The organism is Ruegeria sp. SAZD011 (genome assembly GCF_059612545.1).
On the sequence record NZ_JBXWQU010000001.1, the window covers coordinates 55,455 to 112,849 of the forward strand.

Here is a 57,395-nt window from a genome sequence, read left to right on the forward strand (position 1 = left end):
CGCGATCCGTCCCAGGCTGAGGGGAGAGTTTGCCAGGTCGATGAACCGCTTTTCATCGGCCAAGAGTTCCCGTCCGGCGGATCGCCCTTCCGAACTTGTCATCGCGCTATCCAGATCCACGCGCGTGTCCCAGACCATCTCGGCAAACCCGTCGAAAGGTTCAGGCGCCCCGCGCACTTGCCCCAGCGCTGTGCCCATCTCGTCTTCGATCGTGTGGATCTGGTTGTAGACGGCAAAGCGCAGTGCCTCCCGGTGCTTTTCCACGAGGGGCCCGTGGGTGTTGCGCCAATACGTCTGGAACTCTTCGCGGGTCAGATGCGGTTGCCGCCTAAGACAAAATATCAGTTTGAGCATGGTCTTCCCTTTCGTTTCCGACCGAGATCCGCAGCCGCTTCAGACCGCGCTTGACTCGTTTAACATAACAAGCGATCGTTAGGTAAATTGATTGTCCTGATCTTGTAGTAGTGCCTGGTTACCTTTGTGAATTGGCGTGTTTGACGGATCCGGATATCGCGTCACTGAGCCCTGACCGGCGTGTTTGGTCGAAAGGGGCGTCGAACTTGAGGTCGAACACACCTTGACGGTTGAAGCCTTTGACTCGTTGCAGAAAGGCCTGGTAGAGCCCGAAAACTGCAGGCTTGGCCATGACTGACGCCAGCGTTTCCAAACCCGCACGGCGAAGAAAAGACAACCTGTTTTCGCAGGAGGTGATCGTTCTTCTGGTCACGCTCGGACTTGGCGTCCTCTTCGCCGTGACGCTTCCGGGGTTCGCGACACTTGGCAACCTCCTGACCATGAGCAACAGCGTCGCGATCCTGGGGATCCTCAGTCTTGGCATGGGGGTCGTGGTCATCGGTCGCGGTCTCGATCTGTCGCAGATCACGGCCATGGCGGTCAGCGCGGCCATCGTTTGTCAAATGATCGGATCTGGCTTTGCCATACCGGTCGCGTTGCTTGCGGGGTTGGCCGTTGCGCTGGCCATCGGCATCGCGAACGGGCTGATCATTGCCTTCATCGAGATCCCGGCGCTTTTCACGACGCTGGCCAGCGGTCTGCTGGTCTATGGATTGGCCCGCATCACAGTGCTGGACGGCTTCATCAGCTATATTCCCAACGGCAATGACGGGTTCCTGTTTGTTGGACAGGGGCGCCTTTTCGGTGTTCCCATGCCGGTGATTGTCTTCATTCTGCTTGCGATCCTCGTCCACCTGATGTTGTCGCGAACCAGTGTGGGGCGGTTCGTCTATGCTCATGGCGACAACGCCGACACGGCACGTCTGACCGGTATCCCGGTGCGGCCTCTGACGGTTTTCGAATATAGCGTCTGTTCGGTGATCGGCTTTCTCGCAGGGCTGGTCATGGCCGCGATGAATGCCAGCATGAATACCCAGGTGATCAATTCCACCCTGATCTTCGACGTCATCCTGGTGGTTGTGTTGGGTGGAATATCGCTTGTCGGAGGACGTGGCAGCGTCTTGAGCGTCATTGTCGGCGCCGCACTGATCGGGACGTTGCTCAACGGCATGATCATCATGAATCTCGACAGCAATTTGCAAAGCATCATCAAGGGCTTGGTGTTGTTGGGTGCGATCCTGCTCGACAACTTCCTGCACCCCCGAGACGAAGAAACCGCCCGGCAAGGAGACTGAGCGCATACCAGAAGGCCCGCAGGGCTACCCAACAACACGGAGGAGACCAAAATGACCCAAAAGACACCCCTGTCCCGGTTGATAAGATGCCTTCCCGCTGCGGCGGCGCTGGTCGTTGCAGGCGGCCTTGCGGCAGAGGCCCAACAACTTGCCGGTGGTAACAGCTCGGCCGAGCTGCGCGAGCTGGTCGACTCGAAACTTGTCGGTAAGAAGGTCGCCTGGATGCCCACGACCCTGGGCTTTCCGCTGACCGATATGTGGACCTATGTCATGCAGCAGGAAGCCGATCAGATGGGCTTGACGCTGGATGTCCGCGATCCGGGCTGGAACCCCGACACGATGGTGCAGATCGTCAATTCGCTGATCGCGGAAAAGCCCGACGTGATGATCGTGCATAACTTCAACGTCCAGCTTCTGGCGAAGCAGCTCAAACGGGCTGAAGAGGCGGGCATTCACGTCGTTCAGGTCAACATGGTCTCGAACTACAAGACAGGGGCCTATGTCGGTGCAGACTGGGGCCAGGTCGGTCGGATGGTTGGCGAAGATGTCGTGCAGGCCTGCGGCAAGGACAGCGGCACCTCGGGCAAGGTTGCGGTGGTGCAGGGCGATCTGACCTCGGCCGCCAGTATAGAACAGCTGGCAGGCTTCAAGGAAGCGCTTGCCGCGGACGACACGATCACCATCGTCTCGGAACAGGATGCTGCATGGGATGCCAGCAAGGCCAACACCATCACGGCGACGGTCCTGCAGCAGCACCCGGATCTGTGTGCCACCTTCGGTTTCTGGGGCACCATGCAGAACGGGGCCGCACAGGCGGTCAAAGCCGCCGGTAAGACGGATCAGGTCAAGGTCTATGCTTCTGGCGAGGGCAATCGTCAGGACTGTACCAACGTCTCGGACGGTTTGTTCTACAAATTCCTGAACTACAGCGCACCCAAGCAGGGCGAAGCCATCATGTCAGCGGTCAGCTTTATGCTGCAATCGGGGCTGGCGCCGACGGACATCCGCATGGCGCATTACAGCCGCCCGTTCTGGGTCACCAGGGATAACGTCGATCCTTCGATGTGCTTCGACGTGCCCGGTTAAGCGAAGCAGACCTGATCGCCGGGAAAGCGGGGTCCGCTTTCCCGGTCGCTACCTTTACCCCAACTTAGATGGACAAGCCCATGGCCGCGCGTACCGGTGCCAGCTCTGTCTTGCAGAACCTGCAATCCCGCTTTTCGTTCCGCATCTTCCTTTCGGATCTGCTGTCGAAATCGTGGATGGAGCCGGCGATCCCCTTCGCCATCATGGTGGCGCTGATTACCTATTTTTCCCTGACGGTGCCGAACTATGCCACCGCCTACAACCTGGTTGAGCTGCCCCGGCAATTCGCGGAATTCGGGTTTGTGGCGATTGCCATGGCCATCGTGATCATCTCGGGGGGGATCGACCTAAGCGTCGGGGCGATCGTTGGCATCGTCAATCTGGTGGCTCTGCTGATGATCAGCGTGTTCCAGATGCCTGTCGGGGTGGTCTTCGCTGCGAGTGTTCTGTGCGGCGCGATCTTAGGAGGCTTCAACGGGGTTCTGATTGGTTATCTCAAGGCGCGGCCTTTCCTGACGACGATGGTCACGCTGATCATCTACCGGGCCATCGTCGAGATCATCAACAAGGCCTATGCCGTCCAGATCGCTACCGCCTGGGTGGACAATTCCGCTTGGGATTTCCTCGGCGACGGCTTGATCCTGGGCGTTCCCGTCAATGTCGTCATTCTGATTGCCGTGGCCTTGGTTGGGCATGTCTTTCTGCGAAATTCAAGGCCCGGCTGGCACATCATGTCCATCGGTTCCAGCCGCAAGGCGGCCCGGCACGTCGGGATCAAGGTCGAGCGTCTGCTCTGCCTGACATACGTGATGTCCGGTGCCTTATGCGGCCTGGCGGGTGTGCTTTACGCGGCGCGCCAGAACAGCCCCGGCACCGATACCGGCACCGGATGGGAGGTTACCGCGCTGACGGCCGTTGTCCTCGGCGGGATCTCTCTGGCGGGCGGAAAGGGCACAATCGGTCGCGCGATGATCGGTGCGGTGATCGTTTTCGTCCTGGTCAACGGGCTTGTCCGACTAGGCATGCCGGGGCCGGTTACCTCGGTCGGTCTGGGATTGCTGCTGCTGGCGGCGGTTGGACTTGATGTGAAATGGGCCAAGAACCGCGCAAAGGTCATTCAGAAGATCTATGTGAACCCCACGCGGGTCGATTTCGGCCCCATGCCAGAGATCGCGCGCGACAGCGGATCACCCTTGGCCGAGAACAACGCGCTCGCCACGGTCGAGGCCATCGGTCTCGATCAGATCGAGGGCCCGGAAGATGTGATACTCGACCGGCAGGGAAGGCTCTACGGCAGTACGCGCGAAGGCTGGATCGTGCGCTTTTCCGGCGAAGACTTTTCGCAGCGCGACGTCTTCGCCCGGATTGGCGGGCGCCCTCTGGGCATGGCGTTCGACAAGGAAGAGAACCTGATCGTGTGCGTGGGCGGAATGGGCCTCTACGGTGTCCGCCCCGACGGCGAGGTCTACAAGCTGACCGATCAGACCAATCGCACCTGGTACAAACTCAACGACGACTCCCGGCTGCGGCTGGCGGACGATCTCGATATTGCGCCTGACGGGAAGATCTACTTTTCCGAAGCCACGATCCGGTACGAGATGCACAGCTGGCACGTGGACGGGGTCGAAGGGCGCGGCAACGGTCGGCTGGTGGAACATGACCCAGCGACTGGTGAGACACGCACCGTCGTCAAAAGCATGGTCTTTCCCAACGGCGTCTGTGTGACCCACGACGGACAGGCAGTTCTGGTGGCCAGCACCTGGCTGTGCAAGATTTTCCGGTACTGGATTGCCGGACCGAAGAAAGGCCAGATGGATATCTGGGCGGACAACTTTCCCGGGTATCTCGACAATATCAACCGGGCGTCCGACGGAGGCTATTGGGTTGCGCTGGTAGGCATCCGGTATCCCGCATTCGATCTGGCAATGAGAAGCCCGCGCTTCCGGTATCGCATGGTCAAGGAAATCCCCGTGGACGAATGGATTTTCCCGGGCGTGAACAACGGATGCGTGATCAAGCTCGATGCCAATGGTAAGCCCGAGGCATCCTATTGGGATCCGGGTGGTGAAAACCACCCCACCATCACTTCGATGCGCGAACACAAGGGATATCTCTATCTGGGCGGGCTCGAGAACAACCGTATCGGCAGATTGAAACTCAAGGGCGTGGACGAAACCTGGACCGGCTGGGACTCCTATTGGGGCGACAAACGGAGGGAACTCTCCTGATGTCCCAGATCCTTCGCAATATCCGCGCGATCCTGAACCGCAACAAGGATCAGCACTCTATCCCGGTGATGGATGGCAACTTGTCTCCCAACGATGCGCTGGAACGCTGCGCTGAATTGGCGGTCTTCGATGCGCCGCCAGATGACATGGCGCTCGATTCCGATGGCCGGTTGCATGTGTCGGTCGGTGACCGGGTCCTGCGCCGCACGCCCGCGGGAGAGTGCGAGGAGGTGGCTCACCTGCCGGGCGCAGTGGGGGCCTTGGCATTCCACCCGGACGGACGGCTTCTGGCCTGCGTCTCGGGCGAAGGGCTGGCGCTCATCTCGGACGGCGGTCGCGTGGAATGGCTGCGCAAGGCAGGCGGGCAGAAGCTTGGCTGTCTCACGGCCGTTGCAGTTGCGCGTGACGGCACGATCTATGTGACGCAAGGCTCCTGCGATACCCAGCCGCAGGACTGGGTTGTCGATCTCATGCAGAAGAACGCGTCGGGCCTTCTGATCCGCGTCGATCCGACGGGGCGCGAGGCCGAGATCCTGGCCCGCGGACTGGCCTATCCCGCTGGTGTGGCGATCACACCCGATGACAGCCAGATCCTCTTCAGCGAGAGCTGGGCGCATACGCTGTCGCTCTGTAACCGCGACGGCGGCGCCCGACGCAAGATGGTGCGGAACTTTCCCGGCTATCCCTCGCGCCTAATCCCTGATGGAAGAGGCGGCTTTTGGGTCTGCCTCTTTGCGGCGCGCACGCATCTTGTGGAACTCGTCCTGAGCGACGCTGACTTTCGCACAGCCATGATGGCCGAAGTAGATCCGGCCTTCTGGATTGCCCCGTCGCTGCGGGCCACGGGGTCATACATGGAGCCCTTACAGGGCGGCGGCATCAAGAAGCTGGGCGTGGTCAAGGCCTGGGCTCCGCCGCGGTCCTACGGGCTGGTGCTGAGGGTCAACCAGGACGGCGACGTGATTGAGAGTCTGCACAGTCGCGTGGGCGGGACGTGCCATGGCGTGACCTCCGCCTTGCCCTGCTCCGAGGGCCTCTATGTCCTCTCGAAAGGGCATCAGCGCCTTGTGATTCGCCAGCGGGGAGGGCTTGCCGATGCATGACCAGAAACCACCGATCATTCGTATTTCGTCCGGCAGCAAGATTTACGGCGGTGTTCACGCGATCGAAGATGTGGACTTTGACGTGCGCGCAGGCGAAGTGCATGCGTTGGTCGGAGAAAACGGTGCAGGCAAATCGACCCTGTCCAAATCCATCGCGGGCACGATCAAGCTGACCCATGGCACGATCGAGGTCGATGGCGTTCCGGTCACCTTCGAAAGCCCGGCGGATGCCCTGCGCCAAGGGATTGCGATGGTGTACCAGGAAACCAGCCTGGTCCCTACCATGACCGTGGCCCAGAATATCGAACTCGGTAACGAGAAATTCTATAACCGGTTCCGTCTGCTGAACATCAAGGCGCAGCAGCATCTGCAATCGCGCAACTTCCACGTGGACCCGGCGGCCATGGTGTCATCGCTTGGCGCGGCGCAGCGGCAGATGGTCGAGATCGCGCGCGCCCTGCGGTTTGATGCGCGGGTCATCATTTTTGACGAGCCTACGGCAAGCCTGACGCCGGAAGAGATCCTGCATTTCTTTCACCTGATCGAGGACCTGCGCAGACATGGTGTGGGCATCATCTATATCTCCCATGCTCTCGAGGAATCGCTGCAGATCGCCGATCGGATCACGGTCTTGCGCGATGGCCGGGTGATTGTCTGCAAGCCCGCAGCCGAGTTCGACAGGGATGGCCTTGTCCGGGCCATGGTGGGGCGCGACGTCTCACAAAGCCACTACGCCAAGGCCGATCACAGCGCGGATGGACAGAAGGGCGTACGCCGCAAAGTTCTGAGCGTCGAGAACGTGACGATGGGCAGCGCGGTCAAGAACATGTCCTTTTCCGTTTACGCGGGCGAGGTCGTGGCCATGTCTGGGCTGATCGGATCGGGGCGTACGGAAATCGCCAAGATCGTCTGCGGCGAATTCAAACGCAATCTGCTCAATGGCGGGATGATTTATCTCAACGGCAAGCCAGTGCGGTATCGCGTGCCGGGCCAGGCGATCAACGATGGCATCGTGTATATCAGCGAAGACCGCAAGGTGAACGGGTTCTTCGAAACGATGACAGTGGATGACAATATCTATCTTGGTCGTCTAGCCACCCGGCTCGGTCGGAGGATCTTTGTCTCGCGGGCGGAACGGCAGTCCCTCGCGGATGCCTGGGTGGACAAGCTGCGCATCGCGGCGACCCATCGAGATGCGAAGATATCCGAGCTTTCAGGCGGCAATCAGCAGAAGGTTATGATTTCGAAATCCCTGGTGCAGGAGCCCGACCTGGTGATTTTCGATGAGCCCACACGCGGTGTCGATGTCGGGACGATCCCGGTCATCCACCAGGCCATCAGGACCCTGGCGGACGAAGGCAAAGCCGTGCTGGTGATTTCTTCCTATCTTCCCGAGGTGCTGAGCGTCGCCGACAGGATCCTCGTCGCACGGCAGGGCCGGATCGTCGAGGAATTCGATGCCGCCACCGCGACGGAAGACAAGATCATGTACGCCGCAATTCACTAGAGTGACGGCAATCCATGGGAGGAGACGCACAGATGGCCCGTTTTGAAAATCGTGTCGCGATTGTCACCGGGGCCGGATCGGGCATCGGGCGCGCCATGGCGCTGGCACTGGCCCGGGATGGCGCCAGCGTGGTCTGCACGGACATCGACCAAGATACTGTTCGGGAAACCGCAGATTTGGTCGGCGGGCCGACATCGAGCATGGTGCTGGACAGCGCGGACGAACAGGCGGTTCGGGAAGCGATCCAGAAAACCCGGCGAGATTTCGGGCGGCTGGACATCCTGATGAACAACGCAGGCGTAGGCGGAAAGGATTGGGAGACTACGACGGCAATCAACCTAGACGGTGTCTATTTCGGGTTGAGCCATGCCTGCCCGATCATGGCGGAGCAGGGCGGCGGAGCGATTGTGAACACATCCTCCATTGCCGGGCTGGGCGGACTGATGTGGGCCGAGGATTATCACGACAACACGCAGCTGACCGGGTCCCTCAGTGCCTATGTCGCAAGCAAACATGGCGTGGTCGGGTTGACCAGACAGTTCGCGCTGGCCTTCGCAAAGGCAGGTGTGCGGGTCAATGCGGTGTGCCCCGGTTATGTCGAAACCCCCATTATCTCGACGCTGCGCGGCACCGAAGGCATGGACTTTCTCAGATCGCTGCACCCGATGGGGCGTCTCGGGCAGCCAGATGAAGTTGCCGAAGTTGCAGCATTCCTGGCCAGCGACGCGGCGAGTTTTGTGACGGGCGCAGCAGTGCCGGTCGATGGCGGGTATACGGCGAGATAGGGCCAAGCCGCCACAGGTTTGGGTTCAGGGGAGTGGCACTATGGGACGTCTGTCCGGCAAGGTCGCGATCATAACTGGCGGGGCAGGTGTCATCGGGAAAGCGGCTGCGCGGCGGTTTGCAGCGGAAGGTGCTCGCGTACTTCTGGTCGATCTGGAAAGCGCTGCATTGCAAGCCGTTTGCAAGGACTTGGACTGCGAGAATGTCAGGTCCTTTGCTGCGGATGTGACCTCTGCCCGGGACAATGCAGCAATGGTGGCCGAAGCAATTCGTTGCTTTGACGGAGTGGACATCCTTCTGGCCAATGCCGGAACAGAGGGGGCCGTGGGGCCGATCGTCGATAGTGACGAGGCGCTCTTTGACCGGGTCATGGCGGTCAACGTGAAAGGGCCGTTTCTTGGGATGAAGGCAGTCCTTCCGACGATGGCCGCGCGCGGAGGAGGAAGCATCGTCATCACCTCAAGCGTCGCAGGCATTCGCGGATCGGCTCAGGTTGCCCCTTATTCCACGAGCAAACACGCGGTGATCGGTTTGATGAAATCTGCGGCCAAGGAGGTCGCGGCACAGAATATCCGCGTCAACACGGTAAATCCCGGCCCTGTGGCATCCCGAATGATGAGTAGTCTGGAAGAAGGGCTCGCTCCGGGGGCGGCTGAGCGCGCAAAATCCGTCATGCAGAGCAACATTCCGATCGGCCGCTATGCCACGCCCGAAGAGATCGCAAATGTCATGCTGTTCCTCGCCAGCGATGAGGCCGCGTTCGTCACAGGCGCGGTCTATTTGGCCGATGGCGGCATGATGGCGTAGCGCGCATGCGCTGCCGAATCCGGTCGTCCGGAATCCTTCGCCGCGATCAGCCTTTCAGGGTGTTGATCCCATCCGCTAAGCCATTCGCCAGAAGGCCGATGTCGTAGGAATAGGACACCATGGTGAACCCCCGATCCATCCATGCCCGCGCAATCTCGACGGTCGGTGCCATGCAGGCCGCGAATTTGCCGTGGCGCTGGCAGGCGGCCAGCATCGCATCAATAGCTTCGTTAATGCGCGGGCTGTCTGTTTGCCCGGGAATACCAAGCGAGAGGGACAAGTCGAACTGACCAAGATGCGCGCCGTCGATACCATCGACTGCCATGATCTCGTCGACGTTTGCGACCCCCCGCTCGGTTTCAATCATCGCCAAGACGATCGTGCGGTCCTCAGCGATCCGCATCTTCTCCGCGATATCGCCCCATGCATAATCGTCGTGGGCCCCGCCGAACATGGCGCCGCGTTGCCCCTTTGGCGGATAGCGCGTCCAGGACACGATGTCGCGCGCTTCCTCCGCAGACTCGACCATCGGCATCATCAATCCCATTGCGCCGAGGTCGAGCAGGCGCGACACGAACTGATACTGTTTGCCCGGCGGTCGAACGATCGGAACCAGGTCGAGGCCCCTCATGTAGGAAAACTGCCGCTTCATTTCGTCCAAATCGAAGCCGCTGTGCTCCATGTCATATAGCGCGAAATCAGCGCCCGCCGAGGCCAGGATCGCTGGAAGGCCCGGCGATGTCAGTTCGAAGATCATTGTCCCAAAGGCGTTCTCACCTCGTTGCAAGGCCTTTTTGACGGGATTGCTGCGCATCGACCGATCTCCAACTAGGCGGTTGCGAATTTGCTCAGGACGTCAGCCTCGCCGGGAATGATCGGAGAAAAGTCACGCGCGGCAAGATACTCCGGCCGCGCAAATGCAGTGCCCCGATTGTCGATCGTGCAAACGTTGAGGTAGAGGATTGTCCGGCGCAGGGGCGTGATGTTCACGGTCGAGCCATGCACAACATTCATGTTCATGAAGAGGATGGAACCTGCGGGCCCGGTGATGGCCTCCAACCCGTTTTCTTTCACCAGCCGATCAAGTGTCTCATGGGGAATGTCATACCGGTACTTGGCGGCAGCTCCGTGGTCCTCGGCGTTCTTGTTGACGCTCGCCTCCTGCACGATGCCTGCATGCTGGGTTCGGGGCACACACATCAGCGGAGCGTTGCAAGGCGTGCATTCGTCCAGCAGAATCGAGATCATCAGACCCTTGGGTTCGGGTACACCATCGACGCGATGATATGTGCCGAAGTCCTGGTGCCAGTCTACGATCGCGCCGCCCTTTTGCTTGATATTGACGCGGGACTGATGGACGTAGATCTGCTGATGGAGCAACTCTTCCGCAGCCCCCACAAGCTTCGGATGGTGGGCCAAAGCGGAGAAGCGTTCGTCGAGCGCGTGCATCCCGTAAACGACATGCGGCGACCCATCGGCTTCGCGCGAGACTTCGGGCCCGTCATGCTTGCCGAGGTCCTGCAAGGCGGATTCGAGAACAGCGAGTTCGTCCGCCGTGAGCATATTTTTGACAAGCACATAGCCTTTGTCTTCGTACTCAGCGATCTGTTCCTCTGTCAGGTACATTCGTCTACTCCTTGGTTCGGTTGCACGGGGCGAAGGCGATTAGGTGCCGTTGGGCAAGCGCTTGTTGGCGAGGGGACTGGCTCACGACGCAGGGCATCGCGCAGCCTTGTCCGAAGATCGAGAAATGCGCCCGTCTTATTGAGAGCCTGCGTCATCAAAAGTGCCGTCATGTGCGGACCGTCCATGAACTCTACGCCGACAGGGCAAGGCAGGATTGCTGATCCAAAACCTGCCTTATGAAACGCGTTCTAACAAACGACTGTTTGAAAATCAAGGACGAGGATCGGGGGCGCCGCACGCAGAGTGTTGGTTGAGGCAGTGTCAGGGACTTGTTCGTGGAAATCCGGTTGAGCAGGGCAAAGGGGCATGTCAGAGGAACTTGACTTGAGCCGAGCCGCGGGTGCTGTCAAAGCAAACCGGCTTGAGGCGGGCAGGGCGGTTTTGTAGCGTCCAGCCATGACCAAAAGATCCCCGTTTCGCTATTTCAAGACCAGCCCAGAGATCATCCGCTTGGCGGTCATGCTGTACATCCGGTTCCCGTTGTCGCTGCGGAACGTGGAAGACCTTCTGCACGAGCGCGGCATTGATGTGAGCCACGAAGCGGTGCGGTTCTGGTGGCACAGGTTCGGGCCGATGTTCGCCGCTGAAATCCGAAAGCGCAGGATTGCAGGGATGAAATCCAGCCGATGGTGCTGGCATCTCGACGAGATGTTCGTGAAGATCAATGGCGAACGCCACTACCTTTGGCGGGCTGTGGATCACGAGGGCGGGTGCTGTCAAAGCAAACCGACTTGAGGCAGGCACGCGGCCTCGCGCCGAGCATATGGCAACCCCATCTGGCGCGAACGCCCGGCGGCGACGCAGCATAGGCTTGATCGACCGTGTCGGCCCGCAGGTCCATGTCGGACAGACAGGCAGGAAACAGCCTGTGACAGGACAGAAGCGGACTGGGCGATCTCTTCATCGAAAAGCCGGGTTTCAGGTCAGGTTTGTCGGGCCGGGTGTGCGTTCAAGCATGCGTTCCCCATCGACAGGTCAAGGCTCTTCGCGAACCGCGCCTGCCAGTATCTGGCGTTAGACGCAGATCGGCATCGACGCGGAAATGCATTTGATTTTTTGCGCGCGGTAATAAATTGTTAAGTTTCCGAAAGTTTAAGAGGTCCGCGCAGATGAGCAAGCCCAAGATCCGGAACATGGAAGAGTTTGCTGCGCATAGCGGTGTCTCGCGACCCACGGCGTCGAAATATTTCGACGATCCGCAGAGCGTACGCCCCTCGACGCGTGAGAAGATCGAGAGGGCGCTGGAAACCTGCGACTACCGGCCCAACATTTTCGCCATTAACCAGAACCGGAAATTGACCAAGAATATTGGCATAGTGGTGCCCTATCTGGCGGATCCGTTCTTTGCGGAGATTGCGCGCCGGATCGAGACGCTTGTGATCGAAGCCGGGTTTCGCCCGATCCTTTTGTCATCCCATGGCGATCCGGCGCTTGAGGTCGGCAATCTCGACTCCCTGCGCTCGATCAAGCCGGCGGGCGTGCTGCTGGCACCATTGGGACGGGCCTCGGACAGGCGGGCGATCGAAGCCTTCTGCAAGAGTGTTCCGACCGTCAATTTCGACGCCAATATCGAGGGGGTGGGCGAGGCATTCATCGGTCACGACAATGCCCAGGCCACGAAGATCATGCTGGAGTACCTGACAAGGTCCGGAGAACCTCCGGTCTTTTTCGAGATGCGCACGCCGCCGAACCCGAACGCCAACAAGCGTCGCAATGCCTATATCGAGGGCATGGAACAGATGGGCCTGACGCCGCATATCATCCAGGCCGCAGGTGAGGGCTGGGATCTGGAAGAGATCGGGTATCAAGAAGGTCTGCGGGTGATCTCTGCGGGGCGGTTGGCCACAAACACGGTGTTTTGCAGCAATGATCGACTGGCCATAGGCTTCCTTGCCGCAGCCTATGAATTGAGGGTGAGCGTGGGCCGGGGGCCGGACTGTTCGCTGCGGGTGGCCGGTCACGACAACCACCCATTCTCTCGCTATACCTGCCCGACCTTGACGACGGTTTCGCACAACTATTCTGCAATCGCGACGACCAGCGTCGAGACGATCCTGTCCCTGATCGAATCGGGAGAACGGGGGTCTGCTCGCGAAACGAGGCTGTTCAACGGAGAGCTGATCATGCGCGCATCAGCGTAATGCCTTGATAAGAAAAGAAACCAATAAATTTACGCGCGTAAAAAATTAAATTGACGAGAGGCAATGTGATTTCTTATCGTGAGGCCATAAAACTCACGAGAGGGAGGACTCGTATGTATTTCCGAAACGCACTTGGTGCGGCGACGGCCATGTCGCTCTTGGCGACCAGCGGTGCATTTGCCGATACCATCACGATTGCGACCGTTAACAACGGCGACATGATCCGCATGCAGGGCTACACCGATGATTTCACGGCCAAGACCGGTCATGAGGTCGAATGGGTGACGTTGGAGGAAAACGTTCTGCGTCAGCGTGTTACCACCGACATCACCACCAAGGGTGGAGCGTTCGACATCATGACCATCGGTATGTACGAAACCCCGATCTGGGGTGCCAATGGCTGGCTGGTGCCGCTCGACGACCTGTCGGATGCCTATGATGTCAACGACATCCTGCCGGCGATGCGTGGCGGGCTCAGCCACGAGGGTACGCTCTACGCCGCGCCGTTCTACGGTGAAAGCTCGATGGTCATGTACCGCACCGACCTGATGGAAAAGGCCGGGCTGACGATGCCCGAGGCACCGACCTGGGATTTCATTCGCCAGGCGGCGATCGCGATGACCGACCGAGACAATGAGATCAACGGTGTCTGCCTGCGCGGCAAGGCCGGTTGGGGCGAAGGCGGCGCCTTTATCACGGTCACCGGGAACTCCTTTGGCGCGCGCTGGTTCGACGAGGACTGGAACGCCCAGTTCGATCAGCCGGAATGGGCCAATGCGCTCAACTTCTTTGTTGATCTGATGACCGAAGCCGGGCCTCCGGGATATGCCACCAACGGTTTCAACGAGAACCTGTCGCTGTTCCAGCAGGGCAAGTGCGGCATGTGGATCGACGCAACGGTGGCCGCCTCGTTCGTGACCAACCCCAAGGATTCGACGGTTGCCGACAAGGTCGGCTTTGCGCTGGCGCCCGATACCGGTATGGGCAAGCGGTCGAACTGGCTGTGGGCCTGGGCGCTGGCAGTGCCGGCGGGCACCCAGAAGGAAGCGGCGGCCAAGCAGTTCATCGAATGGGCGACCTCGAAGGAGTATATCGAACTGGTCGCGGCCAAGGAGGGCTGGGCCAACGTGCCACCGGGCGCGCGGACTTCGCTTTACGAGAACCCCGAATATCAGAAGGTTCCGTTTGCCAAGATGACGCTGGATTCGATCAACGCGGCCGACCCGACGAACCCGACGGTCAAACCGGTTCCCTATGTCGGTATCCAGTTCGTGGCGATCCCCGAATTTGCAGGAATCGCGACCGAGGTCAGCCAGGAGTTCTCGGCGGTTTATGCCGGACAGCAGACCGTGGAAGAGGCATTGGCCAAGGCGCAGGCCCTGACCAATGATGCGATGGAAGCCGCAGGCTATCGCTAGGCTCCCTCCCATGCCAGAGAGCGGTCTTGCCGCTCTCTGGCTTTCCCATCCCGGAAACTGAGGACCGGCGCCGGGCGTTTATGCGGCGCGCGTGAACACAGGAGATGTGTCAATGGCCACGCAGCATTCACGATCTGCCGCGCGCATCATGATGGCCCCCGCCGTGATCCTGCTTTTGGGCTGGATGCTGGTGCCACTGACGATGACGCTCTACTTTTCGTTCAAGAAATACCTGCCGTTACGCGGTGGTGACCTGGGCTGGGTCGGGTTCGAGAACTACGTGCGCTTCGTGACCTCCAGCGCGTTCTGGCCGGCGATTGCGACCACGCTGATCATCGTGGGCGGCGTTCTGGTGATCACCGTCTTTCTGGGGATCCTGCTGGCGATCCTGCTTGATCAACCGATGTGGGGACAGGGGGTCGTCCGTATTCTGGTCATTGCCCCCTTTTTCGTCATGCCGACCGTGTCGGGCCTGGTCTGGAAAAACATGTTCATGGACCCGGTGAACGGGTTCCTGGCCCATCTCTGGAAAGCCTTCGGTGCCGAGCCCGTGCAATGGCTCAGCCAGGCGTCGCTGCCCTCGCTCATCATGATCGTTTCCTGGCAATGGCTGCCCTTTGCCACGCTCATCCTGCTGACCGCGATCCAATCGCTGGACCGCGAGCAGGTCGAGGCGGCAGAGATGGACGGGGCGGGCTGGTTCAGCCGGTTCTGGTTCATCGTGCTGCCGCACCTCTCGCGCGCGATCACCATCGTGGTGTTGATCCAGACGATCTTTCTGTTGTCGATCTTTGCCGAGATCTTTGTCACCACCGCTGGCGCCTTTGGCACCAAGACGCTCACATACCTGATTTATCAGCGGGTTCTGGAAAGCCAGAATGTCGGACTGGGGTCTGCGGGCGGGGTCTATGCAATCATTCTGGCCAATATCGTTGCCTTCTTCCTGATGCGCATCGTCGGCAAGAATCTGGACGCGTGAGGAGAACGACAATGGCCCGCGCCGTCACAACCCGCCGCAAGGCACTGAATACCGCCATCGCCTGGACAGTTGGTCTGCTGATCTTCTTCCCGATCCTCTGGATCGTGGTCCTGTCCTTCAAGGCCGAGGGCGATGCCATCCGCACACCGCTCGAAGTGCTGACCTCTGCCTGGACGTTTGAAAGCTATGAGGTCGTGCAGGAACGGTCGGATTATTTCAAGCACTTCATGAATTCCGTGATCATCGCCCTGGGGTCGACGCTGCTTGGCGTGCTGATCGCGGTTCCGGCGGCGTGGTCGATGGCTTTCGTGCCCTCGAAGCGCACCAAGGACATCCTGATGTGGATGCTCTCGACCAAGATGCTGCCGGCGGTTGGCGTGCTCTATCCGATCTACCTGATGTTCATCAGGCTGGGCTTGCTCGATACGCGCACCGGGCTGGTGGTCGTTCTGATGCTGATCAACCTGCCGATCATCGTGTGGATGCTCTACACGTATTTCCGCGAGATCCCCGGCGAGATCCTGGAAGCCGCCCGGATGGACGGCGCCGGTCTGCGCGAGGAACTTCTCTATGTCCTGACCCCGATGGCGGTGCCCGGAATAGCCTCGACCGTTCTTCTGAACGTGATCCTGGCCTGGAACGAGGCGTTCTGGACACTCAACCTGACGGCGGCCAAGGCTGCGCCGCTGACTGCCTTCATCGCAAGCTATTCCAGCCCCGAAGGCCTGTTCTACTCCAAGCTCAGCGCGGCGTCGGTCATGGCTATCGCGCCGATCCTGGTGATGGGCTGGTTCAGCCAGAAACAACTCGTCCGCGGCCTGACATTCGGCGCAGTGAAATAAGGACTGACACGATGGGACAAATCGAAATGAAGCGGGTCGCCAAGACGTTTGGAGACATCGAAGTCATCCCGCCGCTGGACCTGACAATCAACGATGGAGAATTCGTGGTCTTTGTCGGCCCGTCGGGCTGTGGCAAGTCAACGCTCCTGCGGCTGATCGCGGGGCTGGAGGATGTGAGCAGCGGGCAGATGCTGATCGACGGACAGGATGCCACGTCGATGCCCCCGGCCAAGCGGAGACTGGCCATGGTGTTCCAGTCCTATGCGCTCTACCCGCATATGTCGGTACGCAAGAACATCGCCTTTCCGCTGCGCATGGCCGGGCTGGACAAGGCCGAACAGGACCGGCGCGTGGCGCAGGCCGCCGAGGTTCTGAACCTGACCGATTATCTGGACCGGCGTCCGGGGCAACTCTCTGGCGGTCAACGCCAGCGCGTGGCCATCGGACGCGCCATTGTGCGCGAACCGGCGGCGTTCCTGTTCGACGAGCCGCTGTCGAACCTCGACGCGGCGCTGCGCGTGGGGATGCGGCTGGAAATCAGCGAATTGCACAAGCGTCTGGCGACAACGATGATCTATGTGACCCATGATCAGGTCGAGGCAATGACAATGGCCGACAAGATCGTGGTGCTTCAGGCCGGAGTGATCGAACAGGTCGGCAGCCCGCTGGAGCTGTACCGTACCCCGCGCAACACCTTTGTCGCCGGTTTCATCGGCTCTCCGAAAATGAACCTTCTGGACGGGCCCGAGGCACAGAAACTGGGCGCGCATACCATCGGTATCCGGCCCGAACATGTCGCGATCTCGGATAGCGACGGGGCGTGGGCCGGTACGGTCGGCGTGTCCGAGCATCTGGGGTCGGACACGTTCTTTCACGTCAAATGCGATGCGTTTCCCGAACCGCTGACCGTGCGGGCCAGCGGTGAAAGGGAATTGTCCTATGGCGCGCGTGTCTTCCTGACCCCCGATCCGGCGCATCTGCACCGGTTCGACGACAAGGGGTTGCGCCTGGAATGAAACGACTCGCCGGAAAAACCGCCCTGATCACCGGGGCCGCACGCGGTATCGGGCTGGAATTCGCCCGCGCTTATGTCGCCGAAGGCGCGCAGGTCGCGCTCTGCGATATCGACATTGTCCGCGCCCGGAGCGCGGCAGAGGAGATAGGCCCGGCAGCGCTGGCGGTGGACATGGATGTGACCCGGCAAGAGAGCATCGACAAGGCCATCGCCAAAATCGTCGCCCATTTCGGCCCCATCGACATTCTGGTCAACAATGCCGCGATCTTCAGCGCGGCTCCGTTCGTCGAAATCGACCGCGCCGATTATGCCCGCGTGTTCGATATCAACGTCGCCGGTACTCTGTTCACGCTGCAAGCGGTGGCGCGGCACATGATCGAAACCGGCACGCGGGGCAAGATCATCAACATGGCCTCGCAGGCCGGGCGGCGCGGCGAACCCCTGGTTGCCGTCTATTGCGCCTCCAAGGCGGCGGTGATCAGCCTGACGCAATCTGCGGGGCTGAACCTTGTCCGGCACGGCATCAACGTGAACGCCATCGCGCCGGGCGTCGTTGCGGGCGAACATTGGGACGGGGTCGACGCGTTCTTTGCCCGCTACGAGAACAAGCCGTTGGGACAGAAGAAAAAGGAAGTGGCCGAGGCCGTCCCGATCGGGCGCATGGCCGATGCCTCGGATTTGACCGGAATGGCCGTGTTTCTTGCCAGCGGCGAGTCCGACTATGTCGTCGCGCAGACCTTCGGCGTTGACGGCGGGAACTGGATGAGCTGATGTCCCCGCTTTTTTCTGAAAAACCTGCCCCGGTCAAACTGAGTAATTCCACTCTGACGGCGCTGCCGCAAGACGTCCTGAAACCGGTCTACGACAGGTCGACGCTCAGGCCGGGTATCTTGCATATCGGCGTCGGCAACTTCCATCGCGCCCACCAGGCCTGGTACCTGCATCGTTTGATGCAGATCGGTTTGGCCCGCGACTGGGCGATCGTCGGTGCCGGCATGCGCAGTTATGACGAGGAGCAGCGCCGGAAACTGGCGGGTCAGGATTACCTGACGACCCTGATCGAGCTTACCCCGTCGGGACGCGCGGTCGAGGTCATCGGATCCATGATCGACTATGTCCCGGTCACGCCGGGCAACGGGCCGCTGATCGCGTATATGTCGCGTCCCGAGATCCGGATCGTCTCGCTGACCGTGACCGAGGGGGGCTACTATCTCGATCCGGTGACGCGGGCGCTGGATACCGCGCACCCCGATATCCGGCACGATGCGGCGTATCCCGAGCAGCCTCGGACGGCTTTTGGCGCAATGGTGGCTGCGCTGAGGCGACGGCGGCAGGACGGGACCGGCCCGTTTTCGGGTCTGTGTTGCGACAACCTGCAGGGCAACGGTACCATCCTTCGCCACGTGGTCGTTTCACTGGCCCGCCTGTCCGATCCTGAGCTGGCGACCTGGATCGACGCGCATTGCAGCTTTCCCAACTCGATGGTCGATTGCATCGTTCCCGCTACCGGCCCAAAGGAAATGGAACTGGCGCGGGTCCATGGCATCGATGACGCGGTCCCGGTGACGCACGAGGATTTCCGCCAATGGGTGATCGAGGATGCGTTCTGCGCGGGTCGACCCGAATGGGACAAGGCCGGAGCAGTCTTTGCCGACGACGTGCATGCCTATGAGGCGATGAAGATCCGGATCCTGAACGGCGGGCATCAGATCGTCGCCAATCCGGGTGAAATTCTGTCACTTCCCACGATCGCGGACTGTATGGCGCATGAGCGGATCAGGGCCTTGTTCCGCAAGGTCGCGCGAGAGGAGATCGCACCGCATGTGGCACCGGTTCCTGGAATGGCGCCGGGCGCCTATGCCGATCTGATTGAACGCCGGTTCTCGAACCGCAGCATCGTGGACACCACGCGGCGGGTTGCTTTCGACGGGTCCTCGCGGCATCCGGGTTTTGTAATCCCGTCGATCCGTGCGGGCCTTGCCGCGGGCATCAGTGTCGAGGGGCTGGCTCTGGTCGAGGCGATCTGGGCGCGCATGTGCGAGGGCACCCGCGAGGATGGCACCCGGATCGATCCCAACGACCCGTTCTGGGACCGGTTGCAGGCGGCAGCGATGGCGGCCCGGCACGACCCCTCGGCGTGGCTTGCACAGGCGCCCATCTATGGGGATCTGTCAGAGGCGTCCGGGTTCGCCGATGCATTCGGCAGGTGGTTGGTCCAGATCTGGCAAGAGGGTGTTGAGGCCGCGATAGCCGACTATCTGGCGCGGTGAGCGGAGGGACGATTGCGAATGATACTCTGCTGCGGAGAAGCGCTTGTCGACATGATCCCCAAGGCGGTGGCTTCGGGTGAGGTCGGCTTTGTTCCCCATGCCGGCGGCGCCGTTTTCAACACTGCCATCGCGCTGGGCCGGCTCGGCGCTCGGGTTGGCCTGCTGACCGGTCTGTCATCCGACCTGTTTGGCAGGCAGTTGTCGGAAAGCCTTGCGGCGTCGCATGTCGATGCGTCCCGCGTGATTCTGAGTGACAGACCCACCACGCTGGCGTTCGTTCAGCTATGCGGCGGGCAGGCGCGCTATAGCTTCTTTGACGAAAATTCCGCGGGGCGCATGTTGACGGTCGACGATATGCCCGACCTGTCCGCCGAGGTTTCGACGCTGTTCTTCGGTGGGATCAGTCTGGCCTGCGAACCGGGGGCCAGCGCCTATGCCGCTCTGCTCGAAAGAGAGAGCGGACGACGCGTGATCATGCTGGACCCGAATATTCGGCCGGATTTCATCGCGGATGCAGATGCTTACCGGGCGCGGATCGTGCGTCTGATTGCCCGGGCCGATATCGTGAAGCTGTCCGACGAAGACCTGGACTGGATCGTCGAGGCACCGGACTCGCTGTCAGAGAAGGCTCGGACCCTGCTGGACACGGGACCGGCGTTGATCATTGTCACCAGGGGTGGAGCCGGGGCGACAGGGGTCCTGCGGGGCGGACACGAGGTGCATGTCCCGGCCTGCGAAACAAGGGTCGTCGACACTGTCGGTGCCGGCGACACGTTCAATGCGGGTGTGCTGGCGCATCTGGCAGAGCGCGGGTGCCTGAGCCCGGACGGCATCGCCTTGTTGGGACCCGACGAGGTGGAAAGGGCGATGCAATTCGGGGCACGCGCCGCCGCCGTCACGGTCTCGCGTGCCGGTGCCAACCCGCCCTGGGTCGACGAACTCTGATGTGTGCGATGCGAAAGATCACGAGAAAAGAGCTGATCGACGAGATCAATGCACGCAGCGTCGGGCAAGGCCGTTTTCTGGTCGCCATCGCCGGCCCGCCGGGGTCGGGAAAGTCGACACTTTGCGCAGAGCTGGCGGCCTGTCTGGACCAACCGGCGGCAGTGGTGCCCATGGACGGGTATCACCTGGAAAACGATGTCCTCGCGAAATCCGGACTTTTGCATCGCAAGGGGGCGCCGGAGACGTTCGATGCGGATGGTTTCGTCGCGCTTGTTCGCAATTTGCGCCTAGGCACCAGCGTTTCCTACCCCTTGTTCGACCGGGATGCCGATCGATGTATTGCCGATGCGGCCAGGGTCGAGGCCGACACAAAAGTCGCACTGATCGAAGGGAACTACCTGCTCATAAATACCGCGCCATGGTCCGAGCTTGCGGATCTGTTCGATCTGACGGTCAGGCTGGAGGTCGCGCGCGATGAACTGGAGGCGCGTCTGACACAGCGCTGGCTGGATCAGGGGATGCCGTTCGATGCGGCGCGGGCTCGGGCGATCGGGAACGATCTGGTGAATGCGGATAGGGTCGATGCAAACTCGCGCGACCCCGATCTTGTTCTGAATGCCGGGGGCGGGGTGGCGGCAAGATAGGGTCGAACAGCCGCCTTTGGCCTTCTGTCGGGCAGGGTGGCAGGACCCAGTCCCGCAGAGGTGAGTGCGGTCCCGGAATCGAACGCGCGGGGTTCGGCGCTGCGGGTGGTTATCAGGCCACCACTGGCAGAGCAGAGGCCCGGTATTCCAGATACAGGCTGCGTTCGAGAACCGGGTCGCGCAGTTGCATGCGATAGTCCGAAGCGGGCCGCACCCCGCCAATGGCGCCAAGCGTGCCGCAGAGCATGGCGCCGCCGGTATCGAACCCCGATTGCGCGACCAGATCGCCAAGCGGGCGGATCATGGCCAGCGTCCCCTCCTGATAGAGCGTCCACTCACCGTTTTCACGGATTTCACAACTCAGGATCAGCCGATCCAGATGAGGCGCGACCGTGTCGAACCGCCAGAGCATCGGCGAGACCGGTTTCGGGCAGGCCTGTTTCGAGGCTGCCACCGAGACGGTTTCAAGCTGGCGGTCCGTGTGGTCCGATCCAAGCCCGAGCCAAAGGGTGCCATCGAGATTGACCAGCAATGGCTCGACCTCGCCCGAGGTGTCGGGCCCCAGTACCTCGATCCTCGGGGCCTGCACCAGCAGCGACTGCGACACCCGGTAGAAGAGCGGCACCTGCGATGGCGGCGCGACACCGAGCGCCGCCAGCTCTTCGATATGATGGCGGACCGCGCCGATGTCGCGTCCGGTCCATCCGGCGACGACCAGATGCTCGATCCTTGCCTCGATCTCGCGTCCTTCCGCAACAAACCGCATCAGGCCTTACCCCCCAAGCACGGATGGCAGGAACAGCGCGATTGCGGGAAAGGCAATCAGCAGCGCCACCATGATCAGCATGGCGATCACGTAGGGGATCGTCCCCAGCATGACCTCGCTCATTTTGCCCGACTTCCGGGCTCCCTGAACCACATAGAGGTTCAGGCCGACCGGCGGTGTGATCAGCGCCATCTCGATCAGCACGATCATCAGGATGCCGAACCAGATCGGGTCATACCCTTGCGCCACCACCAGCGGTACGATGATCGGGATCGTCACCACCATCAGCGACAGTGTCTCGATGAAGAAACCCAGCACGATATAGATCAGCACCACCACCAGGATCGTGCCCAGGGGCGACAGGCCCAGCCCGTCGAGGAAGGTCTCCAGCTCGCGCCCGAGCCCGGCCGAGGCCAGTGTGAAATTGAGGAACGAGGCGCCAATGACGACCAGCATGATCATCGAGGTTATCTTGACGGTGCCAAGGATGGCTTCGACGAAGATCGCCCTGGACACGTTTCCGAAGAACGCGGCGATTGTCACCGCACCGGCAACGCCGACCGCGGCGGCCTCTGTCGGGGTTGCCCAGCCCTTGTAGATGGTTCCGATGATGATGGTGAACAGCAGCACGATGGGCAGCAGTTGCAGCAGGGCCCGCAGCATCTCGGCCAGCGGAAACACCCGGCGGGTGCCGCCCAGCGAGGGGCGGATCAGGCAGATGATCACGGTGATCGCCATGAAACCCAGCGCCAGCGCCAGACCGGGAACGAGGCCCGCCAGGAACAGACGCGGTATCGAGGTCTGGGTCAGGAACCCGTAGACGATCAGGTTGATCGAGGGCGGGATCATGATCCCGAGCGTGCCGCCGGCCGCAATTGCGCCCGAAAAGAGCTTGGGGTCATAGCCCAGTTTCTCGGCCTGGGGCATCGCGACCGTGGCGACCGTGGCGGCGGTGGCAACCGACGACCCGGAGGTGGCTGAGAACATCGTGGCGGTGGCGACATTGGCGTGCACCAATCCGCCGGGCAACCAGCTGACCCAGCGGTCGAGCGCGGCATAGGTGCGTGTTGCGATCCCCGACCGGACCAGGATTTCGCCCAGCAGCACAAAGAAGGGGATCGCGATCAGGGTCGCGTTGTTCGAGGTCGACCAGACCAGGTTGCCCAATCCGCGGATAAGGGGAAACGGGCTAAAGAACGCATCGACCCCGAAACCGAGAAGAAAGAGCACGATGCCGACCGGGATCGACAGGGCGAGCAGCCCGAGCAGTCCGATTGTCACATAGCCGATCATTTCAGCGCCGCCTCCTCGCCGAAACAGCCGATGGCTGCCTCCGAGGCTTCGAACCTGCCTTTCAGCACAAGCAGCAGAGCCGCCGCAAGCGTCGCCCAGGCAACGATGGCAAACCAGACCCAACCGGCGAACCATGGCACCTGCACCAGTGCCAGCGGGGTTTCCAGCGGCGTGTTCGCACGCGAGGAATTGGCCAGGGACCGGGCCAGCACCGGCCAGCATTTGACCGCGATCAGGGTGACGGTGCCCGCCATCATGATCATCGCGAACAGGTCGAACAGCGACCGGCCGATCTGTCCCGTGCGCCCGCGCAGAAGGTCGATGCGGACGTGACCAAGTTCGAGAAGCGTGAAGGCCATTCCCCAAGAGGTGGCAATGGCCATCACGTAGCCCGAGATTTCATCGGTGCCGCCGAAGGAGGAGCCAAGGCGCCTGAGCAGGACGTCGAGAAGGACGACACCGGCACAGGCCATCAGGACACATCCGGTCAAGATCGCTATTCGGCGATTCCAGCTGCGCAGTTTCTCCAGCACGATCTCTTCCATCTGCTCCTCCCTGACGGTGCCGATCAGTTCCCGATGGTCACACCGACGGTTGCGCCAACCGACGCGTTCCAGCGTTCGGCCCAGTCGCCACCGGCGCGCCCGGCCCAGTCAGGCAGAACCTCACCCACCAACACTTCGCGGGCGCGGGCGAAATCGGCCTCCGAGACCTCGACCAGTTTCATGCCGCGCGCGTCGCCGGCGGGGCAGTCGCCATTGCCGGTCAGGCAGGCGATGTCATTGACCAGCGCACCCTGCGCGCTGGCCCAGGCCGGGGCCTCGAAATCCGACGCGACCTTGGACGCGATCAGCGCCTGGGTGTCGGCATCGAGGCTGTTCCACTTGTCCAGGTTCATCGCGGTCACGACGCTGTCCCAGCCACCCAGCGGGATCGGCAGCAGATGGGTCGAGACCTCCCACCAGCCCGCCGAATAGCCCGAGCCGGCGCCGGTCACGGCGCAGTCCACGGTACCCTTCTGCAATGCACCGGGTACCTCGCCAAAGCTGACATTGACGCCCTCGGCGCCCAGCGCTTCGAGGAACTTGGCGGTCATCCGGCCCGAGGCACGGACCTTGAGCCCCTTGAGATCGTCCAGCCCGGCGATCTCGGCATTGCAGAACACCACTTGCGGCGGATAGGGGGCGATGGCCAGAACATGCGAATTGAACCGGTCGTGGAAAATGTCGGTCACCATCGGCCGGGCCGCATCGACCATGGCGCGGGCCTCGTCTGCGGTCAGCGCCAGCAACGGCACGTCCAGCCCTTCGAGCTCGGGCGCATCGGCAACGGCATAGTCGGCCACCGTCATCGCCACGTCATAGACGCCGTCACCAAGCAGGCGGAAAACGTCGCCGACGCCAAGATTCATCTGGTTGTGGGTGGTCAGATTGACAGTGATCTTGCCGCCCGAGGCAGCGGGCAGGGCCTCGCCCCAGAACGGGGCTTCGTATTGCTTGTGAAGCGGCAGGCTGGACCAGCTGCCGACGACGGAAAGATCCTCGGCCATGGCGGGGGCGGCCAGCGCCGTCGTGGCGGCCAGAATGGTGGTGATACGCTTCATCTTCGTTCTCCTCGTTGGACGTTATGTCTTGTCATTGGTGAATGTAAGGACCGGGGCTTCGGCGTCCTCGGCCACGTCGGTGATCAGCATGTGTCCCGGCTTGTGGGTAATGCAGAGCGGCAGTCTGGCGGCTTCGATCGCGACCTGCGGGGTCACGCCACAGGCCCAGAAGACCGGCACCTCGCCGGGGCCGATGGGCGAAGGGTCGCCCCAGTCCGGGGCGGACAGGTCGGCGATGCCGAGACCGGCCGGGTCGCCCCAATAGACCGGCGCACCATGGGCCAGCGGAAAGCGGCGCGAAATCTCGATGGCTTCGCTGACGCGGCTTTCGGGGATGGCGCGCATCGACACCACCATCTTGCCGGAAAAGGGACCCGCCGGCACCGTTTCGACATTCGATCGAAACATCGGCACCGTCTTGTCGTTGTCGATATGCCAGACAGGTATCCCGGCCCGCATCAACGCATGTTCGAAGGTGAATGAACACCCCAGAGCAAACACCACCAGATCGTCCCGCCAGATGTCGGATATGTCGCTGGCAGAGCCTGCAAGCTTTCCGTCACGGTAGATATTATAGGCCGGAACGTCGGTCCGGATGTCGATGTCGCGGCCCAGGGTGAACATCATCGGGTTGCCGGTGTCGGAAACTCCGGTCAACGGGCAGGGCTTGGGGTTGCGTTGACAGAACCGCATGAAGTCAAGCGCATAGGCCTCGGGCATGATTGCCAGGTTGGCTTGCAAGTGGCCCTGGCCCAGCCCCGCCGTGTGCGACCGGTAAGCGCCGGACCGGATCGCGGCGCGCTGTTCGTCCAATGTGCTGTTTTTCAGCTTCTGGTATGTTTCGCTCACGCGGGCCCCTCCATCGAGATGAAGCGAGGGTCGCCGGTTAGCTCTATAAACTCAAATCGAAACATTTTCTCGATATCGATTAAGAATTTCTATCACGCTGGTATTCGGTGGCAACTTCCAGCGCCAGTTTTGCCGCCGTTTCAATCAGATGACTTCTGGGTTCGCCCAGATACGAGGCGGTAAACCGCAGCGGTGACGGCACCCAGCCTGGATCGAATTCCCGGATGCGCCCGGTGTCGACGAATTCCTGACCCAGGGCACGCGGCAGGACCGCAACGCCCAGATCGGCCTCGACCAGCCGGAAACAGGCGGATAGCGAAGAAGAGGGGAACATCGACACATCCGGGCCAACCCGTTCGAACAGCATCTCCTTGAGTTCGCGATAGGGCCGGGTATTGCGGGCATAGGTCAGGACGGGGCGGGACAGGTACTTGTCTTCGGTCAGGCCGGGTTCGGTATTGGCCGCCGCATACCAGGCCAGATCAAAGCCGGGAAGTTCGATATTGTTGACGAAATACTCGGACACGGGGCCGAGGAGGATGGCCAGATCGATCTCGCGATTGAGAAGCCCGGCCCGCAGGTTCAGCGAGATATCCACGTTGAATTCGATATCCAGCCTTGGGTAAAGCCCGTGCAGCCTTGAAATCAGTTCGGGCAGCCAGCACTGGGCGATGGTTTCGGACACGCCCAACCGCAAACGGCCATCGATCCCTTGCGGGTCGACCACATCGCGTTCCACCAGTTCGGTGAGATGTTCGAACTTCTCTGCATGGGCCAGAAGCAGCTCGCCGCGCTTGGTCAGCCGCATCCCCCCCGAGCGCCGTTCGAAAAGTTCACAGGCAAGCGAATCCTCAAGGTTCTTGATCCGCGCGGTGACGGCGGGCTGGGTCAGGTTGAGCCCTGACGCCGCCCGGCGGACCCCGCCCAGACGCACGACCGCCAGAAATGTCCTGAGTTGCTCGATATTGATTCTGGTCATGATCCATTGGTCGCATGACATCCCCCGGCTTGGACAGACCAAACCACACCGCCGCGGGATCGTGGCCGGGCCGACCGCATCAGGACACTTCGGATCGAGACGGGCAGGGGCCGGATGACTGCTGGAGACACATACAGGGCAACCGTTTTCAACCGGTGCGCGCGCCCCGGCTCATTTTGGGCATTCAGGTCTGAAGGCCTGCGATCGTGTCCTCAAGCCGCAGCAGCCCCGCACCGGTCCTGTTGTGCCAACCCGGTCCCGAAATCTCGCGGGCGCCTGCGCGCAGGGCGGAACGCATCTGCGAGGGAGAGACGGCCGTGTTGTCCCAGCCGCTGCGCAACGCGGCGATGACACCGGCGACGACTGCGGAGGCGCCTGAGGTTCCGCTGCTGCGCAGCGAGGCGTCGCGATCTTCCACGAACCAGCTCGGCGCGCAGAGGTCGGGCTTTTCGACCGGGGCGCCTTCGGGATCGAAAGCCGATGGTCCCGGCCCCTGGGACGAGGCCCCGATCCACGTTCCGTCGCAGCGAACCGCCGCAACAGAGGTCACGTCGATCAGGCCATTGGCGCCGAAAATGCTCTGTCCCGGACCCCGGTCATAGCCGGGTGCGCGCGGGTCAGCGCAGAACTGGCCGTTGTTTCCCGCCGCAAACACAACATCGTGCCGGCGCCCCAGCGAGGCCAGCATGACATTCAGCCAGTGGTTGGGGTTGTTGGTGTATTCCCCCCTGATCCGCTCGGCAAAGCGGTCGACGATGCCCCAGGCGTTGAGGATCACCCAGTTCTCATCCTCGGACAGAAAGAACTGTTCCATGGCGAGGAACGCGAACAACGCCCGCAATGCGAAGTAGTCGACATCGGTGATCCGGGTCGGCAACAGCGGCAGGTCAAAGAATTCGGCCCTCGGCGCCAGGTCGGTGAGAGTGCGCAGCAGCATCGATCCGTGCCGCAGATGCAATGGCAGATAGGGTTCCTCGCCGCTGCCCGGTCTGGTGATCTTGCCGTTTTCGACGATACCGAGACCGCCGCCAAACGTGCCGCCGAGCGCTTCGACATAGGTCTTGCTGAACCCCCGGTCGACAACAAAGACCCTGGTGCCCTGACCGTCCAGTTCATGTGTTCGCAGGGCATCGGCCTGAATCAGGCCGCGCGCGTTTCTGCGGGTTCCGAACCTCGTGCCCATGCCGTGACCGGCGCACCAATGCTGGCCGGGCAGCGCAAGGGTCATCGTGGCCGGTTCCAACTCGACCCCCAGAACCCGCGCCGCATCCGGATCGCCGACTGCCAGTGCCTTGTCCCGGAAATCCTGCAACAGACCGCGCGCCGTGCCGGCGTCGGGCAACAGCAGGGGAATACCATAGCCGGTGCCCGACCCCGGCACGCCGTCGATCTGGGTGCCGTTCCGATCGACGGGAACCCACGGGTTGTTGGTCTGGTCCGTCGGCGGAGTGAATCCGGGCAAGCCGAATGAATTCAACAGGTCAGCCAAATCAAACCCGATCTTGGAAAGGTTGGATTTCAGCCCCTCCTGATTGCGGTCGAACAGAAACATCTTGATTGTCATGGCCACGCCTCCACCGTCCGGACTGACGGCAGCCTGGGCGGGGAAACGGCCTGTCGGCGGCGATCTCCGGCCCGCGAACGGATGGCTGTCCGGTCAACGTCGGCGCATGGATGCGTCCGCGCCTTCTCCGGCTCACAGTTAACTTTTACCGCGAATCGTAACATAATGCACTCATAGGAGAGATTGATTTGAGAAACGGTCTCTTTCAAACGACCGAGATTTCGATAGAGCCGGGCCGAGAAGTGCCGGTTGATTTGGGCGGTGTCGCTCCAAGCGGCTCGGAACCCGGAGCGACCACACTCGGTTCAGGTGGATGCGAGCCGCCCTCCGCTCCGGCACTGCGCTCTGACCTTGCCAAGACGGCCAAGCACCTTGAGCTCTGTGTCGGCTTTGTCGATGTGGTCGGCTTCTCGGCGCTCATGCACAGCGACGAGGAGGGTACGTTCTATCGCTGGACGGATCTGCGTGACGAGGTGGTGCTGCCGCTGATGCAGCAGCATGGTGGCACCCTGGTCAAGTTGACCGGGGATGGCGTCCTGACGACGTTCGCCGATCCGGTCGCAGCAGTACGCTGGGGGCGGGAGTTGCAGATAAGGGCCCGGCAGCGCCGGCAGGGGTTGTCGCTGCGAATTTCGCTGAACCATTGCAAGGTGCTGCGCGACGGGGATGATCTGTTGGGCGATGGGGTGAACATTGCCGCCCGGTTGCAGGAGTTCGCCAGCGCCGGTGGCATCATCCTCACGCAATCCGTTCAGGACACGATTGCGGGGAACAGCGAGTTCGAAACCCGAGAGCTGGGCCAGCTGCCCATGCGCAAGCTGGGTGTGAGTGTCGCCGCCTACGAACTGGTTTCGGATGCGCGGTATTCGGTGCAACCGACCGACGACCATGCAAGCCTGCCCTCTGTTGCGGTCATGCCTTTCAGCAATTCCCGGGTCGACCAAGCGGATGACTATCTTGCCGCCGGCATATCCGAGGGCATCGTGTCCCAGCTGTCGAGGCAAGGGGATCTGACCGTGATTTCAAGGTCGTCCACCCTGGCCTTTGCCCGTCAGGCAATCGAACCGAAGTCGATCGGCAAGGCGCTGAATGCGCGGTACCTGATCACGGGCACGCTGTGGCGGGTCGGAGAGCATATCCGCATCTCTGCCCAGTTGGTGGATACCGAAAACGGCCGGAACCTGACCAGCCTGCAACGGGATTTCGATCAGAGCGACCTGTTTGCGATACAGGACGAGATTGTCGAATCTTCGCTGGTGCACCTGTTGCCAAGCCTTTTGGCCGAGGAACGGCGCCGGACGCTGCGCAAGACGCCCGCGTCCTTTACCGCCTATGACAGTTACCTCAAGGCGCTTGACCTTATCGGCGATCTGGAACGGGACGCGTTCGGGCAGGCACGACGCCATCTCGAAGACGCCATCGCGGCAGATCCCAGCTTTTCCTCGCCTCTGGCCTGGTTAGCCAGATGGTACAGCCTGAACGTCGGGCAAGGGTGGTCCAACGACCCGCGCGCGGATGCGGGCACCGCCATTTCCCTGGCCAAGAAGGCGATAGGACTGGATGCCCGGAACGCGCTTGCGCTTGCCACCTATGGCCATATCCAATCCTACCTGTTCGGAGATTTCGAGACCGCGATAGATTATCTCGACCGCGCGCGCGCGGCCAATCCCAACAGTTCGATCGCTTGGCTGCTATCGAGTGTCACATTGTCGAGCGTGGGACGTAGCGACGAGGCGATCTCGGCGGCTGAACGGGCATTGCGGCTGTCGCCGTTCGATCAGCGCCTGTTCGTCTATTACGTCTTTCTTGGAACCGTGCATTACGATGCCGGGAATTACCTGACCGCGATCAAATGGTTGTCGCGCGGGCTGGCGGAGAACCAGCGCTATACCAGCGGCCTGCGGACGCTGGCGGTGGCCCAGGTCGCAGCGGGACAGCTTCCGGACGCGCGGAAATCGGCCCGGCGCCTGCTGGAACTGGAACCCGGATTTTCCGTGTCCAACTACCGCAGGACGCATCGCCACTACAGCGATCCGGGACTTGTGGATTTGTTTTGTGCGCGCCTCGAACAGGCTGGCGTTCCAGACTGACAGTGCAACGAAGGGGGAACAGCAAGATGCCGATACCGACAGGAAGACTTGGCCCGTTTGATGCGCGCGATGCACGCGATGCGCGCGACGCCCGGGATGCACGCGATGCCAGGGATGCGCGCGGGGCCTCGGGTTATGGTGGTAGTCCGGCCTATCTCGGGCTGGGCATCTCTCCACATACCGAGCATGACGGCGAGGGGACCCCGGCGGTTGAAAACCGCTGGTGGCCGGGAAACCAATGGCCGCCGACCCATCCGGTCGTTACGGATGGCTCCGGCGACCCCGCGCGGCTTCACGCGATATACAAGTTCTACAAATCCGCGTCGTTCAACCACTGGTCGCCGGGCAATCAGGCGATCGCATTCCTTTCCGAATTCGCCGCCCTGGATTCAGAAGGGGCAGGTGGCCCCGACTGGATGAGCCTGTCCTTGCCCGAGCCGGCCCATACCGGAACCAACACAGGCGATGAGACGAATTTCGGGGGCGGAGTGAGCTGGAAGATCGACGACGAGCTGAAAGAACTGGTGGGGCTGATCGAGTATCGGCACGGCGTACTGGATGAGGCCTTGCAGCAACGTGATACGCTGATCGGCTATTTCCAGGGGATTATGCCGTTCACCTATCTGTCGCATCCCAATACGTTCCGCCTGTGCCATCTGGCACTGGCGGTGGCACAGTTTCTTGCCTTTCACTTCAAGATGAAGTTCGGGCGTCCGCGGCCCTCTCAATTGCATCCCGGACTGTTGCCACCGATCGATGTGCCCCAACATGCCGCCTATCCCAGTGCCCATGCCACCGAGGCCTGGCTGATTGCCTATTGTCTTGACGAGGTCATGCTGGACGCCGCGGGAAACAAGATACTGGAAACCCCCCATCAGGGCAGCGTTACGCGCAATGCCCTGCACGACATGGCCACGCGCATCGCGCGAAACCGCGAGGTTCTGGGGGTTCACTACCCCTCGGACAGCGAGGCGGGAAAACGGCTGGCGCTCGCGGCCTTTCCGATAATGAAAGCTTGCGCGACGGTCGGTACCCTGGCCGAGGATGGTCTGCTCAAAAAGGCAAGGCTGGAATGGAATGGAGTGTCGAACGTGGCCAGCTGACACATCCGGTTGGGCGGGGCGATGGTTTCGCACTTTGCCCGCGCACAGCGGCTGTCTCGTAAGGCCGGACTATCCTGCACCGGCTGACGTCTGTCACGTCAGCGACGACGTTGCCGTGTGGCAACGAACCCCTTTGACCCGCGAAGGTTTCGTTTCTTACAGGCTGCAAACGCTTGATGGAGATCAACGCCAACCCTCGTCTCGCTGCCTAGATTCGTCATATCCGGAGCACACAGGGTGGCTATCATGGCGACACGATCGAAGGGTGAACTGTCGGTCGAACAGCTACAGCGAAGATGTGATCCCGCGATCCTTGCGGTGGCGCGCGCCGAAACCACTGGGAACGGTGGGCTCGTGGGGCAGGAGCGTGCGCTGCGCGCCCTCAAGCTGGCCGTCGAAATTCGCCACGCAGATTTCAACCTCTTCGTTCTCGGCCCGCAGGGGACGGGGCGCCATACCACGGTCGAACAAATTCTGCGCACCCATGCAGCAACCCGCGAGACACCGGGCGATTGGGTCTACGTGAACAACTTTGACGCGCCGCACAAGCCGGTTGCGCTCAAGCTTCCCGTCGGTCTTGCCGAACGTCTCAAGACCGAGATGGAGGACATCATCGACGATCTCGCGGGCGACATGCCGGCGCTTTTCGAATCCGAGGAATATCAGGCGCAAAGGCGCGCAATCGAAGAGAGCTTCAGCGAGCGGCACGAGCAGGCGATGGCCGATTTTGCCGAGCGCGCCCGCGCCGAAGACACAACCCTGATCAGGACGCCGATGGGCTTCATGGTCGCTGCAACCAAAGAGGGGAATGTCCTCAAGACCGAGGAATTCCAGAAGCTTTCCGAAGACGAACAGGCCGCGATCGAGGAGAAGGTCGATCGCTTTCAGAACCAGCTGTCCGAGATCCTCAGGGACGCTTCGAAACTGGAGCGTGAACACCGGTCGCGCGTCGAAGAGCTGAATGCCGAGATTGCAGAGCGTGCGGTTTCAAGCCGGATCGACGAGGCTCAAACTGTGTTCGGCGCTGTCGACGGGGTTGCCAGCTATCTGGCGCGTGTCCGGACCGACATGATCGAGAACCCCGAGACCTTTCTTCAGGCGGCGGCCGAGCGGCAGACCGGGCCCTTTCCCGAGGCGGTCGGGAAATCGCATCTCGACCCGATTTTCCTGCGGTATCAGGTCAACGTGATCGTGTCCAACGATCCGGGGCAGGAAACGTCGGCACCCGTGATTGTCGAGGACCTGCCAACCTTGGAAAGGCTGGCGGGGCGGATTGAACATGTTTCCCAGATGGGATCCCTGGTCACCGACTTTTCCCTTATTCGGCCGGGCGCACTGCATCTGGCAAACGGGGGTTACCTGCTGATCGATGCGCAGCGCATTCTCGGAGAACCCTATGCATGGGACGCGCTGAAGCGTTGTCTCAAGAAACGGTCGATCACGATCACCTCGCTTGCGGATCGCATGAGCCTGTTCTCGACAACATCGCTGGAACCGGAACCGATTCCGCTGGATGTCAGGGTCGTTCTTGTCGGGGACCGCATGCTGCACAGCCTTCTTGTCATGCTCGACCCGGAATTCTCGGACCTGTTCAAGGTACAAGCCGATTTCGAAGGTGCGGTGGACCGCAGCGACCAGACAATGATCGGTCTCGCCTCGGTCATTCGCAATTATGTCCGCGAACAGGGCTTGCTTCCGCTGTCCGATACCGGTGCGGCACGTCTGCTGGACGAGGCCACGCGGATCGCCGGCGACGCCAGAAAGCTGACGCTGCAGTTGAGCCCGTTGACCGATCTGCTGCGCGAGGCCGAGCATTATGCCCGTTCCGACGGTCATACCATCGTCGATGAAGCCGATATCGATCGCGCCGTCGACGAGGGTGAGCGGCGCGCATCGCGCGTACAGGAGCGGTTTCAGGAAGCCATGTCCCGGCAGATCATCCTGATCGATACCGATGGCGCCAAGGTGGGCCAGATCAACGGGCTGTCCGTGATTGAGACGGGCGGTCACAGGTTTGGCCGGCCCTCGCGCATCACGGCGCGGGTGCGGATGGGGGCCGGTAAGCTGATCGACATCGAGCGAGAGGTCGAATTGGGCGGCGCCCTGCATTCAAAAGGCGTCATGATCCTGGCAGGGTACCTTACATCGACCTACGCGCTGGACGCTCCTTTTTCGCTGCATGCCAGCCTTGTTTTCGAGCAGAGCTATGGCGGGGTAGATGGCGACAGTGCCTCTTGTGCCGAACTCATTGCGCTGCTTTCGGCACTCTCGGGCCGACCGGTCCGGCAGGATTTCGCAATGACCGGTTCGGTCAATCAACTGGGCGAGGTTCAGGCGATCGGTGGCGTCAATGAAAAGATCGAAGGCTTCTTCGATCTGTGCGATGCGCGTGGTCTGACCGGCGGGCAGGGCGTGGTCATCCCGGCCTCGAATGTCGAACATCTCATGTTGCGTGACCGGGTCGTCGCGGCGGTCGCACAGGGGCGCTTTCGTATCATTCCAATCCAGTCGGTCGACGAGGGGCTGGAAATCATGACCGGCTGCACCGCAGGCGCCAGAGCGGAAACGGGCGCGTTCCCGGAGGGAAGCGTCAATGCAGCTGTCGAAGAACGGTTACGCGCCTTTGCCCGGGAACGAAGGGCCTTTGCGTCGCGTGGCGAGCCGACAGGAGAGGGTGGCCGGTCATGACTGGCAGGATGCGACCCGAGCCAAATCTGGTTGTTGCGGGCATGAGCTTTGCCGATGTCAAGGCCACGATGTCCTATGCGCGCGTCTTGCTCGAAACACTCTCGGCGGCCCCGAGGGGGCTGCTTGTGGATACGCGGATTGCCGGGCTGACAATTGGCGCGGGGCACAGGATCGTTGCCCCCGACGGTACGCTTCGCGACATTCCCAGTGACGAACAATCGCGGCGAACCTTGAAACGAGAGATAAGCTCTGTCGAGACACTGATGGCCGAACTCGCTTCGGGTCGGTCCCGGCACTGGCGTTGCGACCTTGCCGAGGGCGATATCGTGTCCTGCGCATGTGCCGCCGCCCAAGACGAAGATATCCTGCTTTTGTGCCAGCGCCCGATGCTCGGTTTTCATGGCGATGTGCTGCTGATCGGCGCAACCGGTTCACATTCCGCCAAAGTGATGGCCACGGTACGGGCGCTGGCCGATGCGTCCGCGGCACTCGTGTCCGAGGTCCGGAATGACGAGAAGGCCGCAGAGGTTCTGGAGCGGGTAGATCGCAGCCGTGTCGCGGCGATCGTCGTCGATCTGACAGTGGGGCCGTTCACCAGTGAAGAGGACCTGCGACATCTTTTCTCGGCCGCAAGATGCCCGGTGGTGGTGATCGGGGCAACGCGTATCAAGCGCCCCTCTGCCGAAACCGATGCGCCCCGCGTCTGAGGTCAGTTTCTCTTGATACGCTTGCGCAGGCAGTCGAGAGCTACATGCCCAAAAGCACCCTTGCCGCGCGTCCCAATACCATCGGATCGAGATCGGTGCGTGAAACGGGTGGGGGCGCGTCGACCAGTCCCGTCAGTTGCGCAACGGCGGTCCGGGCCGAGCGCACGGAATACTCCACCGTAAAGACGCAGTCGCGGGGCAATTCGCAATATTGCCCGATGATCGCAAAATTGCGCGCACCGGGCGGGCGTACGTCGGGGCGGTCGCCCGGATTGCGCGGCATGAACTGGCTGGTGATAAAGGGCATGCGGCAGGGAATGACACGTGCCGTGTCGAACCATGCCCTCTGCGCCTCGGACAGGCGCAGTTGGCCGGAAAGCTCCTCGATGATTTCCGTTCCGGTGGCCTCCCACATGGGTTTTCTGACAAAGTCTCCGTCCCGTTCACCCCGCAGGCCATAGCCCCAAAACGTATAGGTCCCCTTCTTCTGCTCTCGGAAATGCGGCTGATGAAGCATCACGACAGAAAGCGTCCAGCCCGAACCGGCAAAGGTGACAAGCCCCCCGGTGCCCGTGCGATTGTTGGTGAAATCCTCCATGAACTCGAAGAACTCGGGGCCATCCATCGTGACCGTGAAAGATGTCCATGTGGTCTGGTCGGGTTGACCCAGAAACACGTCGGGGTTCCCGAAACCCTCGTGTTCATTCGCCAGCTTGCGCCACAGGTTCCAGCTTGGCCCCGGACCGTTGCCGCCGCTCGGCGCGCGGTCGTTGGACCCCAGGGCCGAGCCCTCTGTCATCGAACCAAGTGTCAGGTAGGCATACATGTCCGACCGCAGCGGCACCGTCCTGCCATCGCTGAGCAAGAGGGCGCTCGCGCGGCGATCCAGCTTGGTGCCGCTGATCAGGACGTCGGAAACATGCGCCTTGGTTTCGATCCGTACGCCGCGGGCCGTCAGCCATGCCAGGATCGGAGCGATGATTGAATCATACTGGTTGTGGCGTGTCCGCAAGATCCCGGCGATCCGGGTAAAGCCGGGAAACAGATGGATGAAACGTCGCAGATACCTCTGCATTTCGGTCAGCGAATGCCACGGCTGGAACGAGAACATCGTCGACCACATCAGCCAGAAATTGCTGTCGAAGAAACCGGGTTGAAACCAGTCCTGGATGGTTTTGCCGCCCAGACCGCGTTCGCTGTGCAAGAACAGCCTGTTGATGTCTACAATGTCACGTGCGGTCAGCGTCAGTTCGTACCTGTCCTCGGCCGGCCTGCCATCACGCACCAGCCTGCAATTGGACGATCCCGGAACCATGCGGTTGAACGCAAGAAGATCCTCCTTGAGCGAGGTTGCCGGATCGTCGGCAAGAGGAATGCTGTCGAGAAGATCCAGCGTGCAGACGAACTGGTCTTCGAACATGCGACCGCCTCGAACCAGGTAACCGGTTTCGGCACTCCCCGATCCGTCAAGCGCCCCGCCCGCTGTCTCCAGCACTTCGTAGATATGGATGTCGTGACCGGCAACGCCCGCGTCGCGGCACAGATACACCGCCGTCGCCAGCCCCGCGATGCCGGCCCCTACGATATGATGTGTTTGCGCGTGCGTCGCCGTTGGCATGGCGTGACCTTTCACCAGATTGTATCTCAATTCTAGCATCTATAGATCATGGTGCCGACAGGCGTCTGGAACCCGGTCGAAAAATGTTTTGTTGGAGGCGGGTGTTCAACTGCCTCCGGATCGCGAAAGCCCATGTCACGCACCCGTGTAGAAAGCGAGAAACGATCACAGGTCCACGCAGACGGGAGCGCGGCGGCGCTCGCTCTTCTTGGCGTCGACCCGGAAATCGGCCTGTCGTCGGACGAGGCCGCCTTGCGCCGGCAAACCTATGGTGACAACCGTCTGGACAGGGTGAAGCGTCGCTCGGCCCTGGCACTCTTGCTCGATCAGTTCCGCAGCGTGATCGTCTGGTTGCTCAGTGCTGCCGCGCTGTTGTCGGTGGCGGTGGGGGACCATCCCGAAGCGGTTGCGATCATCCTCGTTCTGGCGATCAACACCGCCATCGGCTTCTTCACCAGTTGGAAAGCCCTGCGCTCGATGGAGGCGCTGTTCAGTCTCACCGCGGCAACGGCACGGGTCCGGCGCGACGGTCATTCGGTCATGCTGCCGGTGCATGAGATCACGCCGGGCGACATCGTTGTCGTCGAGGCGGGGGATGTGGTGCCTGCCGACCTGCGGTTGATCCAGGTCGACACGCTGCAATGCAACGAATCCGCGCTCACCGGTGAATCGGCCCCCGTTTCGAAAACCGTCGCGCCGCTTGCGCTCGACGTCCTCGTGGCGGATCGAACCAACATGGCCTTCAAGGGCACGGCGGTGACGCGGGGCGATGGGATCGGCGTGGTCGCGACGATCGGTTCCGAAACGGAACTGGGTCGGATATCGACACTGGTTCAAACCGCCGAGGCTACCGCGCATCCGCTGGAAAAGCGCCTCGACAGGTTGGGTCGCACCCTGGTCCTGATCACCATCGCCCTATCCACCCTGATTGGCACAATCGGGTTTGTACGAGGTCTGGCGCTGGTAGACATGATCGAAACCGCGATAGCGCTGGCCGTTGCGGCAGTGCCCGAGGGGTTGCCGGTCGTCGCCACGCTCGCGCTTGCCCGAGGCATGTTGCGGATGGCGCGGCGGAACACGTTGATCGAACGGCTTTCGGCGGTGGAAACCCTGGGCGCGACGACGTTGATCCTGACGGACAAGACCGGAACACTGACCGAGAACCGCATGACCGTCGCCGGGTTCCTGCTGGACGGGCGCGATTTGGCGGCCGCTGATCTGTTGAATGCGCAGGCGGCCGTGACCGAGTCCGATCTGCGTCTCGCGTTGGAAATCGGCGTGTTGTGCAATACTGCCGAGATCGGTCAGGCGGGCGCGCAACACGGGGTCGGTGACCCGATGGAAGTCGCCCTGCTGCATTTTGCCGAACTGCTTGGCGTGCGTCCCGATCTCGACGCGGAGGACAGGCCCGAGATCGCCAAACATCCCTATGATCCCGAATTCAAGATGATGGCGACGCTGCATTCCGCAGGCGGCGATGTGTTTACCGCGGTCAAGGGGGCGCCCGAAGCGGTGATTGACGCCTCTGATCGTGTTTTGACGACAGCGGGTATCCGTGATCTGTCCGAGGTCGCGCGGCAGGACTGGCTGCAACGTGTCGAGGATGCGGCAGGTGACGGCTATCGCCTGATCGGGTTGGCCTACAAACAAGGCGATCCAGAGGATGCCGCCCTCTATCAGTCTCTGATCCTTGTCGGCTTCGTCACGCTTCTTGATCCGCTCCGACAGGATGTGCCCGCCGCCATTGCCGAGTGCCGGGGCGCCGGAGTGCGCGTTGTCATGATGACCGGTGACCATATCGCGACCGCCAGGGAGATCGCGTTCCAGGCCGGTCTCGGAGAGGATGGCCGCATCGTTGCGTTGTCCGAAACCTCGCTTGAAGGGTTGAAAACGAGGGGCAACGATGCCGAGATGCGGGATCAACTGGAACAGGTTGATGTTTTCGCCCGCGTTGCTCCGGAAACGAAGCTGAAGCTGGTCGCCCACTACCAGGACGCCGGTCATATCGTTGCGATGACCGGTGACGGTGTGAACGATGCGCCCGCTCTGAAGAAATCCGATATCGGTATCGCCATGGGTCAGCGCGGCACGCAGGTCGCGCGCGATGCGGCGGATGTCATTCTCAAGGATGATGCTTTCTCATCGATCGTTGCGGCGATGTGGCAGGGGCGTGTCATCTTTGGCAATATCCGTCGCTTTGTCATCTACCTCATGTCCTGCAATTTCAGTGAGATACTGATCGTCGGGCTGGCCATTGCCGCGGGGCTGCCCGCGCCGCTGCTGCCACTTCAGATCCTGTTCCTGAACATCGTGACGGATGTCTTTCCCGCCTTTGCACTGGGTCTGGGCGAGGGGGATCGCAGCGTCATGAAACGCCCGCCGCGCAACCCGAAAGAGCCGATCGTCGGAATGCTGCAATGGGTCGATATCGTCGTCTTCGGCCTTGCCATCACCATTGCCACGCTGGGGGCGTTCTGGATTGCGCTGGCCCGGCTGGATATGGATGCTCGTGATGCCGTGTCCGTCGCGTTCCTGACCCTTGCTCTTGCGCAGCTGTGGCACGTGTTCAACATGCGTGACCGGGGCGAACGTGGCTTGGTCAACAGCATCACCAGAAACCCTTGGGTCTATGCCGCGCTGGCGTTCTGCATGGGGTTGCTGGTGGCCGCGTTCCAGATCCCGGCCGTTTCAGAGGCGTTGCAACTGACGCCGCTGGGCTGGCGGCAAATGGCGCTGGCGGTCGGTGCAAGCCTGTTTGCCGTTGTGGTCGGGGGCGTGTGGTTGCGCGCAGGCCGAAGCACCACGCCAGCGGATTGACGACGCGCTGGCTGCAGCGCCCGTTACTCCGGCTCGCGCAGCCGTCTGGCAAGATATCCGCTGGCTTTCCGTGGCGTTTCAATCTCCTTGTAGTCGGACTCGGGGATCGAAACGCCGAGACGCGCATGCAGCGCCGTCACGAGATTGAGGATATCCATGGAATCCAGGTCCAGATCATCCTGAAGATGGTCTGTGTCCCTTACCGTTGCCGGGTCTATGTCGGGCGCGACCCGGTTGAGTTCCTCCAGAAAGATCGCCTTCGTTTCGGTTTCGTTCATAGCTCCTCCGGTCTGGCAAGGCAGTCTTGGATGGCGACGAGAAACCGGGACGCCTGCCGTCCGTCGCAAACACGGTGGTCGGCGGACAGAACAAGGGTCGTGACCTGGCGCGGTTCCACCCCGGCCCCGGTTACCCATGGTCGTATCTGTGGCGCGCCCACGGCAAGGATTGCGACCTGCGGGGGAAAGATCACTCCGGTCATGCCCTCTGCGCCATCCTCGCCCAGGCTCGACACGGTCAGGGTGCCGCGTGTCAACTCGGAACCGCGCAAGCGTCCGGAACGCGCCCGCGTGACCATGTCGCGCAACCCGGCCATGACATCCGACAAGCTCATCTTGTCGACATCGGCCAGCGCAGGGGCCACCAACCCGCCACCGCGCAGGGAAATGACCATGCCGATGTTCACCGTTTCCGAGGGGACAAAACGACCCTCTGTGAAATGACCGTTGAAAGCCGCGACCTGCCGGGCCGCCAAGGCCGCCGCCTTGACAAAGACGGCTCCCAGCAAAATTCGTTCGGCTGGCGGTCGCTCGGCGTTTTGCTGCGCGAGCCAGTCCGAAACCGGTTGGGTTTCGACCGTGTGCGAGACGTAGAAATGCGGTATCTCGCGCTTGGACCGGCTCATCGCGGCGGCGACGGCCTGGCGCATGTCCGACAGGCCCTCTCCGGCTGGCCGGCTGGTGGGCGTGGCCTGTCCCATTTGCGCCTCGACATCAGCCAGAACAATTGCGCCTTGGGGGCCCGAGCCCTTGACCTGGACGAGGTCGATCCCGGCCTCTTGCGCGGCGTGGCGGGCCGCCGGGCTTGCACCGGCGGCGGACGCTGGTGGCTCTTGCCGGGGCTGCGCGGGCTTTTCCGAGGGCGCTTCGGCTTCTGCTGGCGGGGCAGGGGCGCTCCGCTCCTTCGGCGCCGGTCGTGTTTCCTCTTCCGGCGGCTTTGGCTCCGCACCGGTTTCTTCGCCGTCGCCGATCCGGGCCATGGGGGCACCAACCGGCAGGGTCTGCCCGATCTCCGCCAAGAGTTCCGTGACCGTACCTGCCTCGAAAACCTCGATCTCGATCGCGCCCTTCTGGGTCTCGACCACGGCGACCACATCACCGCGCGCGACCGTGTCACCGGGGTTCACCAGCCATTCGACCAGTGTCCCGGCCTCCATGTCCGCCCCCAGCGATGGCATTCGGAAAACACCCATCTCAGTCGCGCCCCAATGCCGTTTTGGCGGCGGCGACAATGGCGGGGACCTGCGGGATCGCGGCATCTTCCAGATGTTTCGGATAGGGGATCGGCACCTCTGCCGAACAGACCCGCCCGACCGGTGCGTCGAGTGTCCAGAACACCTGCTCCATGATGCGCGCCGATAGTTCTGCCGCCAGCGAGCCGCTGCGCCAGCCCTCGTCGACGATGACCGCCCTCCGTGTCCGCGCGACCGAGGCCATGATGGTTTCATCGTCAAGCGGTCGCAACACGCGCAGATCGATCACTTCGGCCGCGATCCCGTCGCCGGCCAGCACTTCGGCGACCTCCAGCGTCTTGTAGAGCGAGCCGCCATAGGTGATCAGGGTGATGTCTCCGCCCTCGCGCCGGATCGCCGCGCGCGAGATGTCGACGGCACCTGCGCCCGCGTCGATCTCGCCGCTGCGATTGTAGAGCATCACGTTTTCGAAGATCAGCACCGGGTCGGGATCTTCCAGCGCCGTCCACAGCATGCCGCGCGCATCCTCCAGCGTGGCGGGGGCGAGCACCCTGAGCCCCGGAATGTGCGCGTACCAGCCTTCGAGGCTGTGGGAATGCTGCGCGGCCAATTGCTTGCCCGCGCCGGTCGCCATGCGGATCACAACGGGCACGTTGAACTGGCCGCCGGACATATGCCTGAGCGTCGCTGCGGTGTTCAGGATCTGGTCCAGAGCGAGCAGGCTGAAATTCACCGTCATCAGCTCTACGATGGGGCGCATGCCGGCGCAGGCTGCCCCGATCCCGGCGCCGGTAAAGCCGGATTCCGACAGCGGGGTATCGCGCACGCGGGCCTCGCCGAATTCGTCCATCAACCCCTTGGACACCGCATAGCAGCCCCCATAGGCGCCCACGTCCTCTCCCATCAGGAACACCCGTTCATCGCGTCGCATCGCTTCGGAAATCGCCGCGCGAACCGCTTCGCGATAGGTGGTCTCGATCTTCTCCCCGGTGGGCGGGGATGCTGCGACCGGTGGCGTCTCGGCGGCCACCACGTCGCGGGTCAGGCTTTCGACCGGCTCCCAGGTGCCTGCCTCGGCGAACTGTACCGCTTCGGCGATCTCGGCCTCGGCACGGGCCTCGATCGCCGTGATCTCCTCTTCATGGATCAGACCGTTATCCAAGAGCCAGGACTGGAATCGCAGGATCGGCCCTTTTTGCCTCCACGCTTCAACCTCGGCCTTGTCGCGATAGAGCTGGGCGTCGAACATCGAATGCGCCCGGAACCGATAGGTCCGGCACTCCAGAAATACAGGGCCTTCGCCCGCGCGTATCCGGCGCAGCGCCTTCGCAGCCGCCACCTGGACAGCGACGACATCCATGCCGTCGACAACCTGTGTCTCGATGCCAAAGACGGCAGCCTTGCGGCCGATATCTGTCTCCGACTCGGACCGGTCCAGCGCGGTTCCCATGGCATAGCCATTGTTCTCGCAGACGAACAGAACCGGCAGGGTCCAGAGCGCGGCAAGGTTCATCGCCTCGTGAAACTCGCCTTCGGCCACCGCGCCCTCGCCAAAGAAACAGGCAGTGACCGTGTCGTCGCCCCGCATCCTGTCAGCCAGCGCAAGTCCGGCGGCCAGCGGCAGGCCGCCGCCCACGATGGCGTTTCCCCCGTAGAAGTTGCGCGCGGCATCGAACAGGTGCATGGAGCCGCCGCGACCGCCCGAGCAGCCCTCGGCCTTGCCATACATCTCGGCCATGACAGTTGTCATCGGTACGCCGCGTATCAGGGCGTGGCCATGTTCGCGATAGGTGGCGACAACCCGGTCCTTCTCGACCAGCAGCGGGATGATCCCGGCGGCAATCGCCTCTTCACCATCGTAGAGATGCAGGAACCCCCGGATCTTTTCCTGGGTATACAGCTCTGCGCATCGTTCTTCGAAGCGTCGAATCCGGATCATGTCCCCGAGACGCCGACGGACGGTGTCGTGATCAAGCTTCGGTTTCTCCTCCGTGCTCATGTCTCCTCCGTCTCCAGTGTCGAGGTATCGCCTTCGGGCAGACCCAGTTCGCGCGCCTTGAGCAGACGGCGCATGATCTTTCCCGATCTCGTTTTCGGCAGCGTGTTGCGGAACACGATCTCGCGCGGGGCCACGGCGGCCCCCAGGCGTTTGCGGGCTAAACCGCGAATGTCGCGTTCAAGTTCGGGGCCGGGTTCCGCACCGCGATTGAGCGTGACGAAAGCCTTGACCACCTCGCCGGCGGTTTCATCGGGCACGCCGATTACTGCCGCCTCGGCCACCGCGTCATGTTCGATCAGCGCGCTTTCCACCTCGAATGGTCCGATCAGGTGGCCCGAGGACTTGATCAGGTCGTCGGCGCGCCCGACGAACCAGTAATAGCCGTCGGTATCGCGCATGGCCAAGTCGCCGGACAGGTACCAGCCATCGGCAAAGCATTTGTCATAGCGCGCCTGCTCATTCAGATAGGCCCGCATCATCGACGGCCAGCCCGGCCGCAGCGCCAGTTCGCCGATCTCGCCATCCGGCAGTTCGCGCAGGCCATCGCCCGTGTTTTCGACGATCCCGGCGGTGATCCCCGGCAGCGGCTTGCCCATCGAACCGGGCTTGATGTCCGCGTCCTGCGTGTTGGCGATCATGATCCCGCCGGTTTCGGTCTGCCACCAGTTGTCGTGGAACGGCAGCCCGAACACCTCGTTCGACCAGATCACCGCCTCGGGGTTCAGCGGCTCACCGACGCTGGCCAGAAAATCTAGGGCCGAGAAATCGTAGGGAGCGGCTGCCTCCTTGCCGGCCCGCATCATCATCCGTATCGCGGTCGGGGCGGAATACCAGATCTGGACCTTTTCCCGCTGAAGCGTCCCGTACCAGCGGTCGAGGTCGAACTCCGCCTCGTCAACGATCATCGTGGCCCGGTTCACCAGCGGGGCGATGATGCCATAGGTCGTCCCCGTGACCCAGCCGGGATCGGCGGTGCACCAGTAGCGAATGCCGGGTCGCAACCCCAGCGCATGGCGACCGGACAGGGCGTGGTAGAGAACCGCCTCGTGAACATGCAAGGCACCCTTGGGCTTGCCGGTGGTGCCCGAGGTGAAATGGATCAGAGCCGGGTCTTCGGGCCGGGTGTGGAGCGTCTCGTATTCCGGCGAGGCTGCGCGCAGCGCCGGACCCAGCGCGACACATCCCTCGGGCGCCTCATCGCCAACGATCAATACAAGGCGCAGCGTCGGGATGTCCTCCCGCCAGGCGGCGATCTTGCGTTCATAGAGTGCGCGGCTGGTGACCAGAACGTTGGCCTCTCCGATCTCCATCCGGGTTCTGAACGGCTCGGGTCCGAAGGCGGCGAAGAGCGGCGTGAACACCATGCCCGCCTTCCATGTCCCCAGGGCAGCGGCATAAAGCTCTTTCTCGCGGCCCATGGCGGAAAAGACGCGGGCGCCTTTCTTCAGGCCATGCGACTTTAGCACATTTGCAAATCGAGAGGAGAGTTCAGCAAGCTCCTGATAGCTGATGATCTCGCGCGCGCCCTCTTTCGACAGCCAGATGATCGCGCTGTCACTGCCATGGCCCTGCGCGACATGGCGGTCGACGGCCTCGAAACCGATGTTGAGCGCGCCATCCGGAAAACCCGTTACCAGCGCGCGCGCCAACGCGTAGGTGTCCATCCGCCCGTTTAGACCGCTTGCAGCCGCGACCGAGGTGTCTCTACCCTTGGGTTGCTTTCTGATGATCTCGTGCATCACGGCGCCCTCCCACTTGAAATGTGGCCGAAGCGGAGCCGCGCGGGCAATGATCCATGTCAAGACAAGCCCGGACCCGAGAGGCCCCGCAGGTGGCCATGGCGTGGCCGAGATGCCGGGACCGGTCTGCTCAGGAAACGCGCCGCGGACAAGACCGCGCGGCACGTTTCGTTCGCCTGCGCCGGACGGCAGGCTGTCAGGCGGTGATGTCTTTCATGGCGGCCAGGAACTGGGCAACCTCCTGAACGCTGTTGTAATGGCACATCGAAACGCGCACGCAGCTGTCCATGCCCAGCGGGCTCAGGATGTTGCCAGAGTAGTGATCCGCCTTTCTCAAATGCGTCCGAATACCCTGCTCGTTCAGCATACTGACCACATCCACAGAGGGCACGCCCTCGACCCGCAGCGACACGAGACCCTCGCGCGCGGGGTTGTCGGCGCCGCCCAGGATGGTCACTTTCTCCATCTCCGCCAGGCCGGACAGGTTGCCGGTGCCATGGACCATGGCATCGGTCAGCGCCTTTTCCTGTTGATGGATCGCATCGGCCGCCGCCTTGAACTTGCCCCGTCGGTCGGTGGCATCGCTGACCTTTCCGCCCAGCCATTCGAAATAGGAAACGACGTCCGACATGGTCGCATAGGCACCGGTGTCGCGGGTCCCCATTTCCCAGTTGTCTTCCGGCCCGTCGAGCAGCGCGTTATGGGGCAGACGGGTCAACCGGTCCGAGAGCCAGGCAACCCCGTAGCCATGGCGCGAGAACACTTTGTAAGGCGAGATCACGTATCCATCCACGTCATGGTCGGTCAGGTCGATGCCGCCATGGGCCGCGTGCTGAATGCCGTCGACGATGATGATGCAATCGGGGGCCACCGCGCGGATCGCGCGGCTGATGGCGGTCACATCCACGCCCATGCCCGTCACGGGCGAGGTATGTATGATCGTGGCTACCCTGGTGTCCGGGGTGATGGCGGCGGCATAGGCATCGGCCCCGATCGTGCCGGTGGCGTTGTCATGTGGGATCAGAATATGCTGCTGACCGGCGATGCGCGCCCAGCGGTCACAGGCCGAACGCGAGGCGGGGTGCTCCAGCGTCGATCCCAGAACCTTACCCGGGCCGGTACCCAGACAGGCGTTCATGATCAGGCGGAACAGCAATTCAGTGCCGCTTTCCCCCACGAAGAACTGGCCTCCGGGGGCGTTCATGAAATCGGCCATGTCCTGCCTGGCCTTGTTGATCGTCGCCACCAGTGCATGACTGCCGGGATTGTCGCGTCCCTGGTTGTCGGGGATGGCGGCATGGATGGCAGAGCTTTCCAGGACGGATTTCAGCGTCAACGCACCACCGGCGTTTTCAAAGAAGATGCGCCGCCCCTGCACGGGGCAGCTTTCGACCTGGGCAAAGCGGTCACGGATTTGCGCCAACAAGGGATCGGATATCTGGTTCATCTGAGGGGTCAGGCTCCTGAATCGGGTGCTTCGGGCAACTTAGGGGATCCCTCGTCGCATGACATCCAGAGAAGTGATGCTCATCTGCCATTTCAAGAATAGATTGCCAGCCGCGTTTTCGCGCCCCATGCTTGGCTGACATGGCTTCGGTTGAAGGAGAGATACCGATGGCACTGGAAATCATCGGCGCCGGTTTTGGGCGGACAGGCACCGACTCCCTGAGAGCAGCATTGACGATCCTCGGCTTCGGTCCCTGCCACCATATGTACGAGATCCGCGACAATCCCGAAAAGATAGAACCATGGCACGATCATTTCTGCGGCGGCGCTCCGCTGGATCTGGACGTGCTTTTCGACGGGTACCGGTCGCAGGTCGACTGGCCCGGTGCACATTTGTGGCGCGAGTCGGCCGAAAGATACCCCGATGCCAAGGTGATCCTGTCAGTTCGTGACGCCGAAGGCTGGTACAATTCCTACTCAAAGACCATCAAGGCCTTTCGCGAGACGGAGATGCCACCGGATGCCGTACATCAGCGACGCATGCAGGAATTCATCGAAGTGTTCCTCGCAGACCGCTTCGATAGTCGCGAACGGGCCATTGCCGAATTCCATCGGCATGTCGCCGAGGTGAAATCCGCAATCCCCGCGGATCGCCTGCTGGTCTACGAGCTTGGAACGGGTTGGGAACCGCTTTGTGCGTTCCTCGGGGTCCCGGTCCCGGAGCAAGACTATCCGCATACCAACTCTTCGGCGGCCTTTCGGCAGAACAATATCGGTTTGGACGGCACACAGAGCTAGGTCCGGGGGGCCGAGACCAGGGCCTGATAGTCGGCGGCAACCCCTCTGGCCGCTGCCTGCAACAGCTGTGCGCCGTATTCCGGGGTGGCAAGCGCCGAATGAGAGCCGACCCGGCCATCGGGAAACTCGCGCCGGTGCAGGTCGGGCGGGCCATGCCGGTCGCCGGCCCGGCTGGCGATGTCCTCGGCCGTCAGCAGGCGAGGTGGGGTGGCCGCGGCACCCGGCGCCACGCGCCGGCCCAGGAATTGCGTGATCGAGATTTCCGCGGGCGTGGCATGCATGCCCTCCCACTGTCCAAAGAACGACTGGCGCAGGGCGTTGACCTCGTCGAACTCCCACCAGCTGCGGATGTGCACCGTGTCGAGAGACCGGGCAACGCGGCGCATCGGTGCCAGGTTCGCCCCATGCGCGTTCAGGACATAGACGTGTCGGAACCCCTGCGCCTGAAGCCCGCTCACGACCTCGGCGAAAAGGTCGGCAAAGAGCTGTTCGGAAATCGATACGGTGCCGGGAAACCCGGTGTTGAAAGGGGCGGGGGTATAGGCCAGCGTCGGCGCCGCAAAGGTCGCGACGATCTCTGCCGCCGCCTCGGCAATCGCCTGGGCACAGGTGGCGTCCGTCCCGATCAGGCCCATCGGGCCATGCTGCTCGGTCGAGCCGACCGGCAGAATGATCCCGTCATGATCGGCCAGATAGGCCTCCACCTCGGGCCAGGTCGCCTGATCCAGTCGCATGTTTGCACCTGTCCGATTGAAAAGGGGGCATGGATCATGCCCCCCGTCACATTGACCTCGCGACCGCTTACGCGGCGCTCAGAGGCCCCACTTGGCCTTGGTCGCTTCGAAAAACCCCTTGGCCTGTTTCACCTTGACCCAGTTGTTGACGTAGTTGATCCACACCTGATCGTCCTGCGGCAACAGCATCGCGATCGGCGAGGGCGAGCGCGGCTCGGTATTGGGAACCTGCACCACGCCATGCTTGGCCTTGAGCGTCGAGCCTTCGATGTTGGAGGTGATGAACACATCCGCGCGTCCGGCCAGAACCTCCTGGAAACCACGGGCCGGGGCCTCGACAACCTTGATGTCGGCATTGGGGAACCATTCGCGGGCCAGTGCCTCGAACGTGGTGCCCAGCGTGGTGGCTACCTTCACATTGGGCTGGTTGATGCTGTCATAGCCATCGAAATCACCGGCCTTTGCCGGGATGGTGAAGGGCATGATCTCGACCGCGATATAGCTCTCCGAGAACCCGGCGACCTTCATTCGGGGCGGGCTGATCGAGGCGGAGCCGGTCATGTGGTACTTGCCGGCAACCACCCCGTTGACCAGCGTTTTCCAGTCGGTCGGCACGAACTCGACCGTGACGCCCAGATCGTTGGCCAGTTCGTTGGCAACGTCGATATCGAAGCCCTTGTAGCTGTTCGTGGCCGGGTCGCGAACCGACATCGGGTTCCAGTCCCCGGTGGTGCCGAATTTCAGAACACCGCTGTCGAGGATATCGTTCAGCGCGGATTGCGCCTGTGCCGCAGCAGCCAGACCAAGGCTGAGAACGCCCGCCGCAGCGATTGTCATCCAGTGTTTCATCATCGTCTCCCTGTTTCTAGCGCTTGTTTTTTTTGAACGCTTTGACACTTGAACTTGTGGCCATTCCCCTTCAGCCTCAAGAAAAATCTTCCCGCAGGGGAGGGCCGGGGAGGGGAAATGACCGATATCGCCATCGAAATGGTCAGTGTAAACAAATGGTTCAGCGATTTTCACGTGCTGAAAGATATCGACCTGACGGTGAAAAGTGGCGAGCGGGTGGTGATCTGCGGCCCAAGCGGATCGGGCAAATCCACGGTGGTCCGGTGCATCAACCGGCTAGAAACCCATCAAAAAGGCAGCATCCGCATCTATGGATCCGAGGTGACCGAGCGCCCCGAGGATCTGCGCGGCGATGTCGGCATGGTGTTCCAGCAGTTCAACCTGTTCCCGCATCTGAGCGTGCTGGAGAACCTGACGCTTGGCCCTATGAAGTCGCGTGGACTGAGCCGCGGCGAGGCCGAGGACCGGGCGCGCCGTTATCTGGAGCGGGTGAAAATACCCGAACAGGCTGAAAAGCGCCCCGGTCAGCTGTCCGGTGGCCAGCAACAGCGTGTCGCCATTGCCCGCAGCCTGTGCATGGAGCCCAAGGTGATGCTGTTCGACGAGCCGACTTCGGCGCTGGACCCGGAAATGATCTCGGAGGTGCTGGACGTGATGGTCGAACTTGCCGAGGAGGGCATGACCATGATCGTGGTGACGCACGAGATGGGCTTTGCCCGCAAGGTCGCCGACAAGATGGTGTTCATGGATGCGGGCGAGATCGTTGAAACCGGCGCGCCGTCCGAGTTCTTTGGCAACCCGAAATCGCGCCGGTGCCAGACCTTCCTTAGCCAGATACTGAGCCACTGATGCGCCTTGTTCTTTCCCTTGCCGCGCTGGCCCTGCTGTCGGGCTGTTCCTCGTCCACGACTTGGGGCTGGTATGTCATCAACCCCTCGACACCGTCGGGCTGGGTCAACATCAAGTTCCTGATCGGCGGCATGGGGGCGACGATCCTGATCTCGGTCATCGCGGCGGTGCTGTCCATCGTCCTGGGTCTGCTCGTCGCGCTGCCCGGCCTGTCGTCGCGCTGGTATGTCCGGCTGATCAACCGCGTTTATGTCGAGTTCGTCCGGGCGATCCCGCTCTTGCCCATGCTGTTCTGGGTGTTCTACGGCCTGCCGATCATCTTCCGCTCGATGGGGCTGGATATCCCGATCGACCCGTTCTGGGGCGCGATCATCACGCTGGCGATCTCGGACAGCGCGTTTACCGCCGAGATCTATCGGGCCGGGATCCAGTCCATCGCGCGGGGGCAGACCGAGGCGGCCCAGACCATCGGGCTGAACTATCTTCAGACCATGCGCTATGTGATCCTGCCGCAGGCGATCCGGCGCATCCTGCCACCGCTTGCCAACCAGTTCATCTATATCGTCAAGATGTCGGCCTTTGCCTCGGTGATCGGCATGCAGGAACTGACCCGGCGGGCCAACGAACTGGTGGTGACCGAGTATCGACCGCTGGAAATCTATACGTTGCTGATCCTCGAATATCTGGTTCTGGTGCTGGTGATCAGCGCGGGCGTGCGGTGGCTCGAACGCCGCATGGGGTCGGACGAAAGGGGATAGGAATGGATTGGGAAGCCTTCATGGACGGGATCGTTGCGGATATCGCGGTGCTGAACCCCGAGATACCCGAGACGGTCAAGGGGTTCGGAATCATGGGCGCCGCCGCCAAGAAATCCGGCGCGCTCGACGAAAAGACCAAGGAGATCATGGCGCTGGGCATCGCCATCGCAACCCGCTGCGACAGTTGCATCGGGTTCCATGTGAAATCCCTGATCCGCCTCGGCCTGACCCGGCCTGAACTGTGCGAGGCGCTGGCGATGGCGACCTATATGGGTGGCGGGCCGTCCTATGCCTATTCCGCCAAGGCGCTCAAGGCCTATGACACGTTCAAGGGAGGCAGCTGATGCAATCGGACCGTTTCATCCGCAACACCTGGTATGTCGCCGGGCGCAGCGAGGATTTCACCGACCGGCTCAAACCGCTCAGGCTGCTGGATGAGGCGATCGTGTTCTACCGGAAAACCGATGGAACCCCGGCCGCGCTGGAGGATGCCTGCCCGCACCGGAAACTGCCGCTGTCGATGGGCAATCTCAAGGGCGATACGGTGGAATGCGGCTATCACGGGCTGACCTTCGATTGCTCGGGGGCCTGTGTCTCGGCCCCGACCCAGGGCGATCCGATCCCCAAACGCGCCCGCGTGCGCAGCTATCCGGTCGCGGATCGCTATGGGTTTCTCTGGATCTGGATGGGCGACCGGGCACCGGGACCGATCATGGATATCCCCAATTTCGACAATCCCGCCTGGGGCCGGACCGAGCGCGGCGCGCTCGATATCGCCTGCAACTATCTCTACGTGATTGACAACCTGCTTGATCCCAGCCACGTCGCCTGGGTCCATGTCACCAGCTTTGCCGGGGCAGGGACCGACAGCCGCCCGCTGGATATCGAAGAGCTGGACGACGGGGTCATCGTCTCGCGCTGGATCATGGCGGAACCCGCGCCGCCCTATTACCGGGCGATGCTGGCCTTTGGCGACAATACCGACCGCAAGCAGCATTACGAATGCCGCCTGCCATCCACCGCGATCAACATGAGCGTCTACACCCGCGCGGGCACCGGCGGGCCCGACGCCATCCTGCCCAATGATGCCTATCTGAACATCTCCTACAATTTCATCACCCCGGTCGATGCCGACAATTCGCTGTATTTCTGGTTTCAGCACCGCAACACCGATCCGGGTGACGAGGCCATCAACAAGCGGATGTTCGACGGCGCGACCATGGCGTTCAACGAGGACAAGGCGGTGCTGGAGGCGGTGCATGAGGGCATGAAAAACCGCAAGACGCCTTATATGAACCTCGGTCTGGATGCCGGTGCGATGCGGTTCCGGTCCAAGGTGGACAAGGTGATTGCCGCCGAGACCTCAGACGAAGCTTAAGGCCCCCTCCGGCCCAAGCCCGCAGTCTTGCGCGGGCGCGTCATAAGCGGCGCGCAGCTCCGGGTGACGGTCGAGGATCTCGGTTGCCCCCGGAATGGCCTCGGGCACCAGCCGACCGGCTTGCCACAGGGCGATCCCGTCGACGGTGACGGTCGGGTCGAGGATGTTGAGCGAGATCTCACCCGGCGCATAGGCGCCGCAGGTATGCACGTGCAACAGCCGCGGGTTGCCAAAGGCGCTGCCGCTCCAGCGTTCGAAACTGTCCCGCGCCGGGTCCCGGAACGCACAACCGGGATGGATGCCGCAATGCCAGGAATGGACGAAATAGCGGTCGATACCGTATCTTTCACCGATCCCGCGATAATGCGCCTCGGCGCGGGCCACATCTGATGTGGTGCCGGAAAACCCGGTGATCCGGTTGCCTTCGATTTCGACGAACAGCACGTCCGCAAGCGCACAGGCATAGGGCTGGTAGAAGCGTGATCCCGTTCCGACCAGGAACCCGCGTTGCGCGATCCGGCCGCTGAAGTTCACGGCAGGCACCGGGGAATGCACCGACAGCGGAAACCGGATCGTGTTGGTGTCCTTGGGCTTTGCGTCAACCGGGGCGACATGGCCGGTGAAATCGGTTCCGGCAGGGCAGGTGACCGTTATGCTCCGGGCCTGTCCCATCGCGTTGTCGATACGGTCGCGCAGTTGCACCATCGCCGCGTGGTCCAGCCGACCAAAACCCGATCCCAGCATGATCCCGTCCAGCGCATAGCACACGATGGCGCGTATGGCGCCCGGCAGGTCCTGAAACCTGAGCTGATCGCCCAGCCGCGCCAGAAACACGGTCAGATCCGCCGCCCGCATCGCGGTGACCAGCGCCTCGTCCGGCGTGGTCGCGTTTTCCGTGAACGGGGCCTGAACGAGCGTGGCACGGATCCCGAGGCTTGCCGCCGCTTGCGTCAGCCCATCCACGATGCATTCGCGGTAATACCCCAGACCGGGCGGTTCGCGCACGATCAAGACCGAGTCCCCGGCCGACAAGCCGCCGCACCGGGTCAGCAGGTTGACCGCTCCGGCGTGCATGTTTTCCTTATGGTCAAGCATATTGGCCTCTTGCATGCGAAGATGCTAGCAAGGGCTGCTGGCGTTGAACAGCGGCAAGGGAGATACGAGATGAGCGCTTGGATCGAGATGATCGGGGATGACGCGGCGGATGGGCGCCTGAAAGAACTGCTCGACCGGGCGCGCACGCCCCATGGCACGGTCGACACCGTGATGCGGGTGCATTCGCTGCGCCCCGAAACGATGAACGGCCATGTCACCTTGTATCGCTCGGTCCTGCATTCCGACGACAACACCCTGCCGTTCTGGTTTCTCGAGGTCGTGGCCAGCTATACCTCGATCCTGAACGACTGTACCTATTCGCTGACCCATCACTTCATGAACGTGCGCAACCTGCTCCGGGATCAGCCGCGATCCGACCGCATTTTCATCGCGCTCAAGGCGCAGCGGCCCGAGGACGTGTTCGAGGGCAAGGAACTGGCCCTGTTGCGATACGCCGCCAAGCTGACCACCGGGGTCGGCAGGATGGTCAGATCGGACTTCGAGGCGCTGAAACTGGCAGGCTGCGACGATGGCGAGATCCTGGAGGTCAACCAGGTCTGCGCCTATTTCAACTATTCGAACCGCTTGCTGAACGGTTTGGGTTGCACGACCGACGGGGATGTCATCGGCTATTACAAGGGCGACGAGGGCTAGGCCCGCCGCCGGTCAGACCATCATTTCCTTGGTCGCGGTCAGCTTCAGCTCGGGGTAATCGCGGATCACCCGGTCGATATCCCATTGCAGCCGCGTCATATAGACAACGTCGCCGTCATGATCATGGGCGATATGCTGCTTGTTGGCGTTGATGAACTTGTCCATCGCCGTCTTGTCGCCCGCGACCCAACGGGCGCTGGTGAATTGCGAGCCGTCGAACCGCACCGGCAGGCCGTATTCCAGCTCGATCCGGCTGGCCAGCACCTCGAATTGCAGCGCGCCAACGACGCCCACGATAAAGCCCGAGCCGATCATCGGCTTGAACACCTTGGCGGCGCCTTCCTCGGCAAACTGCATCAGCGCCTTTTCCAGGTGCTTGGCCTTCATCGGATCGCCCGCGCGTACGCCCTGCAACAGTTCCGGCGCGAAAGAGGGGATGCCGGTCACCCGCAGCGCCTCGCCCTCGGTCAGGGTGTCGCCGATGCGCAATTGCCCGTGGTTGGGGATGCCGATGATATCGCCGGCCCAGGCCTCGTCCGCCAGTTCCCGGTCCGAGGCAAGGAACAGTACCGGGTTCGATACCGCCATCGGTTTCTTGGTGCGCACATGGGTCAGTTTCATGCCGCGCTTGAAATGGCCCGAGGCCATGCGGACAAAGGCAACCCGGTCACGATGCTTGGGATCCATATTCGCCTGAACCTTGAAGACAAACCCGGAAACCTTTGTTTCTTCAGGTGAAATCTTCCTTGGTTCGGCGCTCTGCACCTGGGGTTCCGGACCGTAATTGCCGATCCCGTCCATCAGTTCCTTGACCCCGAACGAGTTGATGGCCGAGCCGAACCAGATCGGTGTCATATGGCCTTCAAGCACTGCCTGCGGATCGAGCGCGGGCAAAAGCTCGCGGGCCATTTCCAGCTCTTCGTGCAGCTTCTCCAGTAGATGCGCGGGCACGTGCTGCGCCAGCTTGGGGTCGTCAAGCCCATTGATTTCAATGCTTTCTGCGACCTTGTTACGGTCGGCGCGGTCCATCAGCTCCAGCCGGTCGCGCAGGATATCGTAACAGCCGATGAAATCGCGGCCCTGGCCGATGGGCCAGCTTGCGGGCGTCACGTCGATCGCCAGCATCTCCTGGATCTCGTCGATGATCTCGAACGTGTCGCGGCTTTCGCGGTCCATCTTGTTGCAGAAGGTCAGGATCGGCAGGTCGCGCAGGCGGCAGACCTCGAACAGTTTCTGCGTCTGGCTCTCGACCCCCTTGGCGCCGTCGATCACCATCACCGCCGCATCCACCGCCGTCAGCGTGCGATAGGTGTCCTCGGAAAAGTCCGAGTGGCCGGGCGTGTCGACAAGATTGAACCGGAACGTCTTGTAATCGAAAGACATTGCCGAGGCCGAGACCGAGATGCCCCGGTCCTTTTCCATCTGCATGAAGTCCGAGCGCGTGCGCCGTGCCTCGCCCTTGGCGCGCACCTGTCCGGCCATCTGGATCGCACCGCCGAACAGCAGGAACTTTTCGGTCAGCGTGGTCTTGCCCGCATCGGGATGCGAGATGATGGCGAAGGTGCGGCGCCGCGCGATCTCGGGCGGCAAAGCAGGGCGGTTCGAGGCGATATCCAACATGCAGGCGCGTATATCAGGTTGCGCCGCCCTTGCAAGAATGCGCGTTTATGAGGGTTTGCGGAAATCCTGGTGACAGGATTTGCAGGTGCCGCCGATCCGGGCGAGCGCCGGTTTCAGATCGGCCTCGGTCTCGATGGTTCCGGCCGCCTCGGTGGCGGCCAGTGTCAGTGCCTCGGACCTCTGGCCGAAGGTGTCGAAATCCTGCCAGATCGCGGGCAGGGCCTCGGATTTCGGATCGTGCTCTTCGGCCATGAAAAGGGTAGGCACGCTGGCGGCGTGGGCGGCAATGGCGGCTGCGGCGGCCCGGGCCTCGTCAGCATCGAACGGGGACTCGCCCTTGGCCATGGCGCCCAGAATCTTGGTATTGTCGGCGATCTGCATCATCGCGTGCATCCGCGCCTTGACCGCCGGGTTGCTGACGCCGCTATGGGCCAGCGCCGCGCTTGCGGCAATCAGGGCGACAAAAAGGGGGATGGGGCGCAACGGCATGAGGCTTCTCCTGTTCACGGGTCGCGGCAGGATAAGCAGAGGGGGCAACAGGTCAAGACGCAGAGGGCGTTGTGGCGGTCGCGATACCGTGAGCGATGCAGGCGGACAGGCCACCCCCGGCATCAAGCTCAGCGTTTGGTCGAGGCGCGTTTCAAGAGGTCGATTGCATCGGGCCGGTCGAGCAGCGCCTTGGCCACATCCATCCCGTGTCCCTCGCCACTTGCATGCTGGTCCAGGAGCGGGCTGACCTGCTCCAGCATCTCTTGCGGCAGGGCGGGCCGGGTGCGCGGGTCGAGCAGCATGGTTTCGGCCGCGATCCCCTCGGCATAGATGATGTGATGGCGGTCGAACAGCAGCTGGAAATAGTCGACAAAACCGCCCTCTTGCACGAACACGGTATCGCCATTGACCAGATGCCGCGCCTTGACCAACAGTTCCGGCCGACCGACGCCGATCTCGTCACGGCGCTGATAGACAAAGAGCCGGTGATCGGGGCTGACCACCAGATCGTTTTCATTGTTCAGCGTGCCGGCGCGGATCACGATGGGGGCAAATTCGCCCATTGCCCGGACCGTGGTCTGACCGATCCAGCGCACCTCGCGCACACCGTCGTCACGGGTCAGCACCCGGTCGCCGACCTTCAGGTCCTCGATGCGGACCTGCGCGCCTGACCCCAGCGTGATATGGGTGCCGCGAGTGAACGAGACACAGGCGACCTGGGCGAATTTCTGCCCTGCGCGGTCGCGGTCAACGCCCACCAGCGTATAGTCGGTCTTGGGCAGCAGAGGTGCCAGCGGCAACAGGTAGAGCTCGGCGATATGGCCGGTCGTGTCGAGTTCGACCAGCACGATGGCGTCGGTGGTATGGCCGTCGGGACTCATCAGGCTCAGCGCACAATCCAGATGCAGCGCGGCGCCCGGCTGCCCGGTCTCGGTGTCACTGGCGATCCGGAACCCGCCGTCCTCCATGGCCTCGATACCCAGCCGCCAGGTCCGCGCGTCTGTCGCCATGCCATAGACATCGTCCAGCATCAGCTCGTCCATCGGGGCAACCGCATCGCCCAGATTGGCGCCATTGGTCACCGAAAAATCTTCGGCAAGGTAAACGGGGACGGATTGGATCGGGGCGTATCGGGTCACGGAGATGGTCCGGATGTTGGTTACCAGAGTACCGGTTGAAAGAAAGTCTAGCACCCGGTTGGGCGCTTCAACAGAGCATGCACCGAAAATGTGGCGTGGATCCGCCGCTCGGGTGGTGAAGTGCGGGCAAATGATGTTAGCTCCGAACAACAGAGCATGAGGGGAGAACGCGATATGGATCTGGGGATTTTCGGCAAGCGGGCGCTGGTCTGCGCCTCGTCCAAGGGGTTGGGCCTGGGCTGTGCCAAGGCGCTGGCTGCAGCAGGTGTCGATCTGGTGATGAACGCGCGCGGCGCCGAGGCGCTGGAGGCGGCGGCCGAGGCGATTCGCGGCGCGCATGGGGTGACTGTGACCACCGTCGCCTGCGACGTCACCACCGAGGCGGGTCAGGCGCAGGTGATCGAGGCGGCCCAGGGTGTCGATATCCTGGTCACCAATGCGGGCGGCCCGCCGCCGGGCCTGTGGTCGGACTGGGATCGCGACGATTTCATCCGCGCGCTGGACGCCAACATGTTGACGCCCATCGCCTTCATGAAGGCGCTGTTGCCCGGCATGATCGACAAGGGCTGGGGCCGGGTGGTCAACATCACCTCGCAATCGGTGCGCGCGCCGATCCCGGCGCTGGGCCTGTCCAACGCCGCCCGCACCGGTCTGACCGGCTATGTCGCGGGCACCTCGCGGCAGGTCGCGCCCTTTGGCGTGACGATCAACAACCTGTTGCCCGGCATCCATGCCACCGACCGCGCCAATGCGCTGGACGGCCCGGTGGCAGAGCAGAAGGGCATCTCGCTCGACGCCGCGCGGGCCGAGCGCGCCGCGACCATCCCCGCCCGCCGCTATGGCACGCCCGAGGAATTTGGCGCCGCCTGCGCCTTTCTCTGCTCGCAGCATGCGGGGTTCATCGTCGGCCAGAACCTGCTGCTGGATGGCGGCGGCACCAATCTGACGATGTAAGGCATGGCGCAGGGGTTTTCGCTCAAGGATCAGCTCTTCAACGCGGACAAGGTGGCCTATCTGGCCGGGTTGTTCGACGGTCCCGGCTTTGACGCGCCCGGGTTTCAGGTGCGGGTGATGGCGCGGCTGCCCGAGCTGGAACTGAAGGCGCGGATCGACTGGATCGCCGCCTGCCTGGCCGAGGCTGTGCCGGGCGAATTGCCCGAGGTGGCGCCGGTGATCCTGCGGGCGCTGCCGCCGCCA

The 57,395-nt window shown here is 62.2% G+C and carries 51 protein-coding genes and 1 pseudogene (2 of these 52 cut by a window edge); 30 read left to right on the forward strand and 22 right to left on the reverse strand.

What is annotated here, in order from left to right:
* Positions 1–354, reverse strand: partial view of an EthD domain-containing protein gene (locus tag AC2FLM_RS00295; protein ID WP_234221471.1) — the 5' portion only. The gene continues 21 nt to the left of window position 1, outside the view; 354 of the gene's 375 nt are visible here — the first part of the coding sequence; the start codon lies at positions 352–354; its stop codon lies beyond the left edge, outside the window.
* A gap of 290 nt (positions 355–644) precedes the next feature.
* Between AC2FLM_RS00295 and AC2FLM_RS00300 the strand changes: the two genes are divergently transcribed.
* The 7 genes from AC2FLM_RS00300 (at position 645) to AC2FLM_RS00330 (ending at position 9,163) form a co-directional block, all read left to right on the forward strand.
* Complete coding sequence (locus tag AC2FLM_RS00300) at positions 645–1,649, forward strand: ABC transporter permease (RefSeq protein ID WP_496854648.1); 1,005 nt, start codon at positions 645–647, stop codon at positions 1,647–1,649.
* A gap of 51 nt (positions 1,650–1,700) precedes the next feature.
* Positions 1,701–2,735: a sugar ABC transporter substrate-binding protein gene (locus AC2FLM_RS00305; protein ID WP_234221473.1), complete on the forward strand. Its 1,035-nt coding sequence runs from the start codon at positions 1,701–1,703 to the stop codon at positions 2,733–2,735.
* Positions 2,736–2,815: 80 nt separating this feature from the next.
* Complete coding sequence (locus AC2FLM_RS00310; protein WP_496854650.1) at positions 2,816–4,963, forward strand: ABC transporter permease; 2,148 nt, start codon at positions 2,816–2,818, stop codon at positions 4,961–4,963.
* Complete coding sequence (locus AC2FLM_RS00315) at positions 4,963–6,066, forward strand: SMP-30/gluconolactonase/LRE family protein (protein WP_496854652.1); 1,104 nt, start codon at positions 4,963–4,965, stop codon at positions 6,064–6,066. Before AC2FLM_RS00310 ends, AC2FLM_RS00315 begins: the two co-directional genes overlap by 1 nt.
* Positions 6,059–7,573: a sugar ABC transporter ATP-binding protein gene (locus AC2FLM_RS00320; RefSeq protein ID WP_234221477.1), complete on the forward strand. Its 1,515-nt coding sequence runs from the start codon at positions 6,059–6,061 to the stop codon at positions 7,571–7,573. Before AC2FLM_RS00315 ends, AC2FLM_RS00320 begins: the two co-directional genes overlap by 8 nt.
* A 32-nt stretch (positions 7,574–7,605) precedes the next feature.
* Entirely contained in the window at positions 7,606–8,358 is a 753-nt protein-coding gene (locus AC2FLM_RS00325) for an SDR family NAD(P)-dependent oxidoreductase (protein ID WP_496854655.1), read from the forward strand.
* Between the two features lie 40 nt (positions 8,359–8,398).
* The gene (locus AC2FLM_RS00330; protein WP_496854657.1) at positions 8,399–9,163 is read left to right on the forward strand and encodes an SDR family NAD(P)-dependent oxidoreductase; all 765 of its coding nucleotides are present in this window, start codon (positions 8,399–8,401) and stop codon (positions 9,161–9,163) included.
* 46 nt (positions 9,164–9,209) lie between these two features.
* Here the strand turns inward: AC2FLM_RS00330 and AC2FLM_RS00335 are convergent, their stop codons facing one another.
* Positions 9,210–9,977, reverse strand: coding sequence for an HpcH/HpaI aldolase family protein (locus tag AC2FLM_RS00335; RefSeq protein ID WP_496854659.1), 768 nt, complete (start codon positions 9,975–9,977; stop codon positions 9,210–9,212).
* 14 nt (positions 9,978–9,991) lie between these two features.
* Complete coding sequence (locus tag AC2FLM_RS00340) at positions 9,992–10,789, reverse strand: phytanoyl-CoA dioxygenase family protein (RefSeq protein ID WP_263390445.1); 798 nt, start codon at positions 10,787–10,789, stop codon at positions 9,992–9,994.
* Between the two features lie 456 nt (positions 10,790–11,245).
* On the opposite strand from AC2FLM_RS00340, the pseudogene AC2FLM_RS00345 reads away from it, so the two are divergent.
* The 10 genes and pseudogenes from AC2FLM_RS00345 to AC2FLM_RS00390 all read left to right on the forward strand — a co-directional run.
* Positions 11,246–11,557: pseudogene (locus AC2FLM_RS00345) on the forward strand (IS6 family transposase); the annotation flags it as partial.
* A 401-nt stretch (positions 11,558–11,958) separates the two neighbouring features.
* Positions 11,959–12,990 carry a LacI family DNA-binding transcriptional regulator gene (locus tag AC2FLM_RS00350; RefSeq protein ID WP_496854661.1) on the forward strand — a complete coding sequence of 344 codons (1,032 nt, stop codon included), beginning with the start codon at positions 11,959–11,961 and terminating at the stop codon, positions 12,988–12,990.
* Between the two features lie 113 nt (positions 12,991–13,103).
* Positions 13,104–14,408 (forward strand): ABC transporter substrate-binding protein, encoded by a 1,305-nt coding sequence (locus AC2FLM_RS00355; protein WP_496854663.1) that lies wholly within the window; start codon positions 13,104–13,106, stop codon positions 14,406–14,408.
* A gap of 112 nt (positions 14,409–14,520) precedes the next feature.
* The gene (locus tag AC2FLM_RS00360) at positions 14,521–15,387 is read left to right on the forward strand and encodes a carbohydrate ABC transporter permease (protein ID WP_234221484.1); all 867 of its coding nucleotides are present in this window, start codon (positions 14,521–14,523) and stop codon (positions 15,385–15,387) included.
* 11 nt (positions 15,388–15,398) lie between these two features.
* On the forward strand, positions 15,399–16,229 hold the full coding sequence (locus AC2FLM_RS00365) for a carbohydrate ABC transporter permease (RefSeq protein ID WP_234169487.1): 831 nt from the start codon (positions 15,399–15,401) through the stop codon (positions 16,227–16,229).
* Positions 16,230–16,240: 11 nt separating this feature from the next.
* Complete coding sequence (locus tag AC2FLM_RS00370; RefSeq protein ID WP_496854665.1) at positions 16,241–17,245, forward strand: ABC transporter ATP-binding protein; 1,005 nt, start codon at positions 16,241–16,243, stop codon at positions 17,243–17,245.
* Complete coding sequence (locus tag AC2FLM_RS00375; protein WP_496854667.1) at positions 17,242–18,015, forward strand: L-iditol 2-dehydrogenase; 774 nt, start codon at positions 17,242–17,244, stop codon at positions 18,013–18,015. The genes AC2FLM_RS00370 and AC2FLM_RS00375 overlap by 4 nt, the downstream gene beginning before the upstream one ends.
* Positions 18,015–19,514, forward strand: coding sequence for a mannitol dehydrogenase family protein (locus AC2FLM_RS00380; RefSeq protein ID WP_496854669.1), 1,500 nt, complete (start codon positions 18,015–18,017; stop codon positions 19,512–19,514). Before AC2FLM_RS00375 ends, AC2FLM_RS00380 begins: the two co-directional genes overlap by 1 nt.
* An 18-nt stretch (positions 19,515–19,532) precedes the next feature.
* The gene (locus AC2FLM_RS00385) at positions 19,533–20,459 is read left to right on the forward strand and encodes a carbohydrate kinase family protein (RefSeq protein WP_496854671.1); all 927 of its coding nucleotides are present in this window, start codon (positions 19,533–19,535) and stop codon (positions 20,457–20,459) included.
* Between the two features lie 8 nt (positions 20,460–20,467).
* Complete coding sequence (locus tag AC2FLM_RS00390) at positions 20,468–21,103, forward strand: nucleoside/nucleotide kinase family protein (protein WP_496854673.1); 636 nt, start codon at positions 20,468–20,470, stop codon at positions 21,101–21,103.
* Between the two features lie 112 nt (positions 21,104–21,215).
* Here the strand turns inward: AC2FLM_RS00390 and AC2FLM_RS00395 are convergent, their stop codons facing one another.
* The 7 genes from AC2FLM_RS00395 to AC2FLM_RS00425 form a co-directional block, all read right to left on the reverse strand.
* Complete coding sequence (locus AC2FLM_RS00395) at positions 21,216–21,869, reverse strand: DUF2848 domain-containing protein (protein WP_496854675.1); 654 nt, start codon at positions 21,867–21,869, stop codon at positions 21,216–21,218.
* A 6-nt stretch (positions 21,870–21,875) separates the two neighbouring features.
* Positions 21,876–23,162, reverse strand: a complete 1,287-nt coding sequence (locus tag AC2FLM_RS00400; protein ID WP_234143536.1) for a TRAP transporter large permease — start codon at positions 23,160–23,162, stop codon at positions 21,876–21,878.
* On the reverse strand, positions 23,159–23,707 hold the full coding sequence (locus tag AC2FLM_RS00405) for a TRAP transporter small permease subunit (protein WP_234137558.1): 549 nt from the start codon (positions 23,705–23,707) through the stop codon (positions 23,159–23,161). The genes AC2FLM_RS00400 and AC2FLM_RS00405 overlap by 4 nt, the downstream gene beginning before the upstream one ends.
* A 23-nt stretch (positions 23,708–23,730) precedes the next feature.
* Positions 23,731–24,765 (reverse strand): TRAP transporter substrate-binding protein, encoded by a 1,035-nt coding sequence (locus AC2FLM_RS00410; RefSeq protein WP_234221491.1) that lies wholly within the window; start codon positions 24,763–24,765, stop codon positions 23,731–23,733.
* A gap of 21 nt (positions 24,766–24,786) precedes the next feature.
* Positions 24,787–25,614, reverse strand: a complete 828-nt coding sequence (locus AC2FLM_RS00415) for a putative hydro-lyase (protein ID WP_234221492.1) — start codon at positions 25,612–25,614, stop codon at positions 24,787–24,789.
* 79 nt (positions 25,615–25,693) lie between these two features.
* Entirely contained in the window at positions 25,694–26,593 is a 900-nt protein-coding gene (locus AC2FLM_RS00420; RefSeq protein ID WP_234167104.1) for a LysR family transcriptional regulator, read from the reverse strand.
* Positions 26,594–26,777: 184 nt separating this feature from the next.
* The gene (locus AC2FLM_RS00425; protein ID WP_496854679.1) at positions 26,778–28,157 is read right to left on the reverse strand and encodes a S8 family serine peptidase; all 1,380 of its coding nucleotides are present in this window, start codon (positions 28,155–28,157) and stop codon (positions 26,778–26,780) included.
* Positions 28,158–28,399: 242 nt separating this feature from the next.
* On the opposite strand from AC2FLM_RS00425, the gene AC2FLM_RS00430 reads away from it, so the two are divergent.
* The 4 genes from AC2FLM_RS00430 to AC2FLM_RS00445 all read left to right on the forward strand — a co-directional run bounded on the left by AC2FLM_RS00430 (position 28,400) and on the right by AC2FLM_RS00445 (position 34,745).
* Positions 28,400–30,247: an adenylate/guanylate cyclase domain-containing protein gene (locus AC2FLM_RS00430; protein ID WP_496854681.1), complete on the forward strand. Its 1,848-nt coding sequence runs from the start codon at positions 28,400–28,402 to the stop codon at positions 30,245–30,247.
* A 26-nt stretch (positions 30,248–30,273) separates the two neighbouring features.
* A complete protein-coding gene (locus tag AC2FLM_RS00435; RefSeq protein ID WP_496854683.1) occupies positions 30,274–31,350 on the forward strand; it encodes a phosphatase PAP2 family protein in 1,077 nt (358 codons plus the stop codon).
* 246 nt (positions 31,351–31,596) lie between these two features.
* Positions 31,597–34,038, forward strand: coding sequence for a Lon protease family protein (locus AC2FLM_RS00440; protein WP_496854685.1), 2,442 nt, complete (start codon positions 31,597–31,599; stop codon positions 34,036–34,038).
* Positions 34,035–34,745 (forward strand): hypothetical protein, encoded by a 711-nt coding sequence (locus AC2FLM_RS00445; protein ID WP_496854687.1) that lies wholly within the window; start codon positions 34,035–34,037, stop codon positions 34,743–34,745. Before AC2FLM_RS00440 ends, AC2FLM_RS00445 begins: the two co-directional genes overlap by 4 nt.
* A 40-nt stretch (positions 34,746–34,785) precedes the next feature.
* Here the strand turns inward: AC2FLM_RS00445 and AC2FLM_RS00450 are convergent, their stop codons facing one another.
* Entirely contained in the window at positions 34,786–36,402 is a 1,617-nt protein-coding gene (locus AC2FLM_RS00450) for an oleate hydratase (RefSeq protein WP_496854689.1), read from the reverse strand.
* A gap of 93 nt (positions 36,403–36,495) precedes the next feature.
* Here AC2FLM_RS00450 and AC2FLM_RS00455 point away from each other — a divergent pair, with 93 nt between their 5' ends.
* Positions 36,496–39,180 carry a cation-translocating P-type ATPase gene (locus tag AC2FLM_RS00455; protein ID WP_496854691.1) on the forward strand — a complete coding sequence of 895 codons (2,685 nt, stop codon included), beginning with the start codon at positions 36,496–36,498 and terminating at the stop codon, positions 39,178–39,180.
* Between the two features lie 23 nt (positions 39,181–39,203).
* Here AC2FLM_RS00455 and AC2FLM_RS00460 read toward each other — a convergent pair whose 3' ends face one another.
* From AC2FLM_RS00460 to AC2FLM_RS00480, 5 genes are all read right to left on the reverse strand, one after another.
* Positions 39,204–39,458 (reverse strand): phosphopantetheine-binding protein, encoded by a 255-nt coding sequence (locus tag AC2FLM_RS00460; RefSeq protein WP_496854693.1) that lies wholly within the window; start codon positions 39,456–39,458, stop codon positions 39,204–39,206.
* On the reverse strand, positions 39,455–40,636 hold the full coding sequence (locus AC2FLM_RS00465; protein WP_496854695.1) for a dihydrolipoamide acetyltransferase family protein: 1,182 nt from the start codon (positions 40,634–40,636) through the stop codon (positions 39,455–39,457). Before AC2FLM_RS00465 ends, AC2FLM_RS00460 begins: the two co-directional genes overlap by 4 nt.
* A 16-nt stretch (positions 40,637–40,652) precedes the next feature.
* Positions 40,653–42,650: a pyruvate dehydrogenase (acetyl-transferring) E1 component subunit alpha gene (pdhA, locus tag AC2FLM_RS00470; protein ID WP_496854697.1), complete on the reverse strand. Its 1,998-nt coding sequence runs from the start codon at positions 42,648–42,650 to the stop codon at positions 40,653–40,655.
* Positions 42,647–44,389: an acetate--CoA ligase gene (gene acsA, locus AC2FLM_RS00475; RefSeq protein WP_496854699.1), complete on the reverse strand. Its 1,743-nt coding sequence runs from the start codon at positions 44,387–44,389 to the stop codon at positions 42,647–42,649. Before acsA ends, pdhA begins: the two co-directional genes overlap by 4 nt.
* Before the next feature lie 196 nt (positions 44,390–44,585).
* Positions 44,586–45,836 (reverse strand): aminotransferase class V-fold PLP-dependent enzyme, encoded by a 1,251-nt coding sequence (locus AC2FLM_RS00480; RefSeq protein ID WP_496854703.1) that lies wholly within the window; start codon positions 45,834–45,836, stop codon positions 44,586–44,588.
* 167 nt (positions 45,837–46,003) lie between these two features.
* On the opposite strand from AC2FLM_RS00480, the gene AC2FLM_RS00485 reads away from it, so the two are divergent.
* Complete coding sequence (locus AC2FLM_RS00485) at positions 46,004–46,633, forward strand: sulfotransferase family protein (protein WP_496854705.1); 630 nt, start codon at positions 46,004–46,006, stop codon at positions 46,631–46,633.
* Here the strand turns inward: AC2FLM_RS00485 and AC2FLM_RS00490 are convergent.
* Both AC2FLM_RS00490 and AC2FLM_RS00495 read right to left on the reverse strand, forming a co-directional pair.
* Positions 46,630–47,367 carry a creatininase family protein gene (locus AC2FLM_RS00490; RefSeq protein WP_496854707.1) on the reverse strand — a complete coding sequence of 246 codons (738 nt, stop codon included), beginning with the start codon at positions 47,365–47,367 and terminating at the stop codon, positions 46,630–46,632. The two genes, AC2FLM_RS00485 and AC2FLM_RS00490, sit on opposite strands and share 4 nt — an antisense overlap.
* A 78-nt stretch (positions 47,368–47,445) precedes the next feature.
* Entirely contained in the window at positions 47,446–48,216 is a 771-nt protein-coding gene (locus AC2FLM_RS00495; RefSeq protein ID WP_234136171.1) for a transporter substrate-binding domain-containing protein, read from the reverse strand.
* 117 nt (positions 48,217–48,333) lie between these two features.
* On the opposite strand from AC2FLM_RS00495, the gene AC2FLM_RS00500 reads away from it, so the two are divergent.
* The 4 genes from AC2FLM_RS00500 to AC2FLM_RS00515 are packed head-to-tail and all read left to right on the forward strand — an operon-like array spanning position 48,334 to position 51,201.
* Positions 48,334–49,065 carry an amino acid ABC transporter ATP-binding protein gene (locus AC2FLM_RS00500; protein ID WP_496854709.1) on the forward strand — a complete coding sequence of 244 codons (732 nt, stop codon included), beginning with the start codon at positions 48,334–48,336 and terminating at the stop codon, positions 49,063–49,065.
* Positions 49,065–49,823, forward strand: coding sequence for an amino acid ABC transporter permease (locus tag AC2FLM_RS00505; RefSeq protein ID WP_496854711.1), 759 nt, complete (start codon positions 49,065–49,067; stop codon positions 49,821–49,823). Before AC2FLM_RS00500 ends, AC2FLM_RS00505 begins: the two co-directional genes overlap by 1 nt.
* A 2-nt stretch (positions 49,824–49,825) precedes the next feature.
* Positions 49,826–50,167, forward strand: a complete 342-nt coding sequence (locus AC2FLM_RS00510) for a carboxymuconolactone decarboxylase family protein (protein WP_234143556.1) — start codon at positions 49,826–49,828, stop codon at positions 50,165–50,167.
* On the forward strand, positions 50,167–51,201 hold the full coding sequence (locus AC2FLM_RS00515; RefSeq protein WP_496854713.1) for an aromatic ring-hydroxylating dioxygenase subunit alpha: 1,035 nt from the start codon (positions 50,167–50,169) through the stop codon (positions 51,199–51,201). The genes AC2FLM_RS00510 and AC2FLM_RS00515 overlap by 1 nt, the downstream gene beginning before the upstream one ends.
* Here the strand turns inward: AC2FLM_RS00515 and AC2FLM_RS00520 are convergent.
* Complete coding sequence (locus AC2FLM_RS00520) at positions 51,187–52,296, reverse strand: hypothetical protein (RefSeq protein WP_496854715.1); 1,110 nt, start codon at positions 52,294–52,296, stop codon at positions 51,187–51,189. The genes AC2FLM_RS00515 and AC2FLM_RS00520 overlap by 15 nt on opposite strands.
* Before the next feature lie 69 nt (positions 52,297–52,365).
* Between AC2FLM_RS00520 and AC2FLM_RS00525 the strand changes: the two genes are divergently transcribed.
* Complete coding sequence (locus AC2FLM_RS00525; protein WP_234136177.1) at positions 52,366–52,950, forward strand: carboxymuconolactone decarboxylase family protein; 585 nt, start codon at positions 52,366–52,368, stop codon at positions 52,948–52,950.
* Positions 52,951–52,962: 12 nt separating this feature from the next.
* Here AC2FLM_RS00525 and AC2FLM_RS00530 read toward each other — a convergent pair whose 3' ends face one another.
* From AC2FLM_RS00530 to AC2FLM_RS00540, 3 genes are all read right to left on the reverse strand, one after another.
* Positions 52,963–54,570, reverse strand: a complete 1,608-nt coding sequence (locus AC2FLM_RS00530) for a peptide chain release factor 3 (RefSeq protein ID WP_496854717.1) — start codon at positions 54,568–54,570, stop codon at positions 52,963–52,965.
* A 45-nt stretch (positions 54,571–54,615) separates the two neighbouring features.
* Positions 54,616–55,059 (reverse strand): c-type cytochrome, encoded by a 444-nt coding sequence (locus tag AC2FLM_RS00535; RefSeq protein WP_496854719.1) that lies wholly within the window; start codon positions 55,057–55,059, stop codon positions 54,616–54,618.
* Between the two features lie 128 nt (positions 55,060–55,187).
* Complete coding sequence (locus AC2FLM_RS00540; RefSeq protein ID WP_496854792.1) at positions 55,188–56,204, reverse strand: Hint domain-containing protein; 1,017 nt, start codon at positions 56,202–56,204, stop codon at positions 55,188–55,190.
* Between the two features lie 168 nt (positions 56,205–56,372).
* Here AC2FLM_RS00540 and AC2FLM_RS00545 point away from each other — a divergent pair, with 168 nt between their 5' ends.
* A complete protein-coding gene (locus AC2FLM_RS00545) occupies positions 56,373–57,152 on the forward strand; it encodes an SDR family oxidoreductase (RefSeq protein ID WP_496854721.1) in 780 nt (259 codons plus the stop codon).
* 3 nt (positions 57,153–57,155) lie between these two features.
* Positions 57,156–57,395, forward strand: partial view of a YhaZ family DNA alkylation repair protein gene (locus AC2FLM_RS00550; RefSeq protein WP_496854723.1) — the 5' portion only. Its footprint extends 867 nt past the window's final position; the window shows 240 of its 1,107 coding nt (coding positions 1–240); the start codon lies at positions 57,156–57,158; its stop codon lies beyond the right edge, outside the window.

Coding starts and splice junctions, on each gene's coding strand:
- AC2FLM_RS00300 (WP_496854648.1), top strand. CDS start 645: ATGACTGACGCCAGCGTTTCCAAACCCGCACGGCGAAGAAAAGACAAC.
- AC2FLM_RS00305 (WP_234221473.1), top strand. CDS start 1,701: ATGACCCAAAAGACACCCCTGTCCCGGTTGATAAGATGCCTTCCCGCT.
- AC2FLM_RS00310 (WP_496854650.1), top strand. CDS start 2,816: ATGGCCGCGCGTACCGGTGCCAGCTCTGTCTTGCAGAACCTGCAATCC.
- AC2FLM_RS00315 (WP_496854652.1), top strand. CDS start 4,963: ATGTCCCAGATCCTTCGCAATATCCGCGCGATCCTGAACCGCAACAAG.
- AC2FLM_RS00320 (WP_234221477.1), top strand. CDS start 6,059: ATGCATGACCAGAAACCACCGATCATTCGTATTTCGTCCGGCAGCAAG.
- AC2FLM_RS00325 (WP_496854655.1), top strand. CDS start 7,606: ATGGCCCGTTTTGAAAATCGTGTCGCGATTGTCACCGGGGCCGGATCG.
- AC2FLM_RS00330 (WP_496854657.1), top strand. CDS start 8,399: ATGGGACGTCTGTCCGGCAAGGTCGCGATCATAACTGGCGGGGCAGGT.
- AC2FLM_RS00335 (WP_496854659.1), bottom strand. CDS start 9,977: ATGCGCAGCAATCCCGTCAAAAAGGCCTTGCAACGAGGTGAGAACGCC.
- AC2FLM_RS00340 (WP_263390445.1), bottom strand. CDS start 10,789: ATGTACCTGACAGAGGAACAGATCGCTGAGTACGAAGACAAAGGCTAT.
- AC2FLM_RS00350 (WP_496854661.1), top strand. CDS start 11,959: ATGAGCAAGCCCAAGATCCGGAACATGGAAGAGTTTGCTGCGCATAGC.
- AC2FLM_RS00355 (WP_496854663.1), top strand. CDS start 13,104: ATGTATTTCCGAAACGCACTTGGTGCGGCGACGGCCATGTCGCTCTTG.
- AC2FLM_RS00360 (WP_234221484.1), top strand. CDS start 14,521: ATGGCCACGCAGCATTCACGATCTGCCGCGCGCATCATGATGGCCCCC.
- AC2FLM_RS00365 (WP_234169487.1), top strand. CDS start 15,399: ATGGCCCGCGCCGTCACAACCCGCCGCAAGGCACTGAATACCGCCATC.
- AC2FLM_RS00370 (WP_496854665.1), top strand. CDS start 16,241: ATGGGACAAATCGAAATGAAGCGGGTCGCCAAGACGTTTGGAGACATC.
- AC2FLM_RS00375 (WP_496854667.1), top strand. CDS start 17,242: ATGAAACGACTCGCCGGAAAAACCGCCCTGATCACCGGGGCCGCACGC.
- AC2FLM_RS00380 (WP_496854669.1), top strand. CDS start 18,015: ATGTCCCCGCTTTTTTCTGAAAAACCTGCCCCGGTCAAACTGAGTAAT.
- AC2FLM_RS00385 (WP_496854671.1), top strand. CDS start 19,533: ATGATACTCTGCTGCGGAGAAGCGCTTGTCGACATGATCCCCAAGGCG.
- AC2FLM_RS00390 (WP_496854673.1), top strand. CDS start 20,468: ATGCGAAAGATCACGAGAAAAGAGCTGATCGACGAGATCAATGCACGC.
- AC2FLM_RS00395 (WP_496854675.1), bottom strand. CDS start 21,869: ATGCGGTTTGTTGCGGAAGGACGCGAGATCGAGGCAAGGATCGAGCAT.
- AC2FLM_RS00400 (WP_234143536.1), bottom strand. CDS start 23,162: ATGATCGGCTATGTGACAATCGGACTGCTCGGGCTGCTCGCCCTGTCG.
- AC2FLM_RS00405 (WP_234137558.1), bottom strand. CDS start 23,707: ATGGAAGAGATCGTGCTGGAGAAACTGCGCAGCTGGAATCGCCGAATA.
- AC2FLM_RS00410 (WP_234221491.1), bottom strand. CDS start 24,765: ATGAAGCGTATCACCACCATTCTGGCCGCCACGACGGCGCTGGCCGCC.
- AC2FLM_RS00420 (WP_234167104.1), bottom strand. CDS start 26,593: ATGACCAGAATCAATATCGAGCAACTCAGGACATTTCTGGCGGTCGTG.
- AC2FLM_RS00425 (WP_496854679.1), bottom strand. CDS start 28,157: ATGACAATCAAGATGTTTCTGTTCGACCGCAATCAGGAGGGGCTGAAA.
- AC2FLM_RS00435 (WP_496854683.1), top strand. CDS start 30,274: ATGCCGATACCGACAGGAAGACTTGGCCCGTTTGATGCGCGCGATGCA.
- AC2FLM_RS00440 (WP_496854685.1), top strand. CDS start 31,597: ATGGCGACACGATCGAAGGGTGAACTGTCGGTCGAACAGCTACAGCGA.
- AC2FLM_RS00445 (WP_496854687.1), top strand. CDS start 34,035: ATGACTGGCAGGATGCGACCCGAGCCAAATCTGGTTGTTGCGGGCATG.
- AC2FLM_RS00450 (WP_496854689.1), bottom strand. CDS start 36,402: ATGCTAGAATTGAGATACAATCTGGTGAAAGGTCACGCCATGCCAACG.
- AC2FLM_RS00455 (WP_496854691.1), top strand. CDS start 36,496: ATGTCACGCACCCGTGTAGAAAGCGAGAAACGATCACAGGTCCACGCA.
- AC2FLM_RS00460 (WP_496854693.1), bottom strand. CDS start 39,458: ATGAACGAAACCGAAACGAAGGCGATCTTTCTGGAGGAACTCAACCGG.
- AC2FLM_RS00465 (WP_496854695.1), bottom strand. CDS start 40,636: ATGCCATCGCTGGGGGCGGACATGGAGGCCGGGACACTGGTCGAATGG.
- pdhA (WP_496854697.1), bottom strand. CDS start 42,650: ATGAGCACGGAGGAGAAACCGAAGCTTGATCACGACACCGTCCGTCGG.
- acsA (WP_496854699.1), bottom strand. CDS start 44,389: ATGCACGAGATCATCAGAAAGCAACCCAAGGGTAGAGACACCTCGGTC.
- AC2FLM_RS00480 (WP_496854703.1), bottom strand. CDS start 45,836: ATGAACCAGATATCCGATCCCTTGTTGGCGCAAATCCGTGACCGCTTT.
- AC2FLM_RS00485 (WP_496854705.1), top strand. CDS start 46,004: ATGGCACTGGAAATCATCGGCGCCGGTTTTGGGCGGACAGGCACCGAC.
- AC2FLM_RS00490 (WP_496854707.1), bottom strand. CDS start 47,367: ATGCGACTGGATCAGGCGACCTGGCCCGAGGTGGAGGCCTATCTGGCC.
- AC2FLM_RS00495 (WP_234136171.1), bottom strand. CDS start 48,216: ATGAAACACTGGATGACAATCGCTGCGGCGGGCGTTCTCAGCCTTGGT.
- AC2FLM_RS00500 (WP_496854709.1), top strand. CDS start 48,334: ATGACCGATATCGCCATCGAAATGGTCAGTGTAAACAAATGGTTCAGC.
- AC2FLM_RS00505 (WP_496854711.1), top strand. CDS start 49,065: ATGCGCCTTGTTCTTTCCCTTGCCGCGCTGGCCCTGCTGTCGGGCTGT.
- AC2FLM_RS00510 (WP_234143556.1), top strand. CDS start 49,826: ATGGATTGGGAAGCCTTCATGGACGGGATCGTTGCGGATATCGCGGTG.
- AC2FLM_RS00515 (WP_496854713.1), top strand. CDS start 50,167: ATGCAATCGGACCGTTTCATCCGCAACACCTGGTATGTCGCCGGGCGC.
- AC2FLM_RS00520 (WP_496854715.1), bottom strand. CDS start 52,296: ATGCTTGACCATAAGGAAAACATGCACGCCGGAGCGGTCAACCTGCTG.
- AC2FLM_RS00525 (WP_234136177.1), top strand. CDS start 52,366: ATGAGCGCTTGGATCGAGATGATCGGGGATGACGCGGCGGATGGGCGC.
- AC2FLM_RS00530 (WP_496854717.1), bottom strand. CDS start 54,570: ATGTTGGATATCGCCTCGAACCGCCCTGCTTTGCCGCCCGAGATCGCG.
- AC2FLM_RS00535 (WP_496854719.1), bottom strand. CDS start 55,059: ATGCCGTTGCGCCCCATCCCCCTTTTTGTCGCCCTGATTGCCGCAAGC.
- AC2FLM_RS00545 (WP_496854721.1), top strand. CDS start 56,373: ATGGATCTGGGGATTTTCGGCAAGCGGGCGCTGGTCTGCGCCTCGTCC.